Origin of the sequence: Schaalia odontolytica (assembly GCF_005696695.1) — a bacterium.
Taxonomy (GTDB): Bacteria; Actinomycetota; Actinomycetes; order Actinomycetales; family Actinomycetaceae; genus Pauljensenia; species Pauljensenia odontolytica_C.
Map to the genome: position 1 here is coordinate 576,717 of NZ_CP040006.1, position 55,421 is coordinate 632,137.

The following is a 55,421-nucleotide window of genomic DNA, read 5'->3' on the forward strand; positions in this document are numbered from 1 at the left end:
TGGCGGGTTAAGTGTCCTGCGCGCTGCTGCCGAAACAGTTGGTGCTTCGGCAGCAGCACTCAGGTATACGGGTAGGGGAGTGGAGCCAGTTCTGGCCCTCACAAGCCTAAGATCGCTGCGCGCGCTGTCAGTTTTTGTGTGCGGTGATCGCAAACTGAAGGGGCAGGCGCTCTGGTTTGTCGCGAAGGTGCCAACCTCCAGCGGAATCCTGTTCCATGAGTTCGGGCCACGGACACCACGCCGCGCGCGGTGTCTCCTCAAGCTCATCGATCACCAAACCCGCGTTGATGAGAGCAGTAACGATTTGTCCAAGGGAGTGATTCCACTGGTGATTTGTCGTGTGAGTAATCCGCGGGGCATCGGGGCAATCCACGTAGCTTGAATCGTCATTCCATGTCATCGGAGCATCCTGCTCGAAGTAGGGTGCCTCAATCTTTAGCCCGTCGGAAATATCCTCCCCAATTGTCATGAACATCGGGTGGTCATCGCGGATGAAGAAGGTGCCGCCCGGCTTGAGCAGGGAAGCGATGACTTGTGCCCATCGGGCGATATCGGGCAGCCAGCATAGGACACCGATCGAGGTGTACACCAGATCGAAGGTGCCGGACACTGCTTGGCGCGCGTCGTACACGTTTGCGTGAACAAACTCCACGTCAGCGCCCGCGCGGTCGGCGATGTTGCGCGCGTGGGCAAGTGAGGCCTCGGACAGGTCGAGGCCGATGACACGCGAGGCCCCGCGGCGCGCAAAGCCGATTGTGTCCGTTCCGACGTGGCACTGCAGGTGGATGACATCTTTGCTGGTGAGATCGCCGAAGCGTTCGATATCTTGGGCCAGTTCGGTGCTAATGGCTGTCGGGTCCTCGAGAAGGCGCTGGTAGTCGTAGTAGTTGCCAGCCATGTGCAGCTCGGCGCGGTCGTCCCAGTTGTGTTCATTGTCAGAAAACCACTGTGTGAGGCTGTTCGTTTCGTTCATTTCGTTATTGTATGCAGGTGGAATGTTGGGGAGGCGTGCTCCTCCGTGCCTCGGACCTATCGAGTCGATGCAGGAGGCGTCAGTGGGCATAGAGCGTGAGAGGGAACGCTAAGGGAGGATCTGATAGCGAGGCATACCCCGCCAAGCAGGGCGGGCCTCGTCAATGTCTGATGAGTTGCTGGTGGCAGTGGTGCGATCCCTAGTGCCCTCTGTTGACGAAGGGGCGCGCGCACCTATACTGAACAGTGTTCATTATGGATTGTCGTAGGTAGTGAGACGGTAGGAAACAGTGCCCAAACAAGTGATCGACCCGGAGAAACTGGTCAGCCAGGCCTACGCCATCGCCTCGCGCGACGGCATCTCTGCGCTCTCCGTGCGCAAGGTCGCCAGCGCATGCGGCATCGCGGTCGGCTCGGTCTACGGCTACTTCCCGACCAAGGCGGACCTGACGGCCGCCGTGCTCACCCGCTTCTTCGAAGAGAATCTCTCCGACGAGCTGTGCGCCGTGCGCCTCGGTGAACGATTCACCTCCTATGTGCGGCGCTTCCGCGAGGCCCTGTGCGCTGCGCGCGCGGACATGAGCGTCGATTGGTTCGCCGAGATGCGTCGCCTCCCCAGCGCAGAACAGGAAGCCCTCGAAGCCGTGCGTGCCCCCATGCTCGCCCACATCGAGCGCGGGCTCGCGCGTGTCCTCGACGCGGACGAGGCCGTGGATCGCTGCCGACTCGTCGGCCCCATGAGTGTCGAGGCCCTGTGTCGCTACGTGCTGCGCAGTATCTTCGCTTCGCTCATGGAGGGCGGCGAGTGTGAGACGCTGTTCGCCCTCCTCGACGCCGCCCTGTACGACGACACCGCAGACGAAAAGGAAGCAAAATAATGAGTCGATTCCGCATTAAGAAACAGCCCCTGATCGCCGTCGCCGGCGTCGTCTGGCTGCTCGCCGGCCTGAATGTCGCGATCCTCGGCGTGCGCGCGGCCATCGACCTGCGAGGCCTCGCCGCAATCGTCCTCGTTGCGCTCGCGGGCGGCGCGGTCGCCATCTTCTGTGCCTTCCACCCGATGTTCAGCAAGCTCGTTCAGAAGAACGCCCAGCGCATCGCTGACCTGGAGGGGGAGCGCCACCACGTCGTCCGCTTCTTCGACCGCAAGAGCTACATGATGATGGTGATCATGATGTCGTTTGGTATCGGCATGCGCGCCGCAGGGCTCTTCCCTGACTGGTTCATCGCCTTCTTCTACACCGGCCTCGGCCTTGCCCTGAGCCTCGCAGGCGCCAGCTACATTGCGCGCGGCGTGCGCGGTCGCGCCTGGGCGTTCCACGGGACCGACTGAGCGTTTCACGCTCTCCCAGCCAAGGCCTCGTCAATGGACGAGGCCTCCCGCCGTTGTGTGGGTCATCTGCCCTTTAGTGCCACGCGATTACCGCCAGTGGTGGTATAAAACTGGCGGTAATGCTGGGCGGCGCTGACGCGGTCACGTGATCACTGGTAGATGTGTCGGCGGTGTCCGACGGAAAAGACTTCGATAATAAAGCTGCTTGAACGGGGTGATGGTCGTGTCGGCAGGGCCAGGCGCTCGGTGCAGGCTGAGGGCGCGTGAATGTGGCTACCTCGGGCTGATAGCATGCTGCGGGGCGTTCACACTGTTGTGAAGGACTGTCGTCGGGGAGGAAGGGGAACCGAGGATGAGGTACGCCAAAACGGTGCGATTAACGGGCGGGGTGGAGCTCCTCGTGAGGAATGCCAGCGCGTCGGATGCTCGCGCGCTGCGTGACATCATGCAGCGCACGCATGCGGAGACCGACTACCTGCTGTCATACCCGGACGAGCAAGGCTCTGATGATGAACAAGAGGCTCGCGCTCTGGCGGAAATGGAACGCAGTGACGATGAGGTCGAGCTCGTCGCCGTCCTTGATGGACGGATCGTGGGGAGCGCAGGAGTCACGGCGGTGGGCAGCAGGCGCAAGGTGGTGCACCGGGCGCGCTTCGGCATCAGCATCCTCACAGATCATTGGGGGATGGGGATCGGCCGAGTGCTCATGGACGCGTGCATCGACAGTGCGCGCCGGGCGGGATACACCCAACTCGAGCTCGAGGTGGTGGCTGACAATGAACGCGCGCTGTCCCTCTACCGGTGCGTGGGGTTCGAGGAGTATGGGCGCAACCCACGAGGCTACCGGTCCGCGGCTTCGGGCTACCAGGAGCTCGTGCACATGAGGCTGGAGTTGTAGCGCCCCGGAGGGTAGCTGGCGGTTATGTGTCTAGCTTGACGAGCCTAGAACCCCAGTTCCTTTCGTCGAAACGAGTGGGGCACCTTGATAATGTGCACGACGAATGGCGTGACGCGCAGTCGTTCCATGTGTACCCCTTCGGCTTGTGGGGGCTCGCGTCGTTGGGCCCCATCTCCAGGACGCTGAGGAAAGAGACACTGCTCTCAGATGTGCAACCGTTTGCAGATACGATGAGCCCATGACGATCATGCTTGTGCCCCTGACTGACACCGAGCGTCCTGCGCTGATCGCGGACTTTCAGGAATCTTTCGAGTACTTCCAGGGCAACCCGCAGGGATCCTTCGTGGGGGAGCGTCTCGCCGCGCGTGAGCAGCATCCGTCTGGTCCCAGCGAGGGCAGTGCGACGGAGCAGCCGATTCTCCCGCTGTCCGACATTGAGGAGTCCCTAAATGCACCGGGAGCGCTCGCCTATCGCATCCTTGAGGACGGCGAAGTCGTGGGCAACGTCATCCTCACCGTCGTCGGGCATCGAGGCGAGGTTCTCCTATTCGCGATGAAGGCCTCGGTTCATTCCAGGGGAGTGGGGACGCGCGCCTGGTTCGCCATCGAGGCCGCCCACCCGCAGGTGAGGGAATGGACCCTGGAGACGCCCTATTTCGAGGTGCGAAACATCCACTTCTACGTCAACAAGTGCGGCTTCCACATCGTCGAGTTCTTCAACGAACATCACCCCGACACCTCGCATCTCCGCGGAGCGGGCGAGCCGATGGGCGAGGCCGACTACATGTTCCGCTTTGTCAAGCGCCTGGGCCGCTAGTGGTGTAGCTGCTCAGTCGACGCCCTCGACCTTATCGGTGTTCATGGTGGACATTCCTTGGTCGGTGCGTGGGCGTGCTGCGGGCGCGCGATTGCGAGCGGCGTACCCTTGAATCGTGAAGGTTCTCGTCGTTCCCATGGTCGCCCGCTCGCGGATGGGCGGGCCGTGGTCGCGCGCGCAGCGCGTCGCCCGGGCCTTCCGGGATGGTGGCCACGAGGTCACGCTCGCGTGGGGAGATGACGGCAACTGCGCCGATCCCATCGCTCCGACGCTTGATATTCCGGTGCCCTCGCCCCTCGGCTTGCCCGAGGCCATCGCCCGCCACACCTTCCCCCTGGCCGCGCGCCTCGGCCTCATGGGCCGCAAGCCCGTGCATAGCTTCGAGGAGGTCCTCTGGCTGACCGGTGCCCTCGACGAGCGCTACACGCGCGCGGCCATCGATACGCTCCGCTCCCACATGCGTGCTTCGCGCCCCGACGTTGTCTACTCCGAATTCAGCCTCGCCGCCGTCATTGCCGCCCGCGCCGAGGGCATCCCATGCGTGGGCAGCGCCTCACAGCCGACGACCGCCGTCTACGCTTCCAACCCGCGTAAATCCACGGGAATTCGACGCCTGCTGCGCGAGATGGGCATGCCCGCCCCGGCCTCGTCCCTGACGGTCCTTGAGGGGATACGGCGCCGGTTCATCCCGAGCTGCCCGACCCTGGAACCGCGGGCGGGGGAGCGGGCCGTCTACTGCGGGTTCCTGGACGAGCCGCCCGCCCTGCCGGCGACGCCTCGAGATTGTGCCCTCGTTTACCTCGGCGCGGGCAGCGTCCCCGCGGGCGTCGCTGTGCGCGCCGGGCGAGAGCTCGCCCGGGCCCTCGGATGCGACGTGTACGTCGCGGGAGCGCCCGAGGCCACCCAGGTCTCGGGCGGCCACACGGTGCGCTGCGCGCCCCGCTTCGACTTCGCCGATCTCCTGCCGCGCGCCCAGGTTTTCGTGCATCACGGCGGGCAAAACTCGATGATGGATGCCCTTTCTTATGAAGTCCCCCAGGTGATCGTCCCGGGGCGCGTCTTCGAGCGACAATTCAACGCCGAGGCCGTGGAAAACGCACGCTGCGGCCTGACCGTGCGCGAGCCCAAGCCGGCGCTCATCGCACGCGCCGCCCGCCGCCTCGTCGATGAACCCGCCCTGACCTCGGGGATCCGAGGGCTGCGCGAGGAGCTGTCCTCTCTGGGTGGCACCAAGCGCATCGTGCGCGAGGTCGAGGAACTGGTCGGTTAGCGTCAGCTCCAGCCTCGCAGGATCGCCTCCAGGCCCCGCTCAAACTGCGCGTTGAAGTCGTAGCGGCCGTCCAGGAGATCCTCGATGAGCGGGCGCAGTGCCTGCGCGTCCTCGGGGTCGAGTGCGGCGCTCGCGGCTGACAGGTCGGCGGGCTGCTGGGGGGAGCCGCCCACGGGCGGAACGACCTCGGCGGCGACGAACGCCGTCGTGTAGATCGACACCGCGTTGACGAGTCCCAGCATGTCCGCGTTCGGCGTGAAGCCGCGCCGGGACAGCGTCACGAACACGCGCGCCAGGAGCGCGAGCTGCTCGGGCGTCGACATCGGGTGCGTGAGCAGCAGCATGACCGCGCCCGGGTGGGAACGCAGCGTTGATGCCAGGCAGTGCGCGTAGGTGCGCATGTAGGTCAGCAGGGGCGAGGCGGGGGTGCCCTCGGTCGGCTCACTCACCTCGTGCGTCGGGATCGCCGCCCCGGCGTCAACGCGGTCCAGGAAGGCCTCGAACGTGAGGCGCCAGACCTGCTCAGCGATGCCCTCCAGGAGCGCGGCCTTGTCGGGGAAATGGCGATAAAAAGCGGCCTGGGAGACGCCGAGCCGCTTTCCCAGGGACCGCAGAGACAAAGCGGAGAGCCCCTCCTCGTCAACCAAGTCGAGCGCGGTCGACAAGATGATCTCTCGCGATAGTGCGCGCTGGCGTGACGACGGCATGGACTCTCCGCTTCGGTGGACGTTACTCCCTGTGATAACGGAACTGTATCAGTGCCAGCCCCGCGATCACGGCGAAGAAACCCCACAGGACGCCGATCCGCGTCGCGACGTCGGCAAGGCTCGCGCCGTCCAGGCTCACCTCGTGAATCGCGGTAATCGCCCAGTAGGCGGGGGACAGGCGTGCGGCGTGCTGCGCCCAATCGGGGAACGAGGAGACCGTGGAGAAAGACCCGCCGATGCCCGCCGCCAGCATGCCAATGATGTTCGACAACGACAGGGCTGCGTCGCGGCTGCGCGACCACAGCGCGAGCGCGACGCCTAGCGCCGATAGAACCGCCGAGAAACTGAGGAGAATAACGGCGAGGGCGACGAGGGAGCCGGTCGGTCGATACCCGAAGATGAGCGCGCCGAGCGCGAGGACAACCGCGATCTGGACGGTCTGCATGAGGAAGGCGACCAGCGCTTTGCCCGTCAAGATGGATGCGCGCGAGGTTGGGGAGGCCTCGAGACGCTCCCACGTGCCCCACGAACGCTCGTTGAAGAACGAACTGATGATGTTCTGCACGGCCAGGAACGAGAAGAGGATCGCGATCGATGGGACCGCCTGTTCTGCGCCCGTGACGCCCGTGTAGCCGTCGGCCAGAAGCATCGACTTGAATGCCGGCATCATGAAGGGAATCAGGACCAGGGGGATCACCGTCAGGATGAGCGTGGGCGCCGGGTCGGTGAGCTGCAGGCGGATGTTCAGGCGGGTCATAGCCCCGAGTTGCTTAAGCTGCGACATGGTCACTCTCCTTGATGATCTGCAGATACGCGTTGTGCAGGCTCGCCTGCGTGATGCGCACGTCCATCAGTCGCGCGCCTTGAAGGGTGGGCGATGCTAGGGCTTCGCCGATCCGCGAACCTGGGTCGGCCTCGTCCCCGATGAGGTGGAGACGCCTGTCGTCGGCGCTCCACCCGTCGATCGAGGGGATCGGGCGATCGAACTCGAGCGTGACCTCGGCGCGCGCGTGGTGAGAGACGATCTCTTCGAGCGTGCCGCTCGCGACGATGCGCCCCTCGTTCAGGATCGCGATGTCGGAGCCGAGCTCCTCGAACTCGGCAAGGTAGTGCGAGGTGTAGACGACGGCCGCGCCCTCGTCGGCGAGCTGGTGGACCGCGCGCAGGATCTGGCTGCGCGCCTCCACGTCCGCTCCGACGGTCGGCTCGTCCATAAAGACCAGGCTCGGGCGGTGCATGATCGCCATGCCCGCGTGGAGCCTGCGCTGCTGCCCGCCTGACAGGTGCGAGGCACGCTGTCCTCGCTTCTCTGTGAGGCCGAGGAGTTCCATGACCTCGCCGGCGCGCGAGGCTGCTTCGCGTCGGCCGAGCCCGTGCAGCTCGCCGAAGGCTGCCAGGTTCTGGGCGACGCTCAGGTCCGGGTAGATGCCCAGGTCCTGGGGTGCGTACCCGATTGATCGTGCGGCCTCGGTGGATGCGGGGCGGTGGCCGCAGATGGTCACGGTTCCCGAATCGGCGCGGCGCAGGCCGCACAGGATTGTGATGAGCGTGGACTTGCCCGCCCCGTTTCGTCCGAGCAAGCCGAGGATCTGTCCGGGTTCGACGTGCAGGTCGACTCCGCGCAGGACCTCGTGGGTGCCGTAGCTCTTGAGGATTCCCCGGGCCTCCAGGCCTGGAGTGTGTGGATGTGACACGGTGACTCTCCCATCGGTTAACGCTGTTAACTTTGTGTCGCGGACAAGGTTAACAGTGTTAACTTTTGTGTGCAAGGTGGCGCTGCGCTCAGGGGAAAACTGCTGATTTACCGCGTTTTTCTGACAATCTGTCGCTGCAGTGGGAAGGGGAGCGGCCCTACACTGTCCACGCTAGGCGTGAAGGAGGACTGAAAGTGCCAGGTATGGATACCTACGACGCGATCATGCTGCTGTCCTACGGTGGCCCGGATGGCCCGGACGACGTCCTGCCGTTCATGCGCAACGCGACGCGCGGTCGCGGAATCCCCGACGAACGCCTGCTTCAGGTCGCCGCTCACTACAAGCGCTTCGGCGGCGTCTCGCCCATTAACGCCTGTAATCAGCGCCTGATCGCCGACCTGTCCGCGGAACTCGCCAGGCGTGGGCACGATATCCCCGTCGGGTGGGGAAACCGCAACTGGCACCCCTTCGTCGCCGAAGGCCTCGATGAGCTCGCCCAGGCGGGCGCCCGCCGCATCCTCGTCCTGCCTACCTCCGCCTACGCCTCGTACTCGGGGTGTCGCCAGTACCGCGAAGACCTCGCCGAGGCCGCGGAGGCCCTGCACGACAAGTGGGGGACGATCGAACTGGGCGTTGAGGACAGCGCCGACAATCCCGACGCCGACATCATCCTGGACAAGGTCCGCCCCTACTATTCGACCCCCGGCATGGCGAGCGCGCAGATCGCGTCCGTCCAGCGTGCGTGGGAGGCCCTCGCTGCGCGAGGCGTCGATACCTCCGGGATTCGCCTGATCTTCGTTACCCACTCCATCCCCGTGAGCATGGAGGCGGGGTCCTCGCCCTTCCCGTTCCATCCCTCGATCGACGAGGCCGTGGCGGCCTCGGGCGGTCGCGCCGAGCAGCAGGGGAGCGAGGCCTCGTCGCCGGCGGGAACCCCGGCCACTGAAATCAGCTACGTTGCCCAGCACCACGCCCTTATCCAAGCGATCATGCCCGAGCTGCGCCGCGTTCTTGGCCGCGAGGATCTGGGTTACGACCTCGTGTATTGCTCGCGGTCCGGGCCCCCGCAGGCCCGCTGGCTCGAACCCGATATCAACGATTTCCTTGAGGAGATCGCGGCCGACACAGCGCCTCCGACCGGCACCGTCGTCGTCCCCATCGGTTTCATCTGCGACCACATGGAGGTCGTCTACGACCTCGACACCGAGGCGAAGGAGACCGCCGCGCGCCTGGGGATCCCCTACGAGCGTGCCGACACCGTCGCGACGGATCCGGCCTTCGTGTCCTCCCTGGTCGACGTGCTCGAAGAGCGCGCGGCCCAGGCGCGAGGCGAGAATCCCTCGCCCGTCACCGTGACCGGCACCGGCCCCTTCCACACCGTCTGCCCGAGCGACTGCTGCCTCTCTCCGGCACGCCCTGGCCACCCCTCACCCGCCGCTGTGAGCGCCCACCCCGGCGCCGCCCCTCATTCTTCCGGCGCGCCCGCCCGAGCCGCCGGTCAATCAGCCACAACTCAGGAGGACTCCATGTCTACCCCGCATCCCCACGCCGTCGTGCCGCCCGAGCAGAACCCGGAAAACCCGGGACATCCCGCAGGAGTGCCGGACCGCGTCGGTGAGCACGCCGCACGCCACCAGGCCCGCCACGCGGGCACCGAGGCGACGCCCCACTCGCACGCCGCTCACGCCCGCGTCACCGACCCGCGCGACGCGACGGACGTCGACTTCGACGAGGTCAACAACAAGCAGCACTACGCCCTCTACTCCGTGTTCGCGCTCGGTGAGTCCCTGCCCGCCGACGACGACGAGCGCGGCCGCATCGTCGCCGAATCCCTGGACTACGTGAAGGGCGCGGGCGCAGAAATCCGCGGCTTCTACGACGTCTCGGGCTTCCGTGCCGAGGCCGACCTGATGGTGTGGTGGCTCGACGACGACCCGCAGGTCCTCCAGGACGTCTACCACCGCCTGCGCGCGTCGGCGCTCGGCAAGTTCCTGGATCCGGTGTGGTCCTGCATGGGCCTGCACACCCCCGCCGAGTTCAACAAGCGCCACATTCCCGCCTGCTTCGGCGGCGTCGCGCCCCGCGACTGGGCGATGGTCTACCCCTTCGTGCGCTCCTACGACTGGTACCTCAAGGCCCCCGAAGAGCGCTCCCGCATCATGGCCGAACACGGCCGCAACGGCTTCGCACAGTACCCGGACGTCAAGGGCTCGACCCTCTCCGCCTTCGGCTTCTCCGACTACGAGTGGGTGCTCGCGTTCGAGGCCGACAGCCTGGACCGCCTGGAGGGCGTCATGCACGCCCAGCGCTACACCGAGGCGCGCCTCTACGTGCGCGAGGACACCCCGTTCTTCACGGGTCCGCGCGTGAGCCTCGGCGAGTGGGCGGAGCGCCAGCCCCGCGCATAAGGGTCTCGCTTATCTGCAAGTCAGCCCCGGCCTCGTCCCTGAGAAAAGGAACGAGGCCGGGGCTGCGTGCGTCGCGATCACGCGGTGTGGCACGCCCTACTTGCCCGGGAAGAGCAACGGCAGGTTGTGCTCGACCTGGTTGGCGATCGAGGCCATTGAGTGGGTTTCGCCGTCGTCGATCCACAGCTGCAGGCTGTCCTCGGTCATGAGGTCTGGATAGTCCTCGCGGAGCTCATCAATCTGCGGGGTCATGTCCCACAGGGCCGGGTCCTCCGAGCCGACCGACGCGAGAATGAGGAAGTCGCGTGGCCCATAGTGGGCGCGCTCGACGCCGGCGGTCACCAGCTCGGCGATGCGCGGGGAATCCGCGTCCTCCTCGCGTCCGATCCACGACTCGCCGGCCATCGGCATGTAGCCGTAGAAGTACTGCGGACGCAAGGCAAAAACATCCCACGTGGTCGTCGCGCCCATCGAGAAACCACCGAATGCGCGGTGCCTGCGCGAAGCGCGCAGTGACTCGTCCGAGGTGTCCCCGCGAGCGAACGTGGTGTAGCGAGACTCAACGGCGTCGATCAGAGTATCGATCTCGCTCGTCGCGAAGAAGCGATTGAGGGTGTAGTCCTCCTCGTAGTCATCCGTCGCGAACGAGCGATCCGGATAGTAGGTCGCGAAAACGACCAGCGTCGGTGCAGCCTTGCCGGCGGTCTCCAGCTCGTCGACGACCGGCGCGACGCCATCGGCGAGGCCGGCGGCGTTCCCCCACCAGCCGTGCGTCAGATAGAGGACGTTCGCGGGTGTGTCCGAGGCGTAGGACGCGGGAACGTACACGTAGGCCTGCTTGGTGTAAGTCGTTCCCTCGTAGCTCTGCTCGTAGGTGATCGTGTCGATCGTGCCGTGCAGAGACTGGGCCGTGTCCATGAGTGAGGCGACGCCCTCGGGCAGGGGGTCCTCGTCCTCTTCGTAGGCAATGGCCGTGGGGTCTTTCTGTCCGTTGCCCGAACGATTGAGCGCGAACGACGTGACCCCCACGAGGGCGAGCAGGCACAGTGCGATGATGGCGGTGATGCGGAACCTATTGGTTTTCCGTACGAGTCGTGTTGTCACTGGCTGCGCCTCAGCCCGTTCGTCGTCATGCGTTCAGCTGTCCTCATGCGCTCCACTGTATGCCTGCCCGCTGCGTCGCTACCAATCGGTGTGGCCCTTCCCGCGCTGAGTCTTCCCTCCAATTTCGCATGCAATTCCCGCGCTAGTCTTTCGAGATTTGAATCGTGATCGTTGGGATTCCAAGGTTTATTGGGCATCGGCTAAACGGATGCTAGGGGAATTGCATGCGAAATGTGGGAGAGGGACAGAGCAGGGGAGGAGGGAAGTGTGGAGTGAGAGTCGATACGTGTGGATGGTTATCGTGTTAGTCTCCCGGTATCTATCGTGAATTGCATGGGAGCAAGCATGACCCGGGACCTGATCCGTCGTGGCGACAATGAGCGTCTGGTGTTTCCTGAAACCCCTCTTCCCCAGCTGACGGACGTTCGGGTTGAGGGGACATACGAGGTCAGCCTGAGTGAGGGCAGCGAGCCGGACGAAACCGCTGCGTTCGAACTCGATCCGAACGCCTCGCCCGCACAGTTCAGGGACTATCTCTTCGCTGCGGCAAGCGGCATTCTCATGGGAGCACTCGGCTCCCTGTGGCAGAAAGACATCAACCTGACGGAGGCTCGCAAGTTTGGCGAGGAGAAAATTCAGAAAATCGTGATCGGCGCGGCCCAGCGCGCGGGCCTCGACAAGGAACACCCAAACATCGCAGACGCGATCCGCTTCCTCGAAAAGAGATTCCCATCCGTGGGGGATAAGCTCACCGCAGCATTCGGTGGCGGGCTCCAGCATCACCTCCGCGACTTCTCGCACCACCCCTCGCCCGTGGGACTCGTGTGCTCCCTCCTCATGCAATTCACTGGCAAGGGGTTTGGAACCAAGACAGACGGCACTTTCGCAATCTTCGACCTGCCTGCCGACGCTATGAAGGACGGATTGCTTGTTGGGCGCAACGTTCCAGAAAAGATTCTCTATGGCACCGTTAAATGGCTCTTTCATCTCATCAGCGACATGGCCGGCTCGAGCTCGACCCCCGGCGCGGGCACCGGAATCCCCGGGCCTCTCCTATCATTCCTCAAGGAGGCCTCGTCCCTGCCATTCTTCCGTGACTTGTCCATCGGTTATGAGGGCAAGATGCGGACACTGTCGCAGTGGATTTCCAAAGCATTCAACGGCACCCTATTGAAGGATGAGGACGGCAATCCCCTACGCTTCGATCTGCGGACGGAGGTTGGCTTGGCGGAGCAAATCCTGACGCAGGTTCCCGCTGTTCTCGCGAATGAGTGCATTGTTCGTGGCTTCTACACGATCACTCGGTTCGTCGACGAGTTGAAGCGCTGCGACGTGTCCAGCGTCAAGGATCTGGCGCGCATCAATCCCTCGCGATTCCTGCCTCTCAACAGCCGTGCGCTCACGCGCATGCTGACCGTTGCCTCGGGTTCCTTCGTGGTCGTCAACTCGGGCATTGCAGCCGTGCGCGCGGTGGTGGAAGGCACTGCCAGTGGTGGGGTGGGGGCGGTTCCCCTGTTCTTCATGCGCCTCAACTACGCTGGGATTGGCCGTTTTGCTTTCGCCCTTCGGGCCGACAGCTCCTACATCTACGAGGATGTGGAGGCCTGGTGGGAGCAGCGTCAGAAGAGTGAAAAGGGTGCAGAAGTCGCCGTCTATGCACCGCTAGGGCAGGACGTGCAGCGCGTGCTGGATTCGCTTCGCATGGTCTGGCTCGAGGATGACTGTCAACGTGAGAAAAAGGAGGACAAACGCGCCCGCAAGGAAATCCAGATCGGCGCGTGGAAGCGCAGGCAAGAAATTACCGCTGATGCGGGCCAGGGCAGCTACTTTCTGGAGTCCGCCGAGGGCTACCGTGAGCTTCGGGGCATTTGTTCGGGAGAGGGTGGGGAGCTAGTCCGCCTGGCCATCGCCCAGAACCTGCTGGGCTACCAGCCCTACGCTGCCGAACGTGGCCTCTCGCTGTCCCAGACATGGCTGACCGATGTCTTCGTGGCTGAGCAAGATGTCATCGATGCGGCCTTACTTAAGCGTCTGAAGGGTGCGCAGCAGTCATATGACCGTTGGCTGTCGGGCACCTATACGAAGTGGGCGCTGCGCGGTGCTGCGGCTGTGGCTGCAACCGTCGCCACGGGTGGGGCGGCCGCTGCTGCGGCACCCGTGATTGCTACGGTTCTTGCGGGCGGGGCCGTGACTGGGTTGAGTGGTGCGGCGCTGACGAGTGCGAGCCTCGCGTGGGTAGGTGGTGGTTCCCTTGCTGCGGGAGGCCTCGGTATGGCCGGTGGTACCGCCATCATTACGGGCGGCGGGGCAGTTATCGGGCTGACGACTGCAGCCAGCGGTGCGACGCTGGTGGGAGTCCTGAGCAAGGACTATGCCGAACAGGTGAAGCAAGGGTGTGCTGAGTGGCTCGCCCAGTGTTCGGTGCTTCTTGAGGAAAAACCGGCGCAGGCACTGAGGGTCATCGAGGAATCGAAGGCGCGCTTGGAGCGCGCGATCGACGCGGATAATCGGACGATTGACGCCTTGAAGGGAACGAAAGAGAAAGATCAGAAGAAGCTGAGGCAAAGCCTGGAAAAGGGGCGTTCTCACCTCGGCTACGCCGTGGCCGAGCTGGGCAGGCTAGAAAAGAAAGTGCGTGAGGCTGCTGTCGAGCGCGGTGATCTCGCGCCGAGCGGGAGCGTTGATATCGCCCGCGTTCCAGAGTCGGACTAGTGTGAGCTGTCAGTCGCCGGGGGTTGCGCGCTCGCGGGGTTGGCATACCCTGGGTTTATGACACCTGAGATCACCGACCCGGCCGTCCGCGCAATCGCCGAGGAGATCGCCGCAGACCCGGCCAATGCCTCGTTCACGAAGAGAGGCGTGAAGCCGTTGTTCTACGCGGGGCCTCAGTGCCGCATCATGATCGTCGGTCAGGCACCCGGGCGAGTCGCCGAAGAGACCGGCATCGTGTGGAACGACCGCAGCGGCGACCGTCTGCGCGACTGGATGGGCGTCGATAGGGACACCTTCTATGAGTCCGGGAAGCTCGCGATCGTCCCCATGGACTTCTACTTCCCGGGTACGGGAAAGAGCGGCGACCTGCCTCCGCGCAAGGACTTCGCCGACACGTGGCACCCGCGCCTGCTCGAGCTCATGCCGAAGCTCGAGATGACGATCCTTGTCGGTGCGTACGCCACCAGGCGCTACCTCGGTCTGAAGTCTTCGGCCTCGCTGACCGAGGTCGTGCGCGACTACAAGCAGTATCTGCCCACCTACTTCCCGCTGGTCCATCCCTCGCCGCGCAACCAGATGTGGATGAAGAAGAACCCCTGGTTCGCCGCCGACGTGCTGCCCGACCTGAAGGAGCGCGTCGCCTCCCTGCTCGCCTGACGAGGCCGGGGCCGGGCTGGGTGGTGCACACTAGAGCGCATGAACGATCTGCGCATCCCTCCCGGGCCCGGCTGCCCGCGCGGCCTCGTCGTGCCCGCGGGGGATCTGGTCGAGCGCTTCTCTCATGCGTCGGGCCCCGGTGGGCAGGGCGTCAACACCGCGGATTCGCGGGTGCAGCTCAGCCTGGACCTCGCTGCGACAGTCGCGCTGAATGACGAGCAGCGCGAGCGAGCCCTGTCGGTGCTCGGCGAGCGACTCACCGGGACCGTCCTGACCATCACCGCCGCCGAGACCCGTTCCCAGCGCCGCAACCGCGCCGCCGCGCGCGAACGCCTCGCGGAAGTTCTACGCGCGGCCCTCGTCCCGCCCATCCCGCGGCGCGCCACGAAGCCGACGCGCGCGTCTAAACTGCGCCGCCTCGCGGACAAGAAGAGGCGCTCGGAGGTCAAGGCGCGCAGGCGCCGCCCGGATGCGGACTAAGAAGAACGAGGCCGAGGCCGCCTACGCCCACTCGCTCCCGTCGGTGCGCCAGCCGATAAACACCCAGGTGACGGGCAGGAGGTAGTCCAGAACCCAGTGTTCCCGTGCCACCTCAGAGGGATCAGCGGGAGCCTCGCGAACGATATGCTGGGCCGCGTAGGCATCGAAAAGTCGCTGCTCGCGCGCGGTGAATGGCTCTGGGCCGGCCAGGCGACGAAGGTCCGCGCGGGCCTCATCGAAGGAAGAAAAACGCATTGGGCGGAAGGTGCGTGTGGTCGCGAAAACCGGGATCCGCCCCAGGGATGTGAGTGCGCGGGTCACGTCGCGGACGACGTGCGAGCGCCTCGCTGCGCGTCCCAGGTAGGTGAGCAGGCGTGGGTCACGGGACGGGAGCAGGCTGTCGGGCACGACGACCGCCGCGCGTGATCGGGCCGCCGCGTCGAGCTTGCGCACGCAAGCGGGCACGTCCCCGCTCATGAGGGAGCGTGACGCGAAGGCGACATCCACGCTGTTCTCACCCAGGCCCGCCTCCTCCCAGTCGTCCTCCCAGGCGAGTAGGTGGGAGGTGATCGGCAGTTTGTCGGCGGCCGCGCGCTCGTCGAGGATAGCCAGCATGGCCTCGGCGAAGTCGCAGCCGTGGACGCGGTGCCCGGCGCGGGCGAGGGGGACGGCGAGCGTGCCCGTCGCACACCCCATGTCGAGGACCTCATCACCATCTTCGAGCGCGAGGAGATCCAGGAGCCAGCGCTCGTAGTCGATGGTCGCGTCTCTCGTGAACGTCGCGGCCCTCTTGTTCCAATAGGCCTGCGAGTCTCGGTTAATTGTGCTGTTCTGTGTCGACATGAGATAGCCCTTCACTGCGCCTTAAGTGCATGTCTTGATAGAGTTTATGTATGTATAATGACATGCAGAAGGAGGTTCGTGCATGGCAACTGTGAATTTTAGTGTGCGCATGGATGCAGATCTTAAGCGTGAGGTTGAAGCGATCTACGCGGAGCTTGGTATGAATCTGACGTCCGCTGTGAACGCTTTCCTCCGTCAGAGCGTGCGGGTGGGTGGAATGCCCTTCGATCTGCGTCTGAATGAGCAGCAGCGTGAGACTGTCTTGGCGATGTTGGAAGCGGAGCAGCTGGCCTCTGATCCAGGTGTTGAGGCCATGGATGTTGAAGACGCTCTGGCGGAGTTGAAGCGCTAATGACTCTGAAAGTCGTTTGGACAACGAAGTTTAAGCGCGACTACAAGCGTGTGATGAAGCGCGGGCTCGACATCAATCGTCTGGATCAAGTTATCCGAACGTTGGCAGCTGGCGAGGTACTCGCTATCTCGCACCGAGATCATGCTCTCGGGGGTGACTGGCGGGGGCATCGTGAGTGTCATGTTCAGCCTGATTGGCTGCTGATCTATTACGTGGATGGCGAGCGCCTGGTTTTGACCCTCACGCGGACGGGAACCCACGCAGATCTGTTTGGCCTCTAAGCACGGCGCTGCGTGGAATAATGGCCCAATGACTTTTTCTGCCACGCTGCCGAACTTCTCTAGCGACTACCAGGAGGGCGCGCACGCCCGGGTGCTCGACGCCCTCGTCGCCACCAACATGGAACAGTCCGCCGGCTACGGCACCGATGAGCACTGCGAGCGTGCCCGCAACCTGATTCGCGAGGCCTGCCAGGCCCCCGACGCCGACGTGTACTTCCTGGTCGGCGGCACGCAGACGAACGCGACCGTCATCGACGCGATCCTCCTGCCCTGGCAGGGCGTCATCGCCCCCAACACCGGTCACATCAACATGCACGAGGCCGGCATCGTCGAGCGCGGCGGCCACAAGATCCTCGACACCCCCGCCGTCGAAGGCAAAATCAATGCCGCCGACGTCGAACGCATCTGCTCGGCGTGGGAGGGCGATGGCGCGCGTGACCACATGATCGCCCCCGCCCTCGTCTATATTTCGCAGCCCACCGAGTACGGCACCCTCTACTCCCTGCAGGAGCTTGAGGAGCTCTCAGCCGTGTGTCGCAAGCGCGACCTCAAGCTTTTCGTCGACGGTGCGCGCCTCGCATACGCGCTGGCCTCGCCCGCCAACGACGTGACGCTGGCCGACCTCGCGCGCCTGACCGACGTCTTCTACATCGGTGGCACCAAGTGCGGCTCCCTCTTCGGCGAGGCCGTGGTGATCCCCGAGCGCGGATCGATCCGCCAGTTCGTCACCCAGATGAAGCAGCACGGTGCGCTCCTGGCGAAGGGGCGCCTCCTGGGCGTGCAGTTCGAGGCGCTCTTCGAGGACGGCCTCTACCTGACGATCGGCGAGCCCGCCGTTCAGGCCACTGCGCGCATCCGCGAGGCCCTCAAGCGTGCCGGCTACGTCGTCACCATGGATTCGCCGACCAACCTGACCTTCGTGGCCCTCGACCAGGCCGGGCACGAGCGCCTCTCGGACAAGGTGCGTTACAGCATCTGGGAGACCCTGCCCGATGGTCGCTACCTCGCGCGCATCGGCACCTCCTGGGCCACTCCCGAGGAGGACGTGATGGCCTTCGAGCAAGCCCTGGCCCGGTAGCTCGGACGGCAGCCGTCCGGTGGGCGGGCTGGGTGGAACGGGGGAGTGAAGCCGGGTTAGCCTGGGCGCATGACACTCAACGTTGAGACGAACGACTTTTCGGCCCTGACCGCCTCGCGCCGCTCCACGCGCGCCTTTACAGACCAGGAGATTCCCGCCGAGGTCCTCGAGGCGATCCTCGCCGACGCGACGACCGCGCCGTCCTGGTCCAACACGCGCGCCTTCCGCGTCGCCCTGGCCACGGGCGAGCGTGCCCAGCGCCTGCGCGAACACTACGGGCGTCTCTTCGACGAGGAGATCGCAGCCCACGCCCGCAAGGCCGAGGACCCGACCGTGGAGATCCCCGTGCCTGACGGTGACTTCCCGGTGCGCAAGCGCTACCCGGACGAGGTGCGCCCCGCCCAGATCGAGGTCGCGAAGCTCCTCTACGGCATCCACGGCATCGAGCGCGCCGACATCGAGGGGCGCAACCGCGTGAACCGCCGCAACGTCACGGCATTCGACGCGCCCGTCATGGGCTTCGTCTTCGTTCATCAGGACATGCTCCCGTGGAGCGCCTTGGACGCTGGCCTCATGCTCCAGACCCTGTTCCTGTCCGCCAAGTCGCGTGGCATCGACTCCTGCCCGGTCGGCATCCTCGCCACCTGGCGCGAGCCCGTCGAAACCGAATTTGAGATCCCCGAGGGGTACCGGTTCATCACCGGTTTTGCGCTCGGTTACGCGGATCCCGAGGCCCCGATCAACGCGATGCAGGCGCCGCGCCCGCCGATCCAGCTTCTCGAAGGCAAGTAACGCTACGAGCGGTAGACCTCGCGGCGGTGTGCGACGCGCACGACCGTCACGACCAGGATGTCGTCCTCGATTGAGTAGATGATCCGGTAGTCGCCGACGCGGATGCGCCACGCGTTCTCCGAGCTCGCGAGCTTCTTGACTCCGTCGGGGTGAGGAGAAGTGGCGAGCGATTCGATGGCATCCAGCAAGCGGGCGCGCACCGGTCGATCCAGCTTGCGTACCTGTCGCGCCGCCGCTGAGGTGAATTCGACGCGGTACATCGCTAGTCGTTGAGCTCAGCGCGCAGGTCGTCCAGGCTGACGCGCTGCCCGTCGTCGTTGCGTACCGCCTCGCGGAAGGCTGCGAGATCGCGTGCATCCTCGAGTTCTTCCAAGGCCAACAGGTCATCGACGCCGATCACGATTGCCGCGAGGCGGCCGTTCTTCGTCACTCCGATACGCTCGCCGCCGTAGGAGGCTCGTCCGAGGACGTCGGAGAGGTTTGCGCGCAGCTCGCGAGTGGAGAGCGTCGTAGCGAGTGTGTTCATAGTGGCATTTTAGTACATTGTGTACACATCTGCGCCTCTGTTACTCATCGTGAGCGTGAACAATTTCCCACGGACATACCTGACACCCGGGTGAGCGTCTACCGTGGAACGAGGCCACGGCCTCGTGAAACGTTCGCAATCGGAAGGACCCTATGTCCAAGAAGTACCTCTCTGTCGCCTTCGCCTACGTGGGAGTCATTATCGGCGCGGGCCTGGCGAGTGGCCAGGACCTGCTCCAGTACTTCCTCTCCTTTGGCGCGAAGGGCCTGATCGGCATCGCGGTCTTGGGCGTCCTCAACGTCGTCTTCGGCGTGGTCGCGCTCCAGCTCGGCTCCTACTACCGGTCCGGCCACCACGACGAGGTCTTCGAGCGCATCACCCACCCGGCGCTGCGCCGCGTCATCGACGTCGTGCTCGTCTTCTCGGGCTTCGCGATGGGATTCGTGATGCTCGCGGGCGCGGGAGCGAACCTCGAGCAGCAGTTCGGTCTGCCCGCGTGGGCGGGGAGTGCCCTGTGCGCGGTTCTGGTCGTTCTCACGGCCTTCCTGGATTTCGACCGGATCATGAAGGTGATCGGCGTCTTCACGCCTATGATCATCGTTGCGATCACGATCCTCACCATCTACTCGCTGGCCACACCGCACCCGGGCGTCGCGGAGCTCAACGCCGCCGCCACCCAGGTCACCCCGGCACTGCCCAACCTGTGGCTCTCCACGATCAACTACTTCGCGCTGTGCGTCGTCAACGGCATCGCGATGGCCTTCGTGCTCGGCGGTTCGGTGCTGCGCATCGGCGAGGCCCGCCGCGCCGGGCGCATCGGCGGCACCATCATCGCCCTCGTCATCGGCGCGGACGCCCTGTGCCTGTACCTGAACGTGGATCGCATCTGGGACGTGAACGTCCCCGCCCTCGAGATCGCGCGCTCGATCCACCCGGCCTTTGCCTTCGTCTACACGCTCATCATTTTCGCGCTCATCTACAACACGGTCTTTTCTCTGTTCTACTCGACGGCGCGCCGCTTCTCGGGCGGGCAGACCACCCGCATGCGCATCGTCCTCGTCGGCGTGGTCGCCGTGGGCTATGCGGCCTCACTCATGGGCTTCAAGAAGCTGATCGGCGGCATGTATCCGATCATCGGGTGGCTGGGCGTCGCCCTCCTCGTCGTCCTCGCGGTTGGGTGGCTGCGCGAGCGCTCCGCCGTCCTGCGCGAGGAGAACCTGCGTCGCAAGCTCATTCGCGTCCTCGTGCGCAAGCACGCCGACGACCTGGAGTACACGGACGAGCACCGTGCTCAGGCGCGAACCCTTGCCCAGGCCTCGGTCGTTGATGGCACCGAGCTGCGCCGCGAAGCTGACTCGATCGCCGAGCAGATCGCCGACACCCAGGACGACGCCGCCGCCTACGCGCGCGAGGCTCTGCCCGTCGATGAGGCCCTGGTCGAGCAGGCGATCGAGGCCGACCGGGCGAACGACTGAGTCAGCTCACCGGCGAGGCCGTGGCCGCCTCGTGCGCAAGCAGCCAGGCTTTCGCCTCCGCTCCGGCCGCGTAGCCGCCCGGGCCGGTGGCCGCCACGACCCTGTGGCAGGGGCGGATGAGCAGCAAGGGATTACGCCCCACCGCTCCGCCGATCGCCTGGGCCGACGCGGGCACACCTGCGTCCCGCAGCGTGGCCGTGAGGTGCCCGTACGTGCGCGTCGCGCCGTAGGGGATAGCGTCCATTGCCTCCCACACGTGTCTCTGGAAGTCCGTGCCCTCGGGCGCGAGGGGAATGGTGGCGGGGGAGGGGGCCTCGCCCGCGAAGTATCCGTCGAGCCAGGACATCGCCGCGCCCAGAGCCCGCGCGTCCGCCTCGCCCCACCCGGCCCTGGCGCGGACGCTGTCCCGAGAAACGGACGAGGTCAGGTCGAGCGCGGAGCGCGCCGAGGCCTCGCCGATGCCGATGGGGCAGCCGAAGAAACGCTGCCCGACCACCCACAAGCCGACGAGCGAACCGCCCCGCGCGGCCAGCGTGAGGCTGCCGATGGGGGAGTCGTAGGTGGCGAGCGCCGGATCAGAACTGCTCGGGGTGCTCTCGGTAGGCATACGCCCACACTGTCACGGCGACAGTCACAGCGCGAGTCCAGGCATCACGGACGGCGCTCAGTTCGTCACCCTCGAAGCCCTCCGCGAGGAGACGGTGACCGACCTCCACAGTCGGCGCGATGAAGGCGAGCACGTAGCGCAGTGGCACGAATGGCGTCGAGTCCGCCCCATCCGCCGCGTTCTTCGCTGCGGACATGTGCCGTGCGCCGATCAGGTACTGGTAGTCCAACCACGCCTGGTCACGCTCGCGCGTGCACATGTCGATGATCCACTGGGCGAAGCGCGGCTTTGACGCCTGCGCGTACTCGGGGTTCGGCTGCCCGTCCGGGTGCGCGGAATGTGCTGCCAGATACGTCTTCTGAGCCAGAATTCCGCGCCACGTGTCGACCATTTCCATAGCGTGTGGCGCCAGGATGGGTTCTGCTCGTGAGAGCAGCTCTGCGTCACCGGGCTGGACGTGTGCGGCGGCCTCAATCTGGCGTAGATCCTCGAGTGTGAGCGGGGATGTGGGGACGGCATCGGTGCCGTAGGTGTACCCCGACGAGTGGTCGTAAGCGGTCATGAGAACCTCCTTGAACCGATGCGTCGATTGTAGCACGTGCTCTGATCGTGTGGGTCTGTTTGACATTCGGGGATGGTGTCGAGGCCATGCGGTCGGGGCGTGGTACGCCGCGCGAGTTCGCGGCGCCGGTAGCCGACGTGGTGAGATGGCGACGACGCCGGTGGGGTTGCTCGCAATACAATTGACCTATGGAACCCCTTCTTATCGCCCTGGCCGGAATGCTCATCATCGTGGCATGCCAATTCGTCGCGCCCAAGGTGGGCGTGGCGTCGCCGCTGATTCTGCTGGTTATCGGCCTGGCGATTGGCTTCTTGCCGCAGGTGGGCGCCATCGAGATTGAGCCGAACATCATCCTCGAGATGGTGCTGCCACCCCTGCTGTTCTCGGCGGCCGTGCGTATGCCGACCATGGACTTCCGGCGCGAGATGCAGGCCGTCGCGATGCTCGCGATTCCCCTCGTGTTCCTGTCCGCCTTCGCGGTCGGATTCGTTATCAACTGGCTCGTTCCCGCGATCTCCCTGCCCTGGGGTGTCGCGCTGGGCGCGGTCCTGTCGCCGACGGACGCGGTCGCCATCTCGATCGCGAAACGCTCGGGTGTCTCCCACCGCATCATCACGGTCCTCGAAGGCGAGGGGCTCTTTAACGACGCGACCTCGCTGGTCATGCTCTCCGCAGCGATGAGCGCCGGCCTGGCCGCCGACGAACACGCCCTCCACCCGGGCCCGCTCATCGGTAAGGTCGCCATCGCCCTCGGCATCGCTGCGGGTATTGGCTGGGTCGTCGGCGAGGTCGGCGTGCGTCTGCGCGCCCTCATCAAGGATCCCTCGGCCGACACGGTTTTCTCCTTCGCGATGCCCTTCATCGCATCGGTCCCCGCCGAGCACCTGGGAGGGTCCGGCCTCGTTGCGGCCGTCGTCGCCGGACTGGTCGTCTCGAGCCGACGCGCGGCCGTTATCTCCGCGGCGAACAGGCGTTTCTCCCAGCAGAACTGGCAGACCATGACGCTCGTCTTGGAGAGCGGGATCTTCCTGACGATGGGCCTGCAGGCCTTCGGCATTGTCGAGGAGACCGCCGCGTTCTCCGGCGGCTTGGCCTTCGCCGCGTTCCTCGCCGTCATCCTCGGCGCGCTCATCATGGTGATGCGAGCCATCTTCATCGCCATCATGCTTGCCTGGCTGGACCACCGCCGTACCCACCGTCAACGCCGCTACGAAGTTGAGAACTCGCGAATCGCGCGCTTCGAGAAACGCATGAACAAGGCCTGCGAAGTCGACGCCGACATGCTCGAGGCCCGCGACCTGAGTCCCGAACACTGGGAAGACGCGCTTAACCACTATCGTCGCCGTCTCAAGCGGCGCGCGCGCCGCAACGCGATGCGCGGATCGGACCTGGACTACTTCGCGAATGAGCCGCTGGGGCCGCGCGAGGGCAGCGTCATCGTGTGGGCGGGCATGCGAGGTGCGATCACCCTGGCCGCCGCGCAAACTATCTCGACGCATGCGCCGATGCGCGCGCTGCTGCTCACGATCGCCCTGTTCATCGCGGCGGGTGCCCTCGTCATCCAGGGCCTGACCCTGCCCGGACTCATTCGCATCGTCAAGCCCCAGATGGCCACGGGCGATATCTCCGAGGAGGAGCGCGCCAAGCTCCTGAAGGTGATGGGCTCCGCGCTGGTGGACACCGCCCTCGCCCAGGCGATCCACGAGGTCGACGGCCAGACCCTGCTGTCGGCCGGCGTCTCGCGCACACTCTCCCGGCTGGGGCATGCACTTACTGACGAGGGCATGGGTGAGCAAGTGCGGACGGCGCACGCTGCAGACCGCGTCCTCACGGACATCCTCCAGGATGCCGCCGGCGACAGCGACGACGATGGCCACGGCACCGTCGACATGAGCGAGGAGGAGGTTGAGCGTTCCTTCACGCGCGACCAGATCCGTGAACTGGCGCTGGAGGCCATTCACGCCCAGCGCGACGCCCTCCTGCAGGCCCGCGACGAAGGCATCTTCTCCTCGGCCGCCCTGGAAGGCGCGCTCGCGCGACTCGACAACGAGGAAATCCTCCTGGTCTCGAGCAGCGGCGTCGGCCACTGACCCCGGGGAGGGCGTTAAACCGTCGTCACCCGCGACGCGTACGCCGGGTCGTCGGTCACCGAATTGAGCGCCTCCTCCAGGCGCTGTGGGCTCACGATCCCGTCGCGCGCCAGGACCCGGTAGGTCTGGTCGGCCTCGTGCGTGAGCATGTTCGTCACCGTAAAACCGTTGCGCTCGTAGAACTTCAGGCGACGCACGCGCTGCTGGTAGTTCCCGGCCTCGCGCACGACCGGCTCGATCTCGAGCAGCTGCGGCACGTCGCCGTAGCGCTCGCGGAAGTGGGTGAGGATGCGCGAGCCGTAGCCCGCGCTGCGCGTGCGCCCGTCCACCGCGAGGAAACCCAGGTAGAACAGGTCGGGGAAGGCGAAGGAGAAGGTCAGGGCGACCACGTTGCCAGCCCCGTCCTCGCCCGCGGGCAGGGACGGATCGATCCACGCGAGGAAGGAGACCTGGTCCAACTGCGCGCTGTTCAACAACTCAGGGAGGGGGATCTGCTCCTCGGGCGGGAAGGAACGCTCGTAGATTTCCTTGACTTTGTCAGTAATCGGCCCTTCGTTGGGCACGGGAATCTGGGTGAGGTCGGTCATGGGATCAGTCTAGCCGCTCGGTTGTCCGCGCCCCTAGAGGCTGTTCGATGAACGAGGCCCGGGCTGGGTTTTGGGGCCCGCGATGTGACGCGGGAGATACGACTTCAGGGGCTTGTCAGGGGACGATCAGGGGTCAGTCAGTGAACACCGGCGGTCTTGGGCGATGGTCGCTCGCCTAGACTTGTATGCGGATTCAACAGCAGATGTGAGGATGAAGCGTGCTAGAGCTCAAGGAGATCGTCAAGGCCTATCAGACCGCCAACCTCGTGCAGGTGGCGCTCAACAAGGTCTCCGTGGCGTTCCGAGACAACGAGTTTGTGGCCGTGCTGGGCCAGTCAGGCTCCGGCAAGACGACGATGCTCAACGTCATCGGCGGCCTCGACCGCTTCCAGAGCGGCGACCTCGTCATCGACGGCATTTCGACGAAGGACTACAAGGCCCGCGACTGGGACGCCTACCGCAACAACCGCATCGGCTTCGTCTTCCAGGCCTACAACCTGATCCCGCACCAGAGTGTCCTGGCCAACGTCGAGCTGGCCCTGACCCTGTCGGGCGTCTCGCGCTCCGAGCGTCGCAAGCGCGCCCTTGACGCTCTTGAACGTGTCGGCCTGAAGGACCACGTCAACAAGAAGCCCTCGCAGATGTCGGGTGGCCAGATGCAGCGCGTCGCCATCGCGCGAGCCCTCATCAATGACCCCGAGATCCTGCTGGCCGACGAGCCCACCGGCGCCCTCGACTCCAAGACGAGCGTGCAGGTCATGGACCTGCTGCGAGATGTGGCCCGCGACCGCCTCGTCATCATGGTGACGCATAACCCCGAGCTGGCCCACGAGTACGCGACCCGCATCGTTGAGCTGGCCGACGGCTGCATCGTCGCCGACTCTGATCCTTTCGTGCCCACCGCGCAAGACCGGCGCGAAGCCAAGCCCGCGCGCCGCACCTCGATGGGCTTTTTGACGGCCCTGTCGCTGTCGGCCAACAACCTGATGACGAAGAAGGGACGCACCCTCATGACCTCCTTCGCGGGGTCCATCGGCATCATCGGCATCGCCGCGATCCTCGCGCTGGCCAACGGCACCAACGCCTACATCGCAAAAACCGAAGAGGAGACGCTGGGCGCGTATCCGCTGACGATCCAGAAAACCGGTATCGACATGACGGCCGCGCTGTCCGTGTCGGCCTCGGACTCCAAAGACTCCCAGCCTGCGCCCGACGGCAAGGTCGGTGTCTCCAAGCTGCGCACCTTCGCCGACACGATCCGCGACGCGAAGACCAACGACCTGGCCTCCCTCAAGACCTACCTGGACAACAACGGCGGCGACATTAACACGATGGTCAACGCGATCGAGTACGACTACGACATCGTCCCGCAGATCTACCAGTCCGACACGTCCAAGGCGACCGTGCAGGTCAGCCCCGACCAGTCGATGAAGCAGATGGAAGCGGGTTTCGGCTCCGGGGCCTTCTCTTCAATGATGGTCACCAATCCCTTCTACCAGATGCCCGCCACGACCTCGCTGTACACCTCCGCGTACGACGTGGTCGCCGGCTCCTGGCCGAGTGGCGCGAACCAGGTTGTCCTGGTCTTGGACGAGGATGGCAACATCCCCAACCTCTTCGAATACACCCTGGGTCTCAAAGACCACAAGGAATTCGACGACCTCATGCGCCAGTACTACCAGGGCGCCCTGGGGGATAAGAAGCAGTCCGGGACGCAGTCGGGCGCGCAGTCCGGGGCCAGTACCGCGACCTACGACTACTCCGCGATCCTGGGCACGACCTTCCGGCGCGTCAACGCCTTCGACAAGTACACGTGGGACGACACCTACAAGGTCTGGACGGACCGCTCCTCCGACGCGGACTACATGAAGAAGCTCGTGGACGGCGGGCAGCAGCTGACGATCTCCGGCATCGTCAAGCCCAACTCCGACAAGGGCGGTGCCCTGCGCCAGGGCATCGCCTACACGCCCGCCCTGACCTACCAGATCATCGAGGAGGCGGCGGCCAGCCCGATCGTTAAGGCCCAACGCGCCAAGCCCGACGTCGATGTGTTCACCGGCAAGACCTTCAAGGAGCTGGCTGACAACCAGAAGAGCCAGTCCGGCGGCTTCGACATGTCCTCCCTGTTCACGGTGGACGAGTCCAAGCTCTCCGCTGCCTTCCAGATCGACCCCAGCAAGATGCAGATGGACCTGTCGGGCCTGGACTTTTCCGGCATGGACCTGTCCGGCCTCGATTTTTCCAACCTCGATATGTCGGGCATGGATCTGTCGAACATCGACCTGTCGGCCCTTGCCGCCCAGTCCGGCGCCCAGTCCGGCATGACCTTCGACCTGTCCGGCCTCGACTTCGGGGAGCTGAGCAAGGACCTGCCGCAGCTGGCCAACGTCGACTTCCAGACGATCATCCGCTCCGCCCTGGCCGACGGTGCCGTCAAGGACGGTGCAGCCGACTACCTGAGCGCACAAGCCTCCCAGATCGCCCAGGGCTTCCAGGACTACGCCCGCGAGCAGATTGAGGCGGGCGGCACGACGGACTTCGCGACCCTGGCTTCGGCGTACTTCTCTCAGCCCGAGGTGCTCGAGCAGCTGCGAGCGGCCGTCTCCTCGGACAAGGTCGTCGACTCCGACAAGCTCGCCGCGAACCTGACGAAGGCCCTCGGGGACGACCCGGCCCTGGCCCAGATCGGCACCGACGTCTCCACTCAGGTCATGAACGCGATCTCCGCGCAGATCGCCGCCCAGCTGGGTCGCACTCTTACCCAGGGCGTGAGTGCCGTCATCGGTCAGGTCATGCAGGAAGCCATGACGAACGCGATGACCTCGATGATGACGCAGCTGTCGACCGCGATCGGCGACCAGATCGGCGCGACCATGGAGCAGTTCGCCACCAACATGTCCAGCGCTTTCTCCATGGACCCGCAGGCTTTCGCCGACGCTTTCCACTCCAACCTGGACGAGAAGTCCCTCGCGGCCCTCATGGCGACCATGTTCTCCACGAACGTGCCGACGTTGGAGACGAACCTGAGGAACCTGGGGTGGGCGGACATCGCGTCCCCGTCGAACATTTCGATCTACCCCAAGTCCTTCGCGGACAAGGACAAGGTGAAGGCCGCCCTGGACGCCTACAACGCCGACAACAAGGCGGCGGGCGCGACAGATAAGGTCATCACCTACTCCGACGTCATGGGCGCGCTCATGAGCTCGGTGACCAAGATCGTCGACATCATCTCCTGGCTGCTCATCGCCTTCGTGTCGATCTCTCTCGTGGTCTCCTCGATCATGATCTCGATCATCACCTACATTTCGGTCCTCGAGCGCCGCAAGGAGATCGGCATCCTGCGCTCAATCGGTGCCTCGAAGGGCGACGTGTCCCGCGTGTTCAACGCCGAGACCGTCATCGAAGGCCTCTTGGCGGGCCTGATCGGCGTGGGCGTCACCTACGGGCTGTGTGCGGTTGCAAACGGCATCGCGTACTCCTCGTTCAACGTGGAGAACATTGCCCAGCTCTCGCCGCTCACGGCCCTCACACTCATCGCGGTGTCCGTCGGCCTCACCGTGATTGCGGGCGTCATCCCGGCCTCGCGTGCTTCGCGCCAGGACCCGGTCGAAGCCCTGCGCTCCGAGTGATGCACGTGGCCTCGTCCCACCTCGGGACGAGGCCGTGGCGCATCCACAGGGCACGTGCGGCTGCGCTAACCTGGGAGTAACGCTTGTCGTAATAGCCGCGAGGAAAGAGGAATCATGCCCACTCCCGAGAAGCTTGCCACCGACGCCACCGTCGCCATCATGCTGGCCGACGGCTTCGAAGAGGTCGAGGCCCTGGCCGTCGCCGACGTCCTGTACCGCGCCGGCGTGCGCTCCGACCTGATCTCCGTGACCGACGCCCGCCACGTGACCAGCTCGCACGGCATCCGCGTCGTCGCCGATCTCATGCTCGAGGACGTGGACCTGTCCACCTACACCGTCCTCTTCCTGCCCGGCGGCATGCCCGGCACCCTGAACCTGAAGGCCACGCCCGCGATCCAGGCCGAGGTGCTGCGCCGCTCAGACGAGTCCCAGCCCATCGCAGCGATTTGCGCGGCCCCCTCGATCCTGTCCGAGCTGGGCATCCTCGACGGCCGCCACGCGACCGCGAACCCCGCGTTCGTTAAGGCCATCGCTGAGGGTGGCGCGATCGTCCACGAGAACCCGGTCGTCGTCGACGAGCAGATCATCACCAGCCGCGGCGCCGGCACCTCCCTGGAGCTCGGCCTCGAGATCGTTCGTCTCCTCCTCGGCGACGAGGTCGTTGACGAGGTCGCCCGCGGCGTCGTGCTCGCCCGCTGACGCGCGCCCGCCTCGTTCCCGTCCCTCCCCGAAAGGTCACTGCCCTCGCATGAGCCCGCGTAAGCCTCGTCCCTGGCCCGACGCGCCCGCGCCCCTGGCGGCGCCCGTGGTAGACAACCACACGCACCTGCCCACCCACGTCGGCGAGATCCCCCGGCGCGAGGGCGTGGCGCTCAGCCTCGAGGAACAGCTGGATCGTGCCCGCGAGGTGGGCGTCACTCGGATGATCTCGAGCGCCTGCGAGCTGCCCGACTTCGATCCGATGATCGAGCTGGCGCGCGCTCACGAGGGCGTGCGCGTCGCGATCGCGATCCACCCCAACGATGCGGCGCTGCACGCGGGCTGCGCGGATCCTTCGCCCGACGGTCTGGTCCCCGTTGTGCGTGACTACCACGTGCCCCTCGACGAGGCCCTGGCCGCCGTCGAGGCTCGGCTGGACGATCCGATGGTCGTCGCGGTGGGGGAGAGCGGCCTGGATTATTTCCGCACCGCCGACCCGGGCCGCGAGGCGCAGAAGGAATCCTTCCGCGCGCACATCGACATGGCGCAGCGCGCCGGCCTGCCCCTGCAGATCCACGACCGCGACGCCCACGAGGACACCCTCGCGATTCTCGGCGAGCGCGCGAGCGCGGACCAGCGCATCGTCTTCCACTGCTACTCGGGGGACGCGGCGATGGCCGAGCGCCTCGCCGAGCGCGGATGGTACGCCTCCTTCGCCGGCCCTATTACCTACCCCGCGAACTCCGACCTGCGCGCCGCGCTCGCGGTCCTTCCGCGCGAGCTCGTCCTGGTCGAGACCGACGCCCCGTACCTGACGCCCGTGCCGTGGCGTGGCTGTCCCAACGCCTCGTACGTCATGGCGCACACCGTGCGTTTCATTGCGGATCAGTGGGGCGTCAGCGAGGCGGCGGCGTGCGACCAGCTGCGGGCGAACACCGAGGCGGTCTACGGCACCTGGTGAGGGTATCTCTCCTGTGATGAGCGCGGGTTATCGGGCTTCGCGCGACCTTTCTGCGCGCGTTCTCTGACTGGTGAATTGCGTCAAAGTGGTCGCGCGACGGTAACAAATTGGTTACGGTGGGAGTGTCAGTCCGAATTGGCCTGCCCGTCTGATGCGCCCGCAGTCCGCGGGGATGCGTTGGCGCGGCCCCGAAACGGAACCTACAAAGTCTGGAGACACGTGAGCTTTCAGCCCTCTCGTACAACCGTCATTTCCGTCGCAGCCGCGACGGCCCTTGTCGTGGCCGGCACCGCGGCCACTGCCATTGGTACCTCCTATCGCCACGTCACCGTCGAAGTTGACGGCGTGCCCCACGATGTCTCAGGCTTCTTCACGACCGCCGGCGATGCTCTGCACAGCGCGGGCGTGACCGTCGGCGACCACGACCTCGTCGCCCCCGCCTCCAACCAGACCGTCGCGAGCGGTGACACCGTCGTCGTGCGCACCGCGACCGAGTACGACGTGACGGTTGACGGCAACCAGACCACGGCGTGGTCCACGGCCTCGTCGATTTCCGGCGTGCTCTCGGCCCTGCCGGCCTCCGCCGCGTCCATGGCGGCCGACCGCTCCTACACCCGCGCCGAGATGCCCGTCGCCGAGGCCGGCCAGACCGTCCACGTCGTCGCCGACGGCACCACGACGGACGTCGTCGTCTCCTCCGACGAGGGCACGACCGCGATCCTCGAGAAGGCCGGTGTCAGCGCCGGTCCGATCGACCGTGTGACCATGGAGCACAACGGCGGCGAGGCCACCCTGCGCGTTGCGCGCGTCGTGCGTGGCACCGTCTCTTCCACGACCGAGATCCCGTACGAGACCGAAGAGCGTGAGGACGCCGAGGCCGAAGAGGGTACCGAGAAGACCGTGCAGGAAGGCGTGGCCGGCTCCGAGGTGACCGAGACCTACCAGGAGACCATCGACGGCAACGTCACCGTCTCCGCCGTCCTGTCCACGACCCGCACCGAGCCCACCAAGCGCATCGTCTCCAAGGGCACGAAGGCGAAGAAGGCCGAGGATACCTCGTCCAGCTCGTCGTCCTCGTCCGCTTCTTCGGGCTCCTCCTCGTCTGGTTCGTCTGCTTCTGCTCCCGCCGCCGTCTCTGGCGACGACGCTTCGATCTGGGCTGCCATCGCCCAGTGCGAGTCCGGCGGCAACCCGTCGATCAACACGGGCAACGGCTACTACGGCATGTACCAGTTCTCTCTGCCGACGTGGCGTTCCGTGGGCGGCTCCGGCCTGCCCTCCGACGCCTCCGTGGAGGAGCAGACCATGCGTGCGCGCATGCTCCAGCAGCGCTCCGGTTGGGGCCAGTGGGGCTGCGCCTACAAGCTGGGCCTCGTCTGACGTGACATTGCACGCGGGCGCGGCCAGACCCTGGCGCGCCCGCGTGCGTGCACGTTAAGCTGACCGGCAGTACCAATAGCGAGTAACTGGAGAATCGTGAACCACCACCTGAGCACCTCCCTGAGTGCGTCCGCCGCAAGCGCCCTGCACGTCCTGGGCGCCCACGTGCGTTCCTTCGCGCCTTCCCCGCGCATCGTCCTGAGTGTTGCCGCCCTCGCCTCGGCGGGTGTCCTCGGCGTCGCCGGCGTCGGTGTCGCCTCCTCGCACACATCCGTCATGCTCGAGGTCAACGGCGTCTCGCGCCCCGTGACCTCCTGGGGTAACACCGTCGGCGACGCGCTGCATGCCGCGGGCGTGAGCGTTGGCAGCAACGACCTCGTTCAGCCCGGCACCGGCGAGGCCGTGCGCGACGGCGACACGATCGTCGTGCGCACCTCCAAGCCGTACACGGTGACCGTCGACGGTCAGACTCGTACCCTGTGGACTACGGCCTCGTCGGCCGATGCGATCCTCGCGGACGCCGCTCCGCTGGGCTCGGCCGTCAGCCTCGCCGCAGACCGTTCCTCGTCGCGTGACGAGCTCACCCCGCTCGTGTCGCGCGCCCGCAACGTCGTCGTCACGGTGGATGGCACCACGCGTGAGGTCGCCGCACGTCCCGGACAGGACGCCCGCGCGATCCTCGAGGCCTCCGGCGTCTCCGTGCACCCCCTCGACCGCGTGAACGTCACGACGGGCGAGGCCGGCGAGCTGTCGATCAACGTCAGCCGCGTGACCCGCGGTGAGGCCACCGAGACCGTCGAAATCCCCTTCAGTGAGACGACGACGACCAGCTCCGACCTCTTCGTCGGTGAATCCCAGGTGACGACGGTCGGCGTCAACGGCGCAACCACGTGGACCGTGTGGCAGGAGAAGAAGGGCGACGAGGTCCTGACCTCCGTGCCGATCACCGAGCACTCCACGTCCCAGCCTGTGACCCAGGTGCGCAGCGAGGGAACGAAGGAGGCCACCCCGGCCGCCCTCGTCGCCGCCGGCATTGACCCGAAGGCCACCCTCGAGGAAAAGGTTGAGGCGGACGGTACGACCTCCGTGCGCTACCGTGCGAAGCTCGGCACGATCTCCACGAAGGAAGAGATCGCCGCGATCGCAGCCGACACGAAGAATGCGGACGCTGCTACGGCTGCCGCCGCTGCTGCTGCCGCTGCTGCCGCCGGCGCCGTCCCCACGAACTACTCCGGTGAGGATCCGCGTTCGCTGGCCAAGCCCCTCGTCGCAGCCCAGGGCTGGGGCGACAGCGAGTACCAGTGCCTGGTCCTCCTGTGGAACCGCGAGTCGCAGTGGAACCCCTACGCTGAGAACGCCTCGTCGGGTGCGTACGGCATCCCGCAGTCGCTGCCGGGCTCCAAGATGGCCTCGGCCGGCGCCGACTGGCGTACCAACCCGATCACCCAGATCAACTGGGGCATTGGCTACATCAAGGGTCGCTACGGCACGCCCTGCTCCGCCTGGGCGCACTCGAATGCCGTGGGCTGGTACTAAGCCTGAGAGCTAGTGAGGGCCGGGCCTGACAACGAGGGTTGTTGGGCCCGGCTTTTGTTTGTGTCTATGGGTAGCTGCCCGCCACGTGCTCCCGCCACAATTCCGCACGTAGGCCCGCTAATGCCAGTCTGGGCATCCACGCCCGCGCTCACATGAGAGGGTTAACACACCAAATAGAGGGTTAACGTGCGCATTTCAGGGGCTAACGTGCGCGCGCCGCAGCGCCTTGCCGGGGTCGAGGCGCACGCCTGCGTTCGATGTGGGGTCTGGCGCTTGGGCCGAAGTGTCTCTTCGATGCTGCGTCGAGTCACTGCTCCGCGATGCGCCTTGTTGCTAAGTGGTGTAACACCACTTAGCGGCGTGTTGCACCAGTTCGGAGCTAGTGTAATGCTCCCTAACTGGTGTAATGCTCCCTAACTAGTGCAGCGCTGCCCGGCGGGGTGCCGATAAACGCCGGTGGGGCGTCGCCGGCTATGACGGGGGGAGGTCACGGGCGGTCAGCTCCGCGACGAGGCTTGTGACCGATGAGGTGTTACACCCGATCGGGAAGATTCAACCTCTTCTGATCGGGTGGAATCTTCCCTAACAGGTTGAATGCTCCCGATCAGGTGGAATCTTCGCGCTGGGGCGCATCCTGTCTCAGGTGCAGCGGCGCGAGGTCGGAGAGGTTACCACCTTCCTGGCGGATCGGGAAGCCGCCGCAGCAGACGAAGCTGTCTCCAAGGGCCTGCTTGACAAGGCGCAGGGGCGTTTGGAAGACGTCGTGAAGAAGCAGGTCAACGCCGTTCTGGGCGAGCAGGCCAGCAAGTATGAGGTGCGCGTCGTCCTGCCGCCCGCCCCCGCCCAGTGACGCTCTGAGCCTCACAGTGCCCCCAGCCCCGGCCTCGTCGGTCCCGTGCACTAGACTTGCCAGCGTGAGCCGATCCTCCAGCCCCCGTAACCAGCGCGACACGCGCCGCCGCCTCGACCCGACCCTGCCCGAGGGGGCCGTGCCCTCCGAGACGGGCCTGCTCGGTCCCCTTGAAGTCAAGGCCATCTCCGAGGCGCTCGGTATCCGCCCCACCAAGGTGCTGGGCCAGAACTTCGTGCACGACGCGGGCACGGTGCGCAAGATCGTCGCAGCCGGTGGCGTCGAAGAAGGCGACGAGGTCGTCGAGGTCGGCCCCGGCCTTGGCTCCCTGACGCTCGCGCTCCTGGAAGTCGGCGCCCGCGTGCGGGCCGTCGAGATCGACCCGCCCCTGGCAGCGGCCTTGCCCGAGACCGTGCGCGCCCGTATGAGCGAGGCCGCCGACCGCTTCCACGTCGTCACCATGGACGCCACGGAAATCAGCGGTGTCGATGACTTCGGCGTGGACTGGCCCGCCCCCACCAAGCTCGTCGCGAACCTGCCGTACAACGTGGCCGTGCCGGTTCTGCTCAACATGCTCGAGGCCTTCCCCTCCATCCAGGGCGTCGTCGTCATGGTCCAGGCCGAGGTCGCGGACCGCCTGGCCGCCGGCCCCGGATCTCGCACCTACGGCGTGCCCTCCGTGAAGGCCTCCTGGTACGGCTCGGTTGAGCGCGCCGGGACGATCGGCCGCTCCGTGTTCTGGCCCGTGCCCGGCGTGGATAGCGCCCTCGTGCGCCTCACGCGCCTTGAGACCCCGCGCGGCGACGACGAGCTGCGCCGCGCCACCTTCGAGGTCACCGACGTGGCCTTCGGCCAGCGCCGCAAGACCCTGCGCGCGGCCCTCAAGAACTGGGCGGGCAGCCCCGAGGCCTCCGAGGCCCTCCTGTCGGCCGCCGGCATTGACCCGACGCGCCGCGGCGAGACCCTCTCGATCGACGAGTTCGTCGAGTTGGGACGCGCCGTCATCGAGGCCCGCGCCAACGGCACCCTCGCGGCGTCGACCGCGGCCCGCTGAGGGTTGTCGGTCAGACAAGCGGTAGGAAGAAGGAACGCCATGCGTGAAGTGCGCGCCAGTGCGCCCGGAAAAGTCAACCTGACCCTGCGCGTCGGCGCGCCCACGCCCGACGGCTACCACCCCCTCGTCACGGTCTTCGAGGCCCTGAACCTGCGCGAAACCGTCACCGTGCGCACCTCCAAGACACCCGGCGTGCGCGTCGAGACGATCGCGTACCTGCCCGACGGCAGCATCGACGAGGCCACGACCCGCGCCATGGCGGACGTGGACCCGCAGACCCACCTGGCTGTGCGCGCCGCGCGCGTCCTCCAGCGCCTCGCCGCCGCGGGCCCCTGGGCGTCTACCGCCGCGGGCCTGAGTATCCGCGTCGACAAGCGCGTCCCCGTCGCCGGCGGCATGGCCGGCGGGTCCGCCGACGCGGCCGCCGCCCTGGTGGCCTGCAACGAGCTGTGGGAGCTGGGCCTGGGCGACGAGCAGCTGCAGGCGATCGGCCGCTCGCTGGGTGCCGACGTCCCCGCCTGCCTGGCGGGCGGCATCGCGCTGGGAACCGGGCGCGGCGACCACATGAGCGTCCTGCGCGACGGGGACGAGGAGGGCCGCCACCACTGGGTCATGCTCCTGTCCCACGAGGGCTTGTCCACCCCCGAGGTGTTCCGCGAGTTCGACCGAGTCGACGCGGCGGGTGCGCCCGCCCTCGCCGAACCCGCGCCTGAGGAAGTCGCCGCCCTGTGCGGGGAACCCGAGGAACTGGGCCACTGCCTCGTCAATGACCTGCAGGCACCCGCCCTGCGCCTGCGCCCCGAGCTGGCCGAGACCATCGGTGCCGCGAAGGATGCGGGAGCCCTGGCCGTCACGCTGTCCGGATCCGGCCCGACCGTCGCGGCCCTCGTGCGCGACGCCGAGCACGCCCGCGCGCTCGCGGACGCCCTGAGCGAGGCTCCCACGGTCGCGCGCGCGATCCCCACCCACGGGCCCGCCTGCGGCGCCCGCATCGAATCGACGGAGGCCATCTGATGGCGCACCTGCTCGGAACCCAGAACGTCGGCGCCCTCGCGGGGTCGCGCAAGCTCCTCGAAGGGGTTACGGTCGGCCTCGACGACGGCAGCCGCGTCGGCATCCTCGGCCCCAATGGCGCCGGAAAGTCCACGCTCCTGCGCATTGTCGCCGGCACGCAGGAACCCGACGGGGGAGTGGTGACCCGACGCGACGGCGTGCGCGTCGCCGTCCTCACCCAGGCGGACACCCTCAACCCCGAGGACACTGTCATCCAGGCTGTTCACCCCGGCATGGAGGAATACGAGTGGGCCTCCAACCCGGCCGTGCGCGACATCCACGCCGGACTCCTCGCTGACATCAACCCCGCCGCCCTCGTCGGCACGCTGTCGGGCGGTCAGCGCCGCCGCGTTGCGCTCGCCCGAGTTCTCGCGGCCACCGCCGACATCGTGTGCCTGGACGAGCCCACCAACCACCTCGACGTCGAGGGCGTGGCCTGGCTGGCCGCGCACCTGAACGCCCGCTTCGCCCGCCCCGGCGCGTCCGGAGCGCTCCTGGCTGTCACCCACGACCGCTGGTTCCTCGACGCCGTGTGCGAGCACATCTGGGAGGTCGTCCCCGGCGTCGACCCGGGCGGCGACCGTCCGCAGATCGCCGGGCATGTCGAAATCTACGACGGCTCCTACGCCGCCTACACGCTGGCCCGCGCTGAACGCATGCGCCAGGCGGACGTGGCCGCCGCCAAGCGCGCCAACCTGCTCACCAAGGAGCTCGCGTGGCTGCGCCGCGGGGCGCCCGCCCGCACCTCCAAGCCGAAGTTCCACATCGCCGCCGCCGAGGCCCTCATCGCCGACGTGCCGCCGCCGCGCGACACCGTCGAGCTGGTGAAGATGGCGACCGCGCGCCTGGGCAAGGACGTCATCGACCTCGAGGACGTCTCCGTGTCCTTCACGCGCCCCGACGGCTCGCGCCTGGACATCCTCGAGGGCGTCACCTGGCGTCTGGCCCCCGCCGAGCGAGTCGGTATCGTCGGCGTGAACGGCGCCGGCAAGACGACGATCCTCAACCTGCTGCGCGGCGACCTCGAGCCCACCTCGGGGCGCGTCAAGCGCGGCAAGACCGTCCAGGTTGCGACCCTCTCCCAGGACACGCACGAGCTCGACGCCCTGGCCGACATGCGCGTCGTCGAGGCCGTCGCCGACGTCGCCCAGACAGTCGTCGTGGACGGCAAGGAGGTCAGCGCCTCCCAGATGACGGAGCGCATGGGCTTCACGCGCGCCCGCGCCTACACGCGCATCAGCGAGATTTCCGGCGGCGAGCGGCGTCGCCTCCAGCTCATGCGCCTGCTCATGAGCCAGCCGAACGTGCTACTCCTCGACGAGCCCACGAACGACCTCGACACTGACACCTTGGCCTCGATGGAGGACCTGCTCGACACCTTCCCGGGCACCCTCGTCGTCGTCTCACACGACCGCTACCTCCTCGAGCGCGTCACCGACCACCAAGTCGCCCTCCTCGGCGACGGCCAGATCCGCGCCCTGCCCGGCGGCGTCGAACAGTACCTGCAGATGCGCGCGTCCGGTGATTTTGGTGCTTTCGGACCGTCTTCTCGCGCCGACGAGGCCGGCTCCGCCTCCCGCTCCACCGCGCCCTCCGCGGATGCCTCCTCGGGTGAGGAGAGCGCGGGGCAGGGGAGCGCTCGCGGCGGCGTGAGCGACGCTGCGGCGCGGCGCGCGGCCAAGAAGGAAGTGGCCCGCATCGAACGCAAGTTGGAGCGCTTGCGGGCCGAGGCCTCGAACCTGGAGGCGAAGCTGGAGAAGCTGTCGATCCAGGTGGCGACGGATCCTGCGGCGGTGTCCGAGCTGACGAAGGTCTCGGCGGCCCACCAGGACATCCTGTCCGAGATGGATGAGCTGGAGGAGGCCTGGCTCGAGGCGGCGGATTTGCTCGAGTGAGCGGATCTGTGGGTAGTAGTCGACGGCGGTAAGTGCCTCTAGAAACGCAGCAGTCGTGGCCTCGGTGCCTCGTCCTCAATTCCTTCCATGCTATCGGAATCTCAAATTCATATTTACAGTGCAAATATTGGTGCGCTGTGTATTCGTTGGTATTTCACGGTTCTTCACTGCGAAAATTTCCGAGCAACTCTTTGACAGTGGTCAGAATCCGCTACTATGTGCCCGGGTTCCTTCCAACAAGTGGAACCTAGGAGCGAAGCGGCGCTTCGAGCGCCATTCAGGGCATGAAAAGAGGCTTGAGAGTCAGATGAAACGCGGACCATTTATCGCCGGAGCAGGCCTGCTCGGCGTCATCGCGCTGGTGCCCGCACTGGTCCCCAGTGCGGTCGCGGCCGACGACCAGTACGGTGCGACCGTCCCCTACACGCGATACGAGGCCGAGGAGGCGAGCCGATCCGACGGGACGACGCTCGAGCGCTCCGACGACATCGAGTCGACGGCCATCGAGGCCTCGGGCCAGTCCTACGTGGCCCTGAACGGCAAGAACTCCTCCGTGGACTTCACCGCGACGACCGCTGCCAACGCCCTCGACCTGCGCTTCACCCTGCCGGATCACACCTCCGGTCGTGTCGACGTACGCGTGAACAACGAGACCGTCGCGACCCTCGATCTCTCCTCCGAGACAGCCTGGCAGTACGTCGGCGGCGACCATGTGTACGACGAGCCGGGAGACGGCAGGAAGGCGCGCTTCCGTTTCGACGAGGTCCACACCCTCCTGGGCCGCCAGATCCAGAAGGACGATCATATTCAGATCGTCAAGGTTGGCGACGACCAGAATGCCTACGGCATCGACTTCATTGAGCTCGAGCAGGCTGCGCCCGCCATCGAGCGCCCCGAAGGCGCCGTGAGCGTGGCCGACTACCAGGGAGCCAAGCCCGGCGACGGCGTCGACGACTCCGACGCGCTCATCTGGGCCATGAACCAGGCGGCGGCCTCCTCCAAGACCGTCTACATTCCCGCGGGCACGTGGGAGTTCGGCCGCAAGATCGGCCTGGACCATTCCGGCCTGACCATCCAGGGTGCGGGCATGTGGCACACCAACGTGCGCTTCACCTCCGACCAGGCTGGCGGCGGCGGTTTCGTCTTCAACCGCGGCGTGGGTGGCGTGACCATGACCGACTTCTACATGTCCTCGAACCTGAAGTCCCGCTTCGATGAGAAGGCTCAGTACAAGGGCTTCGCGGGTTCCGCCGGCGCGAACACCCGCGTCGCCAACGTGTGGGTCGAGCACTTCGAGTGTGGCTTCTGGATGGGCGACTACGTGGATGCCAGCCAGATGACCTACACCGACGGCATGGTCATCGAGAACGCGCGTATCCGCAACAACTTCGCGGACGGTGTCAACTTCGCGCAGGGAACGGCGAACTCCACGGTTCGCAACTCCTCGGTGCGCGGCAACGGTGACGATGGCCTGGCCTCGTGGTCGAGCATCGACAAGTCCACCAACAGCCAGGCGCGCATCGCCGAGCACAACTCCTTCGTGGGCAACACTGTCGAACTGGGCTGGCGTGCCTCCGCCATCGGCCTCTTCGGCGGCAAGTCCCACGTCATCAAGGACAATCTCATCGTCAACAACTTCTCCGGCGCGGGGATTCGCCTGAACACCGTGTTCGACGGTCACAACTTCGACCTGAACACGGACGGCGGCATCTCGATCTCGCACAACAAGCTCGTGCGCTCGGGCACCACGAACGACTTCTACGGAAACACGCGCGGCGCGATCGACTTCCAGGAAGTGAAGGGCGACATCCGTAACGTCACCGTCTCGGACAACCTCATCGTGCGCCCCTACGCCGAGGAGATCCGCGCGGACTTCGGCCTCGACGCTTCCGCTCTGTCCCCTCGCGGCATCACGCTGCGCGACAACAAGCGCGACGACGAGGCCGTGGCCACCCAGCAGGAAAAGATCGTCAACCACGTGCTGGTGGGGGATCAGGTCGTGCGCACCGTCCCCGAGACGGAGAACTACAGCCTCTACTGGTACCAGCGCGACGAGCGTGGCGCTCACGGCACGATCAACCGCTACTGGGTCTCCAAGGCGGACGGCGTGGCCATCACGCCCGACATGGAGTACTCCGTCGAGGGTGGCAAGCGCGTCTACAACGTGACGCTCGCTGACCTGCCCCAGTACCTGCCGACGTCGACTGACTTCTCCGGCTCGTACGACTACGTCGCGGATCTCGAGCGCTCGCAGCCGGCCGACGATGGCACGACGATCGTGGTCCGTTTCTGGTCCGCGAAGTGATCGCTTCCTGACTGACTGCTCCGGTCCACAATCGCCCGCGCTGCCCCTCGGTGGCGCGGGCGAGGTGCGTCTGTGTCTGTGCTGCTACCTGGAGAGCGAGGAAAGGTGACCGGCCTCGTGCCTGCTCGTCGCGTCAGCCGGTGCAGCCTACAATGGAGCCGATTGATTGCTCAAGGAGGGTCCCGTGTCATTCTCGGATGTTCCAGACGTTCATGCCCCCGGTTTCCGTGATACCGGTACTATCCGCTTCGTTCCCGACAGTGAGACGGTCCTCGCGCGCATGGATCGCTCGACGGTCGAGGTCTTCACCTCCTTGGAAGAATACGTCGAATCATACGGTTCCTACGTCGATCGTCTCGGATATCCTACGGGCAAGTACTTCTGGCACATCCCCCTCGATCGTGAGGGGCAAGTCTATTACTTCGAGGAGCGAGCCCAAGACATTTTCGCGCTCCACGATCCGATATATGAGTATGAGATCAAGAGCCTGCCGCCGGGCTTTTGCATCCGAACGGGCATCAATGTTCCCCAGTTTGACCTGCGTGGCGGTGCTCGCCAGGTTCAATTTCTTGCGGGAGATACGCCCCTGACGGCCATCGAGTGTCTGAAACTGGGGATCCTTGGTGGGAAGGTGGTGCGCTGATGTGGGCACAGCCTGAACTCATGGACTTTGCGATGAGCGCGGGAGCCCAGGTGCACCTGCGTGAGGGCGATGGTCTGGCGCTCACGTGGGACTGTGGCCGCAGCTGGCGACACGTGTGGAAGACGCATGGGAGCGACGCGCAGTCCTTCTACGGCGAGAGTGAATACGCCGAGGAGCGTTGGCCTCACTTCGTCAGCAACGACCATGACCTCATGCTCCGGTGGGCGATCGTGCGTATCGGCAGCGAAGCGCGGCGCCGACTGGAGTGGGCGCCGATTGTTGTACCTTCCGAGGCGGAGGGCCTCGATGGGCGTTGGGGCGTGGAACAACTCAGCCTCATCACCGGGCGGCTAACGATGGATGGTGTGCCCCTGCCGATGGATATGCGCACCATCTTCCCGGAGCATCATGAACTCAACCAGTTCGCTCGCGTGGCCCTCATGGACGTTGATGATCTGGTCGCGGCCTATCGCGATCCCTCGGGCGGTGCGCTCCTGGGGCGCTGGGTGCGCTGAGGGACGAGGCCGGAGGGGCGTGCGGCGCGGGCGATTGCGTGCGTGAGAGCCGATCAGGGTAGGTTTGCCACACCCGCGCAGCGCAGGCTCACCTATCCGAATTACGCAAAAGAAATGCCGCATTTATTTGCGTAATTAGTGATGGTGTGAGTGCGAAAATAGCCCCCGAACGACGCGCGAGCACCCTTGGAATTGCAACGAAAACTCGCCACGTTTTGGATATGTTGCGAAAAGGCGTATCACTGGAGTCAACAGCGCGGCCAACCCGGTCGCGACCGGCTACAAAGAGGCCCCACGGGGCCACGTTGAAAAGGACACTCCAATGGCAGATATGCCCCGCATCCTCGACTGCTCCGTCACCGACTGCTCCTACAACAAGGAGAAGAACTGCGGAGCCGCCGCTATCACCGTCGGCTACTCGACCTCCTGCACGACCTTCATCCCGCTGACCGTCAAGGGCGGCCTTGGCAAGGCTGAGACCTTCGTCGGCGCCTGCCAGAAGGCCGACTGCGCCCACAACAACGCCCTCGAGTGCACCGCCGCCTCCATCTCGGTCGGCGCGGGCACCGCGGACTGCCTCTCCTACGAGGCGCGCTGAGTCTGACTCATTAACGAGGCCGTGGCTGGGAATACCCGCCACGGCCTCGTCGTATCTGCCAAAGATTAACTCAGCGTCCTTCGCCCGAGCGCACCCGCAGCGTGGGGTGGGGGCGCAGGCCGCGCTGGCCGTTCCAGATGAGGTTGACGACGTGGGCGGCGACCTCGTCCTTCTTCATGCGGCGGTCATCCAGCCACCACTGGCCGACCTGCGCGATGAGGCCGACGAGCATCTGCGCGTACAGGGGAGACCAGGTGGTGTCGAAGTCCGAGCGCTTGAACTGCTCGGCGATGATGTGCTCGACGCTGGTCGCCACGTCGCCCATGACCGAGGAGAACGAACCCGCCGTGCGATCTGAGGGGGCGTCGCGCACGAGCACGCGGAAGCCGTCCGTGTTGCGCTCGATGTAGTCGAGCAGACCCAGGGTCGCGTTCTCCAGGATGAGGCGTGGGCGCTCCGAGGACTCCAGGGATGATTGCAGGGAAGAGATGAGTGCCTGCACCTCGCGGTCGACGACGACCGCGTACAGGCCTTCCTTGCCCCCGAAGTGCTCGTAGACCACGGGCTTGGAGACCTTCGCCCGGGCGGCGATCTCCTCGACGCTGGTCGCGCCGAAGCCCTTTTCTGCGAACAGGGAACGTCCCACGGCCACCAGCTGCTCGCGGCGCGCGAAGCCGCTCATTCGTGTCCTCTTCTCAGCCATGCCCCCAGTATCACACGAGGCGTGGGTCGGACTTCGCTCAGACCGCCCAGCGGGCGCGGGGTCGCGTTTGAAAGCCTGCGAGGGGTGCAGGTATCATCACAGTGGACGCATTCCGCCTTGGTGTAACGGCAGCACAGAGGTTTTTGGTGCCTTTAGTCTAGGTTCGAATCCTAGGGGCGGAGCGACCGGTCCCGATGGGACCGCAGACCCCCGAGGAGGAACATGTCTCGCCCCGCCGCCGTCATCGTCCTGGCCGCAGGTCAGGGAACGCGCATGAAATCTGCCCTCCCGAAGGTCGTTCACCCCCTGTCTGGCCTGTCCATGATCGGACACGCCCTGCGCGCCGCCCACGGCCTCGACCCCGAGCATCTGGTCGCCGTCGTGCGTCACCAGCGCGACGTCGTCGCCGCCGAGATTGAGCGCGTGCTGCCCAGCGCCATCATCGCCGACCAGGACGAAATCCCCGGCACCGGCCGCGCCGTCCAGTGCGGCCTCGAGGCCCTCGATAAGGCCGTCGAGCCCGTCTCCGGCACCATTGTCGTCACCTACGGCGACGTCCCCCTCCTGTCCACGGACACCCTGGCCGAGCTGGTCGCCACCCACGAGGGCGCGGGCCACGCGGTCACCGTCCTGACCTCGCGCGTCGAGGACCCCACCGGCTACGGACGCATCATCCGTGACACCTCGGGCACGGTCACCGCGATCGTTGAGCAGCGCGACGCCACCCCCGAACAGGCCGCGATCAACGAGATCAACGCGGGCATCTATGCCTTCGACGCGGACTTCCTGCGCACGTCCCTGGCTTCCCTGGGCACCGACAACGATCAGGGCGAGGTCTACCTGACCGATGTCCTCGCAGCTGCGGCCCCTGCCGGGCGTACCGCGGGCGCCCTCGAGCTCACCGACCACTGGCAGAGCGCGGGCGCGAACGACCGCGTCCAGCTGGCCGAACTCGGAGCCGAGATGAACCGCCGTCTCTGCGAGGCCCACATGCGTGCCGGCGTGACGATCGTCGACCCGGCCTCCACCTGGATCGACGTCGACGTGACCGTTGGCGCCGACACCACCATCTACCCCGGCACCTGTCTGCGGGGGACAACCACCGTTGGGACCGGCTGTGAAATCGGTCCTAGCGCCACGCTGATTGATGCGGAAATTGGGGATCGCAGTGTGGTTCCCACCGCGTGGATCGGTCAGGGCTGCGTTGCAGCCGATACGATGGTCACGCCATATAGCACCATCGGCACATTGATCGCGGCGCCTCGCGCCTGATCCAACACAAGGAGAGACAACCGCATGAGCGGACTGGTGACCACCGGAGAGAAGAACCTCGTCCTCGTTTCTGGACGAGCTCACATGGACCTGGCTCACGCCGTGGGCGAGGAAATCGGATGTGGGGTTTCGCCGGTGACGGCCTACGACTTCGCCTCCGGCGAGATTTACGTGCGCTTCAACGAGTCCGTTCGCGGCGCCGACGTGTTCGTCCTGCAGTCCATCGAGGGCGACATCAACAAGTGGATCATGGAGCAGCTCATCATGATTGATGCTGCCAAGCGCGCCTCCGCCAAGCGCATCACCGTGGTCGCTCCCTTCTACCCCTACTCGCGTCAGGACAAGAAGCACCAGGGTCGCGAGCCCATCTCCGCTCGCCTCATGGCTGACCTGTACCGCACCGCCGGTGCCGACCGCATCATGAGCGTCGACCTGCACGCCTCGCAGGAGCAGGGCTTCTTCGACGGCCCGGTCGACCACCTCTTCGCCATGCCGGTCCTCGTGGACTACGTGCGCGGCCGCGTTGACCTGGCCAACACCGCCGTCGTCTCTCCCGACGCGGGCCGCATCCGCGTCGCCGAGAAGTGGTCGAAGAAGCTGGGCGGTGCGCCCCTGGCCTTCGTTCACAAGACCCGCGACACCACCCGCCCGAACGTCGCCGTCGCGAACCGCGTCGTCGGCGAGGTCGCCGGCAAGGAATGTGTCCTGGTGGACGACATGATCGACACCGCCGGCACGATCACCGAGGCGATCAACGTCCTCAACAATGCCGGTGCCAAGAAGGTTATCGTTGTCGCCACGCACGGCATCCTCTCCGACCCCGCCGCGAAGCGTCTCTCCGAGTCCGGCGCCGCCGAGGTTGTCGTCACCGACACGCTGCCGATCCCCGCTGAGAAGCGCTTCGAGCAGCTGACCGTCCTCTCCATCGCGCCGCTCCTGGCCCGCGCGATTCAGGAGGTCTTCGAAGACGGTTCGGTCACATCGCTCTTTAACTGAGCGGCTCCCGCTTCACATCCGCCCTCGCCGTGAGGTAACCTATTGGGGTTGCTCCGGCGAGGGCGGATCCGTATCCGCCGTTATCGACAGGGCCTGAATCGAAATGCCACGCGTTTCCTTCACTCTGCCGACACCGACGCCGGACCTGAGAAACGAAGGAAAGACACATGAGCGACAACCCCGTCCTGCTTGCCGAAGAGCGTTCCGAGTTCGGTAAGGGTGCTGCCCGCCGCGCCCGCCGCGCCGGTAAGGTCCCCACGGTCCTCTACGGCCACGGCGCCGAGCCCCGTCACCTGGACGTTCCCGGCCACGACCTCTTCCTCATCGTTCGCGGCACCAAGAACGCGCTCGTTGAGCTGAAGATCGAGGGCAAGACCCAGCTGGCTCTCGTCAAGGACGTTCAGGTTCACCCCGTGCGCCGCGACATCCTGCACGCCGACTTCCTGGCCGTCAAGGCCGGCGAGAAGGTCGATGTTGAGGTCCCCGTCGTCGTTGTCGGCGAGGCTGCCCCCGGCACCGTTCACTCGCTCGAGGAGTTCACCATCCTGGTGAAGGCCGCCGCCACCTCCATCCCCGAGAGCCTCGAGGTTTCCATCGAGGGCCTCGAGGCCGGCTCCGCCGTGCACGTCTCCGACCTGCAGCTGCCCGCCGGCGTTGAGGTCGAGCTCGACCCCGAGACGGTCGTCGTGTCCGTTCTGGAACCCGCCGCTGAAGAGGCTGAGGAAGCCGCTGAAGAGGCCGCCGCCGAGGGCGACGCCGAGGGCGACGCCGAGTGACACTCGCGTAGCACACGCTTTCCCCGAGGGGGCGAGGCTAATGCCTCGCCCCCTCGTCGTATCTGCGATACTTGGGGGCATGAGTGACCTCCACGTGATCATCCCCGCCGGCGGTGCCGGTACCCGCCTGTGGCCGCTGTCGCGCCGCCGCCGCCCCAAGTTCCTCCTCGACCTGGCGGGTACGGGCCGCACCCTCCTGCAGGGCACGGTGGACCGCCTGGAGGAGTCGGCCTCGTCGGTGACCATCGTGACTGGCCAAGCGCACCGAGACGGCGTGCTTGCCCAGCTACCCGAGTTCGCCTCGTCGGATAATCGCACCCTCCTCATCGAGCCGTCGGGCCGCGATTCCATGGCCGCGATCGGCCTGGCCGCCTACGTCGTGCGCGAACGCTTCGGGGACGATGCGATCGTCGGGTCTTTCGCGGCCGACCACCTGATCGCCCGCCCCGAGCTGCTGCGAGACGCCGTCGAAACCGCGATCGGTGCCGCACGTGAGGGCTACGTCGTGACGATCGGCCTGACGCCCACCGAGGCCTCGACCGCCTACGGGTACATCGCGCCCGGTCCGGCCCTCTCTGACGAGGCTGGGGAAGCCGACGCTGAGCGCGGCGCCCGCCGGGTCGCCGAGTTCGTGGAGAAGCCGGACGCCGACACGGCTGCCCGCTACGTGGCGGCGGGCTACCTGTGGAACGCGGGCATGTTCATCGTGTCTGCGGGCGTGCTCGCCTCGCACCTGGCCCGTCTGTTGCCCGACATGCACGCGCGCCTGGAGACCATTGCGCGCGCGTGGGGCACCCCCGGGTTCGACGAGGTGCTGGCGGACAACTGGCCGCACCTGACGAAGATCGCCATCGACCACGCAATCGCCGAGCCCGTCGCCGCCGACGGGGGAGTGGCCGTCGTTCCCGCCGACGCCGAGCTGGGCTGGACGGACCTCGGCGACTTCGAGGCCCTCACCGGCATCGTCGCGGAGGCAGGTAACCTGGGCGAGGTGCTGCGCGTCGAATCCGACGGCGCGGCGGTCTTCGGTGCCCTGGGCGAGGACGGTGAGGGGCCGCTCGTTGCGCTCGTCGGCGTCCCCGACGTGGCTGTTGCTCTGACCCCCGACGCGATCCTCGTGACGCGTCGCGACCGTGCACAGTCGGTGAAGGCCGTCGTCGACCAGCTCGCGGACCAGGGGCGCTCCGACCTGCTCTGACGCGCCGCCGACGCGCGGCCTGACGCGTGCCCGGCGGGGCTCCCACGAGGGGGTCCGGCCTCGCCGCGTCCTGTTCGCTCTCGGGTGAGGTGCGCCGCCCCGCCCGCCGCGCAGGGGTGCGGGGCTGGTAGCGTGTTGGGCAGCAAGAAGCCCCGACGAAAGGCATCACACGTGAACAAGCGGACCATCGCCGCCCTCGCAACCACTGCGACCGCGGCCTCTTTGGCCCTTGGAGCTTGCTCGACCACGCCCGCCGCCACCCCCGCAGCCTCCGCGAAGGTCTGCGCCGCCATCTCCGGAGCCCACGGCGACGCCGCCACGGACCCCGTCGCGACCGCCCTCGCGGGTGCCGCGAACGACGCGTCTGTCGCCTTCGAGGCGGCCAGCGGGCAGGAGGCCCCGGCCTCGCTCGTGACCTCCGGCTGCACGCTGATCGTGGGCACGGACTCGACCATGGCCGCCTCGATCTCCGAGGCCGCACGCTCCAACCCGAAGGTCCGCTTCGCCCTCGTGGGCGCCTCCTTCGTTGACTCCAAGGGTGCCGCGACCTCCCTGAAGAACGGCTCGGTCGTCGACGTGGACGCCTCGCAGGCCGCCTACCTGGCCGGCTACGCCTCCGCGGGCATGACGACTACGGGCACGCTCGCCGTCATCGGCGGTGAGCGCGACAACGTCACCAGCTCGCAGATGTCCGCGTTCTCCCAGGGTGTGGACGCCTACAACCTGGCCAACGGCACGTCGATCACCGTGCTCGGCTGGAACCCCGTGACGAGCGACGGCACGTACGCGGGCAGCGCCGACGAGGTGCGCGCGGCGACCGCCGACGCGATCTCTCAGGGCGCCGACATCATCGCCCCCTTCGCCGGTGAGGCCAACGAGGGCGCAGCGCGCGCCGTCACCGAGGCCGCCAACCCGACCGTGCGCCTCGTGTGGTCGGGCCTGACGAAGAACGACCTGAAGGGCCTGACCCGCGACGAGGCCCAGTCGGCCGAGACCGCGCCGATGTCCGGCCAGTCCGGCGCGACGGTGACCCAGCAGGTGGACACGCAGTCATTCGCGGACGCGTTCAGCTACATCCAGATCTCCGACGAGGTCCGCTCCGCCATCGGCGCTCCCGTGCTGACGGGCGTCGTCGTGGATTACAAGGCCGCGATGGACACCCTCATCGCCCAGGCCTCCGCGGGCGAGAAGGCATCCGTCGTCCCGGTGTCCCTGGCCTCGGGCGGCGTGATCCTCACGGGCTTTGGCGCCTACACGCCGATGCTGTCCTCCGAGCTCAAGCTGGGCCTGTCCGACATGGCCGGCCAGATCGAGACGGGTGGCATGGTCATCTCCACGCCCTTCGACGTGTGAGCTGACGGTATAGACAGAAGTGCCCCGGGGACGCGTCCCCGGGGCGCAACTGTTTGGTCTCAGGCTCCCAGCACTGCCAGCGTCGCGCCCGCGCACAGACCGTCCGCGTCCAACACGAAAGCCGGGTCCACGCAGTACAGGCCCGGGCCAGTGGGAGCGGCGGCAGAGGTGCTCAGCGCATCCGCCAGCGCGGCGCGGACCCGCTCCTCGGGCACAGAGGCGCTCAGGGCGCGCCCGTCCGAGGAAACGCTCAGGGAGAGCGCAGCGCCCTCCTCGACAACCGGCACGCCCAGACGCTCCAGGAGAGTCGCCAGGAGCCCCGAGGCCTCGTCGATCGACACGGAGGCCGCGCGTGCGCCGGAAGGCTCCAGCGAGGCAATACGCGAGGCGCAGCGGTCCACGTACGCGCCGATCATTCCGTCGCCTACCGACTCCCAGCCTCCCTGCGAACGGGGGAGGGACGAGCCGTCCCCGCATGTGGCCACGGCCTCGTTGATGAGGGCCAACTCAGCCTCGGGGGCCAGAGCACCCTCGCGCGAGCGGTCGATCGCGCGCCCACCCAGGTAGATGAGGGCCTCTCCCGACGCACGCACGTACACGGCGCCGTCCGCCATCACCATGCGCACCGAAAACGCCGTCAGGGGAGCGGGGAGTGCACGCGGCATGAGCAGGGCGTGCCCGCCGGACGCTTCGATGATCGCAGCGCCGTCGCGCGCCGCGTCCTGATTCTCAGGGGTTTCGTAGCCGATGATCAGGCGGAAACGGCCCCCGGTTCGCGCGGACAGGAAAGAAGCGATACCCGCAAACAGCAACGGGCTTGCACAGCGTGTCATGTGCTGAGGGTAACACCTTGGGTGGTCCGCGCAAAAACCGGTATCAGGAACGAGGCCGGGGCGCGCTCCCGGGAAACGGCGGAGGGACGCAGGTGGGGGAGTGCGCCGCTATCCTGGAGGCATCCATGAAGGAGGAACCATGCAGCTGACGAACCTGACGGACCCGGTCGAGCTCACGCGCCAGATGATCGATATTCCCTCGGTGTCGGGAGAGGAAGGGCCCCTGGCTGACGCCGTCGAGGCGGCCCTGCGCGGTGCCGGATTCGGATCGGTCCCGTCCCTGGAGATCCTGCGCGACGGTGACGCCGTGTGTGCGCGGACCCGTCTCGGCCTCGACCAGCGCGTGGTTCTCGCCGGGCACCTCGATACCGTCCCCATCGCCGACAATGTCCCCGGTCGCTTCGAGGAGCGCGACGGGGCCGCGGTCCTGTGGGGTCGTGGGTCGGTCGACATGCTTGGAGGGTGCGCGGCGGCGCTCGCGCTCGCGTGCGAGGTTGGCGCTCTCCTCCGTTCCAGCGACGAGGCTGCGCTGAGCGCCGACGTCACCTGGATTTTCTACGATCACGAGGAGGTCGCCTCCCACCTCAATGGCCTGGGGCGTGTCCAGCGCAATCACCCCGAGTGGCTCGCCGGCGACCTGGCGCTGCTGGGTGAGCCGACCGCCGCCCACGTGGAGGGCGGCTGCAACGGCACGCTGCGCGTCATCGCGCACTTCCCGGGTCGGGCCTCACACTCGGCGCGCGCGTGGATGGGCGTCAATGCGATCCACGCGATGGCCCCCGTCATCGAGCGCATCGCTGCCTACGGAAACCCCGTCGTCACCGTCGATGGCCTCGAATTCCGCGAATCCCTCTCGGTCGTACGCGTCGAGGGCGGTATCGCCAATAACGTGATCCCCGAAGCTGCGTCGATGACCGTCAACTACCGCTTCGCTCCCTCCACGCGCGCGGATGACGCCCTGGAGTGGGTGCGCGGGCTCTTCGAGGGCACGGGCGCCATGATCGAGGTCGACGACCTGTGTGAGGGGGCCAGGCCGGGAGCGGACTCTGACGTCGCCCAGCGCTTCCTGTCGGTCGCCCACCAGGTCGCGGCTTCGCGGGGCGAGGAGCTGCAGCTGAGCGCGAAGGTCGGCTGGACCGACGTCGCGCGCTTCACCCAGGTCGGCGTGCCCGCCATGAACTTCGGACCGGGCAACCCGCTGCTGGCGCACACGCGCGACGAACATACGCCCGTATCCGATATCGTGAAGGTGCACGACACGCTGCGAGCGTTCGTGCTCGCGCAGCCGACACCGACGCCGGCACCACATAGGGAGGCATGACCATGACCAAGCCGACGCACACATACCGCCGCGGATCCGTCGTCCTGCGAGGGGACCAGATCCCGCGCATGACCTCGGATGCATCGCTGCTCCAGTCCGACCAGAGCGCGGACTGGAAGCACGAGGACCCGTGGCGGGTCTTGCGCATCCAGTCCGAGTTCGTCGAGGGCTTCGAGGCCCTCGCGGAGGTCGGCCCCGCCATCTCGGTGTTCGGTTCTGCTCGCACCCGCCCCGACGATCCCCTCTACGAGTGCGCCCAGCGCATCGGCGAGCTCCTCGTGGATCGCGGCTACGCGGTCATCACGGGCGGCGGCCCCGGCATGATGGAGGCCGCGAACCGCGGCGCGTGGGAGGCTGGCGGAACGTCGATCGGCCTGGGGATCGAGCTGCCCCACGAGCAGGGCTTGAACCAGTGGGTAAACCTGGGCGTCAACTTCCGCTACTTCTTCGCCCGTAAGACCATGTTCGTCAAGTACTCGCAGGGCTTCATCGTGATGCCCGGGGGTTTTGGGACCATGGATGAGCTCTTCGAGTCCGCGACCCTCGTGCAGACGGGGAAGATCCGTTCCTTCCCGGTGGTCCTTGTGGGGACCGACTACTGGTCGGGCCTGGTCGATTGGATCCGCTCCTCGATGGTCGATGCCGGCATGATTTCGCCCGGTGACGTGGACCTGCTCCGCGTCGTGGACGACCCGGAGCAGGCCGTGCGTCTGGCAACGGGTGCCTAGTAGTTTCACACCCTTTATGCGGGTGCTATGTTCTGTCAAACTCCACTTATTACAGGCCTAATTAATCGATTGGCTTATTTTTCTTTGATTACTCTTTGCGATGTGTTAAGGAAAAATGGCGCTTATCCGGTAAAATAGGTATGTTACCCCGCCTGAGGAGGCGCGGGCATAACTCTGAGAAGGAGTACTCTCATGGCAGCAATGAAGCCTCGCACGGGGGATGGACCCCTCGAAGTCAGCGCCGAAGGGCGCGGTATCGTCATGCGAATTCCCAGCGAAGGGGGCGGGCGGCTCGTCATTGAGCTGACCGCGCAGGAGGCGGCGGAACTCGCCGAAGCTCTCGGAGCGGCCATCTGACAGATAGAGATGAAGCGGCGGAACAGGATCTCCTGTTCCGCCGCTTCTACGTAAATGGGGGTGCTCAGCGCTTGACGGCGACCGCCAGGCCGTCGCCGACGGGCAGCAGCGCGGGCACGAACTCATCGGAATCGCGCAGGTAGTTGACGACCTCGCGGGCGACCACGGTGAGCGCGTCGCGGCGCGCGGGGTCGGCGACCTGGTCGCGCCACAGGGCGTGCACGAAAGCGATCGTTCCGCCGGGGCGCAGGATGCGCACCGCGTGATCGAGGTACTGAGGGGTTTCCTCCAGGTCGCCGTCCAGGACGACCATGTCGTAGCCGCGGGCAGCCATGCGAGGCAGCACGTCGAGGGCGCGCCCGGCGATGAGGCGCGTACGATGCGAGGACAGGCCTGCGGCGGCGAAGTTGCGGCGCGCGTGGCCCAGCAGCTCAGACTCGGAGTCGATCGTCGTGAGGACGCCGTCGGCGGCCATGCCGTCCAGCAGCCACAGGCCGGACACGCCCGCGCCCGTGCCCACTTCCAGGACCGCGCGTGCGCCGGAGACGGCCGCCAGCATGCGTAGGGCAGCACCGGTACCGGCAGACACGGGGGAAGCGCCCATTTCGGTAGCGACGGCGCGTGCGGCGGTCAGCGCGTCGCTTTCCGCCACGTAGTCCTCGGTGTACACCCACGTCTGGGCCTTGTCCGCCATCGCCGTATCCTCACTCGTGTTTGATCGCCTGGGTGAGGTACGCCTGCGCGTTGATGCCTCCCCAGGCATCAGGGTACAGGCGAGGATGCGCAAGGGCGCGCTGGCGCTCCGAAAATACTCGAAAACCTCACCTGACAAGCATGCGAAACCCCGGCCTCGTCAATGGGGACGAGGCCGGGGCGAAGCCCTGAGGGCTCAGTGCTGGATGGGGGAGACCCCGAGGGGGCGGCCCGCCAGGCCGCGGTTCGCCGACGACAGCTGCTTGGCGAGGGCAGTGAGCTCCTCGGCGGCAGGGCCTGAGGCGACGGCGACGGGCTCGCCGCGGTCGCCGCCCTCACGCAGCGCGATGTCGAGGGGCACCTGGGCCAGCAGCGGCACGGAGTAGCCCAGCTGCGCGGTCAGGCGCTGCGAGACGGACTCGCCGCCGCCCGCACCGAAGATCTCCAGGCGCGAGCCGTCGGGCTGAGGCAGGAAGGACATGTTTTCGACGACGCCGATGACCTTCTGGTTCGTCTGGGCTGCGATAGAACCGGCGCGCTCGGCGACCTCGGCGGCCGCGACCTGCGGGGTCGTCACGACGAGGATCTCCGAGTTGGGCAGCAGCTGCGCGATCGAGATCGCGACGTCGCCCGTGCCCGGAGGCATGTCGATGAGCAGGACGTCCAGGTCACCCCAGAACACGTCCGCGAGGAACTGCTGGAGGGCGCGGTGGAGCATGGGGCCGCGCCAGATGACGGCCTGGCCGTCGGGCACGAACATACCGATCGAGATGACCTTGACGCCGCCGGCGCCCACGGGCGGGATCATCATGCCGTCGATGACCTGCGGGTCGTGGTCCACGCCGAGCATGCGCGGGATCGAGAAGCCGTAGATGTCCGCGTCCATGACGCCGACCTTGAGGCCCTGCGCGGCCAGCGCGGCGGCCAGGTTCGCGGTCATGGAGGACTTGCCGACGCCGCCCTTACCCGAGGTGACAGCGATGACGCGCGTGAGGGAGTCGGGGCGAGAGAAGGGGATCTCGCGCTCGGGACGACCGCCGTTGAGCTTCTCGCGCAGCGCCTTCTTCTGGGCCTCGTCCATGACGCCCATCTCGACGGAGACGTTCTCGACGCCTTCGACGGCGCCCACGCGCTCGGTGACGTCCTTCGTGATCTGGGTGCGCAGGGGGCACCCGGCGGTGGTGAGCAGGACCTTGACGGCGACGGAGGAGCCGTCGATCGTGACCAGGTCGGGGGTCACCATGTTGAGGTCGGTGATGGGGCGGCGGATCTCGGGGTCGATGACCTGGCCGAGAGCCTCCATGACGGAATCAAGCGTGACTGGCATGGACTCCACTCTACTGGCCGGTGTGCCCATCTTCTAGGGGACGAAAGGCACCGTCGCCCTCGGCCTCGGGCTCAGCCTCTGCCTCGTTCGACGAGGCGTTGGCCGCGTCCGCGGCGATCTCCGCACGCAGGTCTTCCAGCATGTCGCGCAGCTCGGAGCGCACGAAGTCGCGCGTGGCGACGTCCTGGAGCGCCAGGCGCAGGCCTGCGATCTCGCGAGCGAGGTACTCGGTGTCGGCGAGGTTACGCTCCGCGCGAAGGCGGTCCTGCTCGGCCACGACGCGGTCGCGGGCGTCCTGGCGGTTCTGCGCGAGCATAATCAGCGGGGCCGAGTACGAGGCCTGGGTCGAGAACGCGAGGTTCAGGAGGATGAAGGGGTAGGGGTCCCAGGCGGCTTCCTCGCTGATGCCGGCGAGCATCAGGTTCGCGCCGATCCACGCGATGACGAAGATCGTCATGTAGAGGACGAACTTGGGCGAGCCCATGAAGCGGGCGGTGGCCTCGGCGAAGCGGCCGAAGCCGTCGCCGCTGCCCGACGAGCGGCGGAAGAACCACCGACGCTTGTCGATCGGGTTATCCAAACGATCAGCCATCGATGCTCCTTGCCATCATGCGGTCGGTCACGTCGTCGTCGAAGTCTCGCCAGTCCTCGGGCAGCAGCTCGTCAAGGACGTCATCGACCGAGACGGCGCCGTGTAGGTGCCCGTCCTCGTCGACGACGGGCAGGACCGTCAGGTTGTAGGTTGCGAGCAGACGTGTCACGGTCGCGATGTGCGCGTTGGGGTCCACGGACTCGATGTCGCGGTCCAGGATCGTGCCGAGCAGCGTCTGAGGTGGCTCGCGCAGCGCGCGCTGGATGTGGACCATGCCCAGGTACTGGCCGGTCGGCGTCTCCTGGGGCGGGCGTGCGATGAAGGCGACGGTCGCGATCGAGGCCGGGATGTCCTCGCGTCGCACGGCCGCGAGCATCTGCGCGACGGTCGCGTTGGGACCGAAAATGACGGGCTCGGTGGTCATGAGCGAACCCGCGGTCGACTCGTCGTAGGTCATGAGTCGGCGAACGTCCTCGGCCTCTTCGGGCTCCATGAGGGCGAGCAGGGACTGAGCCTTCGCGGCGGGCAGCTCGGCGACGAGGTCGGCCGCGTCGTCAGGCTGCATGACGTCCAGGACGTCGGCGGCTCGGGCGGCTTCCAGCGCGGAGACGATCGCGATACGGTCGTCGTTACCCAGCTCCTCGAGCACGTCGGCGAGGCGCGCGTCCGTCAGCTGCATGGCGACCGCCATCTTGCGATCCTGGGGGAGCGTGTGCATGAAGTCCGCCAGGTCAGCGGGGCGCATGTCCTCCGTGTACTGCAGCAGCGCGGTCGCCGCCTGGTTCGAGTCGGTCTTGAGCAGGCCCGACACCTCGGACACGTCGACCGTGAGGGTCTCTCCGCTGCGCGTGAAACCGAGGGAGGACGTACGCACGCGCTGGACGTGCAGCGTGGAGATCACCCAGTCCTTGGGACGGCGCTGACGCATCGCGACGTCGAGGATACGCACCTGGCCCGAGCCGTCGTTCATGGTGACGACGCGGTCGAAGAGCTCGGAGAGTACGAGCGTCTCGATGGGACGCTGCGTGAACGAACGAATGTTGAGCAGGCCCGTCGTGATGACCGAGCCGGCCTCGATCGCGGTGACTCGAGTGAGCGGCAGGAAGACACGCTTACGCGGGCCGACCTCGACGACGAAGCCGATGACGTTGGCTTCGGATTTCAGCCGAAAGATGACAACGACATCGTGGATCTTGCCGACTTGGTCGCCCAAAGGGTCGAAAACACTAGTGCCAGCGAGCTTTCCGATGTAGACGCGGCGGCCCTTGGTGCCTAGTTCAATAGATGCGATGCTCACTCTTCCATCTTAGGCTGGTGACCACAGATGCGTACTGATGAGCCGGTCGCCGCATGAACAATGCGTTCCATGCCACCGAGGCCGGGACGAAGGAGAAGAAATGGCTGTCGTGATGGACCCGCAGATGCCCACGGGCACCGAGGTCGCCTCGTACGAGACCTACGCGCAGGCGCGTGCGGGCGTCGACTTCCTGTCGGATGCCGGCTTCGACGTTTCCGCGATCACGATTGTCGGCTCTGACCTGCACCTTGTCGAGCGCGTCAAAGGGCGCCTGACGATCGCCCGCGCCTCCCTCTCGGGTGCCTCCAGCGGCGGCCTGTGGGGAGCCCTGGGTGGCATGCTCATGTCCGCCGGGCAAAACGCGGGCGGAACGGGTTCGTGGGTCGTCGGCGGCATCATCGTCGGCGCCCTGATCGGCATGGCTCTGTCCGCTCTGTCCTTCATCATTCGCGGACGCAGCCGCGACCTCGTGTCCTCCCAGCAGGTTGTTGCGGAGCGTTACGCGGTCTTGGCCTCGGCCGACATCGACCGCGCCTATCAGATCCTGCAGCGTACCCCCGGCAACCGCGCGCGCGTCGTGCGCCCGCGTACGGAGCAGGCACGCCCGAAGAA

The 55,421-nt window shown here is 66.5% G+C and carries 55 protein-coding genes and 1 tRNA gene (2 of these 56 cut by a window edge); 39 read left to right on the forward strand and 17 right to left on the reverse strand.

The window, feature by feature from the left end:
- Positions 1-11 carry the end of a DUF2262 domain-containing protein gene (locus FBF35_RS02465; RefSeq protein WP_060566468.1) on the forward strand. The gene continues 859 nt to the left of window position 1, outside the view, so 11 of the gene's 870 nt are visible here — the last part of the coding sequence; its start codon lies beyond the left edge, outside the window; the stop codon is at positions 9-11.
- 116 nt (positions 12-127) lie between these two features.
- On the opposite strand, the gene FBF35_RS02470 is transcribed toward FBF35_RS02465, so the two are convergent.
- Positions 128-973, reverse strand: a complete 846-nt coding sequence (locus tag FBF35_RS02470) for a class I SAM-dependent methyltransferase (protein ID WP_060566469.1) — start codon at positions 971-973, stop codon at positions 128-130.
- Positions 974-1,262: 289 nt separating this feature from the next.
- Here FBF35_RS02470 and FBF35_RS02475 point away from each other — a divergent pair, with 289 nt between their 5' ends.
- The 5 genes from FBF35_RS02475 to FBF35_RS02495 all read left to right on the forward strand — a co-directional run bounded on the left by FBF35_RS02475 (position 1,263) and on the right by FBF35_RS02495 (position 5,290).
- Positions 1,263-1,850: a TetR/AcrR family transcriptional regulator gene (locus FBF35_RS02475; RefSeq protein WP_060566470.1), complete on the forward strand. Its 588-nt coding sequence runs from the start codon at positions 1,263-1,265 to the stop codon at positions 1,848-1,850.
- On the forward strand, positions 1,850-2,305 hold the full coding sequence (locus FBF35_RS02480) for a hypothetical protein (RefSeq protein ID WP_060566471.1): 456 nt from the start codon (positions 1,850-1,852) through the stop codon (positions 2,303-2,305). The genes FBF35_RS02475 and FBF35_RS02480 overlap by 1 nt, the downstream gene beginning before the upstream one ends.
- Before the next feature lie 352 nt (positions 2,306-2,657).
- Positions 2,658-3,203: a GNAT family N-acetyltransferase gene (locus tag FBF35_RS02485; protein WP_060566472.1), complete on the forward strand. Its 546-nt coding sequence runs from the start codon at positions 2,658-2,660 to the stop codon at positions 3,201-3,203.
- Between the two features lie 238 nt (positions 3,204-3,441).
- On the forward strand, positions 3,442-4,020 hold the full coding sequence (locus FBF35_RS02490) for a GNAT family N-acetyltransferase (RefSeq protein ID WP_060566473.1): 579 nt from the start codon (positions 3,442-3,444) through the stop codon (positions 4,018-4,020).
- A gap of 136 nt (positions 4,021-4,156) precedes the next feature.
- Positions 4,157-5,290, forward strand: a complete 1,134-nt coding sequence (locus FBF35_RS02495; RefSeq protein WP_060567153.1) for a glycosyltransferase — start codon at positions 4,157-4,159, stop codon at positions 5,288-5,290.
- Positions 5,291-5,292: 2 nt separating this feature from the next.
- Here FBF35_RS02495 and FBF35_RS02500 read toward each other — a convergent pair whose 3' ends face one another.
- From FBF35_RS02500 to FBF35_RS02510, 3 genes are read right to left on the reverse strand one after another with little or no spacing between them, the layout of a single operon-like run.
- Positions 5,293-5,997: a TetR/AcrR family transcriptional regulator gene (locus tag FBF35_RS02500; protein ID WP_060566474.1), complete on the reverse strand. Its 705-nt coding sequence runs from the start codon at positions 5,995-5,997 to the stop codon at positions 5,293-5,295.
- A gap of 22 nt (positions 5,998-6,019) precedes the next feature.
- A complete protein-coding gene (locus FBF35_RS02505; protein WP_060566475.1) occupies positions 6,020-6,781 on the reverse strand; it encodes an ABC transporter permease in 762 nt (253 codons plus the stop codon).
- Positions 6,768-7,691 carry an ABC transporter ATP-binding protein gene (locus FBF35_RS02510; protein ID WP_060566476.1) on the reverse strand — a complete coding sequence of 308 codons (924 nt, stop codon included), beginning with the start codon at positions 7,689-7,691 and terminating at the stop codon, positions 6,768-6,770. Before FBF35_RS02510 ends, FBF35_RS02505 begins: the two co-directional genes overlap by 14 nt.
- A gap of 203 nt (positions 7,692-7,894) precedes the next feature.
- Here FBF35_RS02510 and hemQ point away from each other — a divergent pair, with 203 nt between their 5' ends.
- A complete protein-coding gene (gene hemQ / locus FBF35_RS02515; RefSeq protein ID WP_060566477.1) occupies positions 7,895-10,099 on the forward strand; it encodes a hydrogen peroxide-dependent heme synthase in 2,205 nt (734 codons plus the stop codon).
- A gap of 96 nt (positions 10,100-10,195) precedes the next feature.
- On the opposite strand, the gene FBF35_RS02520 is transcribed toward hemQ, so the two are convergent.
- Complete coding sequence (locus FBF35_RS02520) at positions 10,196-11,203, reverse strand: alpha/beta hydrolase (protein ID WP_060566478.1); 1,008 nt, start codon at positions 11,201-11,203, stop codon at positions 10,196-10,198.
- 345 nt (positions 11,204-11,548) lie between these two features.
- Between FBF35_RS02520 and FBF35_RS02525 the strand changes: the two genes are divergently transcribed.
- The 3 genes from FBF35_RS02525 to arfB are packed head-to-tail and all read left to right on the forward strand — an operon-like array spanning position 11,549 to position 15,052.
- Complete coding sequence (locus tag FBF35_RS02525) at positions 11,549-13,915, forward strand: hypothetical protein (protein WP_060566479.1); 2,367 nt, start codon at positions 11,549-11,551, stop codon at positions 13,913-13,915.
- A gap of 57 nt (positions 13,916-13,972) precedes the next feature.
- The gene (locus FBF35_RS02530; RefSeq protein ID WP_060566480.1) at positions 13,973-14,572 is read left to right on the forward strand and encodes a uracil-DNA glycosylase family protein; all 600 of its coding nucleotides are present in this window, start codon (positions 13,973-13,975) and stop codon (positions 14,570-14,572) included.
- Between the two features lie 39 nt (positions 14,573-14,611).
- Entirely contained in the window at positions 14,612-15,052 is a 441-nt protein-coding gene (arfB, locus tag FBF35_RS02535) for an alternative ribosome rescue aminoacyl-tRNA hydrolase ArfB (RefSeq protein ID WP_060566481.1), read from the forward strand.
- Between the two features lie 21 nt (positions 15,053-15,073).
- On the opposite strand, the gene FBF35_RS02540 is transcribed toward arfB, so the two are convergent.
- Positions 15,074-15,895 carry a class I SAM-dependent methyltransferase gene (locus FBF35_RS02540; RefSeq protein WP_060567155.1) on the reverse strand — a complete coding sequence of 274 codons (822 nt, stop codon included), beginning with the start codon at positions 15,893-15,895 and terminating at the stop codon, positions 15,074-15,076.
- 82 nt (positions 15,896-15,977) lie between these two features.
- On the opposite strand from FBF35_RS02540, the gene FBF35_RS02545 reads away from it, so the two are divergent.
- The 4 genes from FBF35_RS02545 (at position 15,978) to FBF35_RS02560 (ending at position 18,398) form a co-directional block, all read left to right on the forward strand.
- The gene (locus FBF35_RS02545) at positions 15,978-16,247 is read left to right on the forward strand and encodes a type II toxin-antitoxin system RelB/DinJ family antitoxin (protein ID WP_048775138.1); all 270 of its coding nucleotides are present in this window, start codon (positions 15,978-15,980) and stop codon (positions 16,245-16,247) included.
- Positions 16,247-16,528 (forward strand): type II toxin-antitoxin system YafQ family toxin, encoded by a 282-nt coding sequence (locus FBF35_RS02550; protein WP_060566482.1) that lies wholly within the window; start codon positions 16,247-16,249, stop codon positions 16,526-16,528. The genes FBF35_RS02545 and FBF35_RS02550 overlap by 1 nt, the downstream gene beginning before the upstream one ends.
- 28 nt (positions 16,529-16,556) lie before the next feature.
- Positions 16,557-17,606, forward strand: a complete 1,050-nt coding sequence (locus FBF35_RS02555; RefSeq protein ID WP_060566483.1) for a threonine aldolase family protein — start codon at positions 16,557-16,559, stop codon at positions 17,604-17,606.
- Between the two features lie 69 nt (positions 17,607-17,675).
- Positions 17,676-18,398 (forward strand): nitroreductase, encoded by a 723-nt coding sequence (locus tag FBF35_RS02560; RefSeq protein ID WP_060566484.1) that lies wholly within the window; start codon positions 17,676-17,678, stop codon positions 18,396-18,398.
- Between the two features lie 2 nt (positions 18,399-18,400).
- Here FBF35_RS02560 and FBF35_RS02565 read toward each other — a convergent pair whose 3' ends face one another.
- On the reverse strand, positions 18,401-18,658 hold the full coding sequence (locus tag FBF35_RS02565; protein ID WP_060566485.1) for a type II toxin-antitoxin system RelE family toxin: 258 nt from the start codon (positions 18,656-18,658) through the stop codon (positions 18,401-18,403).
- 2 nt (positions 18,659-18,660) lie between these two features.
- Positions 18,661-18,924, reverse strand: coding sequence for a type II toxin-antitoxin system Phd/YefM family antitoxin (locus tag FBF35_RS02570; protein WP_060566486.1), 264 nt, complete (start codon positions 18,922-18,924; stop codon positions 18,661-18,663).
- A 152-nt stretch (positions 18,925-19,076) separates the two neighbouring features.
- Between FBF35_RS02570 and FBF35_RS02575 the strand changes: the two genes are divergently transcribed.
- On the forward strand, positions 19,077-20,399 hold the full coding sequence (locus FBF35_RS02575; RefSeq protein WP_060566487.1) for a hypothetical protein: 1,323 nt from the start codon (positions 19,077-19,079) through the stop codon (positions 20,397-20,399).
- A 1-nt stretch (position 20,400) separates the two neighbouring features.
- On the opposite strand, the gene FBF35_RS02580 is transcribed toward FBF35_RS02575, so the two are convergent.
- Positions 20,401-21,006, reverse strand: coding sequence for a methylated-DNA--[protein]-cysteine S-methyltransferase (locus tag FBF35_RS02580; protein WP_060566488.1), 606 nt, complete (start codon positions 21,004-21,006; stop codon positions 20,401-20,403).
- Complete coding sequence (locus FBF35_RS02585) at positions 20,975-21,568, reverse strand: protoglobin domain-containing protein (RefSeq protein WP_048775147.1); 594 nt, start codon at positions 21,566-21,568, stop codon at positions 20,975-20,977. The genes FBF35_RS02580 and FBF35_RS02585 overlap by 32 nt, the downstream gene beginning before the upstream one ends.
- Before the next feature lie 188 nt (positions 21,569-21,756).
- On the opposite strand from FBF35_RS02585, the gene FBF35_RS02590 reads away from it, so the two are divergent.
- Positions 21,757-23,658, forward strand: coding sequence for a cation:proton antiporter (locus tag FBF35_RS02590; RefSeq protein WP_060566489.1), 1,902 nt, complete (start codon positions 21,757-21,759; stop codon positions 23,656-23,658).
- A gap of 14 nt (positions 23,659-23,672) precedes the next feature.
- On the opposite strand, the gene FBF35_RS02595 is transcribed toward FBF35_RS02590, so the two are convergent.
- Positions 23,673-24,245, reverse strand: a complete 573-nt coding sequence (locus tag FBF35_RS02595; protein WP_034465788.1) for a GNAT family N-acetyltransferase — start codon at positions 24,243-24,245, stop codon at positions 23,673-23,675.
- Between the two features lie 218 nt (positions 24,246-24,463).
- Here FBF35_RS02595 and FBF35_RS02600 point away from each other — a divergent pair, with 218 nt between their 5' ends.
- From FBF35_RS02600 to FBF35_RS02660, 13 genes are all read left to right on the forward strand, one after another.
- Positions 24,464-27,874 carry an ATP-binding cassette domain-containing protein gene (locus tag FBF35_RS02600; protein ID WP_060566490.1) on the forward strand — a complete coding sequence of 1,137 codons (3,411 nt, stop codon included), beginning with the start codon at positions 24,464-24,466 and terminating at the stop codon, positions 27,872-27,874.
- 114 nt (positions 27,875-27,988) lie between these two features.
- Positions 27,989-28,573: a DJ-1 family glyoxalase III gene (locus tag FBF35_RS02605; protein WP_060566491.1), complete on the forward strand. Its 585-nt coding sequence runs from the start codon at positions 27,989-27,991 to the stop codon at positions 28,571-28,573.
- 49 nt (positions 28,574-28,622) lie between these two features.
- Positions 28,623-29,534 carry a TatD family hydrolase gene (locus FBF35_RS02610; protein ID WP_060566492.1) on the forward strand — a complete coding sequence of 304 codons (912 nt, stop codon included), beginning with the start codon at positions 28,623-28,625 and terminating at the stop codon, positions 29,532-29,534.
- Positions 29,535-29,753: 219 nt separating this feature from the next.
- On the forward strand, positions 29,754-30,914 hold the full coding sequence (locus FBF35_RS02615) for a resuscitation-promoting factor (RefSeq protein WP_060566493.1): 1,161 nt from the start codon (positions 29,754-29,756) through the stop codon (positions 30,912-30,914).
- Positions 30,915-31,010: 96 nt separating this feature from the next.
- Positions 31,011-32,450 carry a ubiquitin-like domain-containing protein gene (locus FBF35_RS02620; RefSeq protein WP_060566494.1) on the forward strand — a complete coding sequence of 480 codons (1,440 nt, stop codon included), beginning with the start codon at positions 31,011-31,013 and terminating at the stop codon, positions 32,448-32,450.
- Positions 32,451-33,093: 643 nt separating this feature from the next.
- A complete protein-coding gene (locus tag FBF35_RS02625; RefSeq protein WP_241772551.1) occupies positions 33,094-33,300 on the forward strand; it encodes a hypothetical protein in 207 nt (68 codons plus the stop codon).
- Positions 33,301-33,364: 64 nt separating this feature from the next.
- On the forward strand, positions 33,365-34,354 hold the full coding sequence (rsmA, locus tag FBF35_RS02630; protein WP_060566495.1) for a 16S rRNA (adenine(1518)-N(6)/adenine(1519)-N(6))-dimethyltransferase RsmA: 990 nt from the start codon (positions 33,365-33,367) through the stop codon (positions 34,352-34,354).
- 39 nt (positions 34,355-34,393) lie between these two features.
- Positions 34,394-35,368: a 4-(cytidine 5'-diphospho)-2-C-methyl-D-erythritol kinase gene (locus FBF35_RS02635; protein ID WP_060566496.1), complete on the forward strand. Its 975-nt coding sequence runs from the start codon at positions 34,394-34,396 to the stop codon at positions 35,366-35,368.
- Positions 35,368-37,302, forward strand: a complete 1,935-nt coding sequence (locus tag FBF35_RS02640) for an ABC-F family ATP-binding cassette domain-containing protein (protein ID WP_060566497.1) — start codon at positions 35,368-35,370, stop codon at positions 37,300-37,302. Before FBF35_RS02635 ends, FBF35_RS02640 begins: the two co-directional genes overlap by 1 nt.
- 307 nt (positions 37,303-37,609) lie before the next feature.
- A complete protein-coding gene (locus FBF35_RS02645; RefSeq protein WP_060566498.1) occupies positions 37,610-39,607 on the forward strand; it encodes a pectate lyase in 1,998 nt (665 codons plus the stop codon).
- 184 nt (positions 39,608-39,791) lie between these two features.
- Positions 39,792-40,250 (forward strand): hypothetical protein, encoded by a 459-nt coding sequence (locus tag FBF35_RS02650; protein WP_060566499.1) that lies wholly within the window; start codon positions 39,792-39,794, stop codon positions 40,248-40,250.
- On the forward strand, positions 40,250-40,765 hold the full coding sequence (locus FBF35_RS02655) for a hypothetical protein (protein WP_060566500.1): 516 nt from the start codon (positions 40,250-40,252) through the stop codon (positions 40,763-40,765). Before FBF35_RS02650 ends, FBF35_RS02655 begins: the two co-directional genes overlap by 1 nt.
- Before the next feature lie 322 nt (positions 40,766-41,087).
- On the forward strand, positions 41,088-41,363 hold the full coding sequence (locus FBF35_RS02660) for a DUF1540 domain-containing protein (protein WP_034465842.1): 276 nt from the start codon (positions 41,088-41,090) through the stop codon (positions 41,361-41,363).
- A 70-nt stretch (positions 41,364-41,433) separates the two neighbouring features.
- Here FBF35_RS02660 and FBF35_RS02665 read toward each other — a convergent pair whose 3' ends face one another.
- Positions 41,434-42,066 carry a TetR/AcrR family transcriptional regulator gene (locus FBF35_RS02665; protein ID WP_034496902.1) on the reverse strand — a complete coding sequence of 211 codons (633 nt, stop codon included), beginning with the start codon at positions 42,064-42,066 and terminating at the stop codon, positions 41,434-41,436.
- Between the two features lie 111 nt (positions 42,067-42,177).
- Between FBF35_RS02665 and FBF35_RS02670 the strand changes: the two genes are divergently transcribed.
- The 6 genes from FBF35_RS02670 to FBF35_RS02695 all read left to right on the forward strand — a co-directional run bounded on the left by FBF35_RS02670 (position 42,178) and on the right by FBF35_RS02695 (position 47,661).
- Positions 42,178-42,248, forward strand: a tRNA-Gln gene (locus tag FBF35_RS02670).
- Between the two features lie 40 nt (positions 42,249-42,288).
- Positions 42,289-43,338: a bifunctional N-acetylglucosamine-1-phosphate uridyltransferase/glucosamine-1-phosphate acetyltransferase gene (locus tag FBF35_RS02675; protein WP_060566501.1), complete on the forward strand. Its 1,050-nt coding sequence runs from the start codon at positions 42,289-42,291 to the stop codon at positions 43,336-43,338.
- 24 nt (positions 43,339-43,362) lie between these two features.
- A complete protein-coding gene (locus FBF35_RS02680) occupies positions 43,363-44,334 on the forward strand; it encodes a ribose-phosphate diphosphokinase (protein ID WP_060566502.1) in 972 nt (323 codons plus the stop codon).
- Between the two features lie 167 nt (positions 44,335-44,501).
- Positions 44,502-45,110 carry a 50S ribosomal protein L25/general stress protein Ctc gene (locus FBF35_RS02685; RefSeq protein WP_060566503.1) on the forward strand — a complete coding sequence of 203 codons (609 nt, stop codon included), beginning with the start codon at positions 44,502-44,504 and terminating at the stop codon, positions 45,108-45,110.
- A 79-nt stretch (positions 45,111-45,189) separates the two neighbouring features.
- Positions 45,190-46,308, forward strand: coding sequence for a mannose-1-phosphate guanylyltransferase (locus FBF35_RS02690; protein WP_060566504.1), 1,119 nt, complete (start codon positions 45,190-45,192; stop codon positions 46,306-46,308).
- Positions 46,309-46,479: 171 nt separating this feature from the next.
- Positions 46,480-47,661: a BMP family ABC transporter substrate-binding protein gene (locus FBF35_RS02695; RefSeq protein WP_060566505.1), complete on the forward strand. Its 1,182-nt coding sequence runs from the start codon at positions 46,480-46,482 to the stop codon at positions 47,659-47,661.
- A 59-nt stretch (positions 47,662-47,720) separates the two neighbouring features.
- Here the strand turns inward: FBF35_RS02695 and FBF35_RS02700 are convergent, their stop codons facing one another.
- On the reverse strand, positions 47,721-48,494 hold the full coding sequence (locus FBF35_RS02700; protein ID WP_060566506.1) for a hypothetical protein: 774 nt from the start codon (positions 48,492-48,494) through the stop codon (positions 47,721-47,723).
- 139 nt (positions 48,495-48,633) lie between these two features.
- Here FBF35_RS02700 and dapE point away from each other — a divergent pair, with 139 nt between their 5' ends.
- From dapE to FBF35_RS02715, 3 genes are all read left to right on the forward strand, one after another.
- Complete coding sequence (gene dapE, locus FBF35_RS02705; protein ID WP_060566507.1) at positions 48,634-49,815, forward strand: succinyl-diaminopimelate desuccinylase; 1,182 nt, start codon at positions 48,634-48,636, stop codon at positions 49,813-49,815.
- A gap of 2 nt (positions 49,816-49,817) precedes the next feature.
- A complete protein-coding gene (locus FBF35_RS02710) occupies positions 49,818-50,543 on the forward strand; it encodes a TIGR00730 family Rossman fold protein (protein ID WP_060566508.1) in 726 nt (241 codons plus the stop codon).
- A 192-nt stretch (positions 50,544-50,735) separates the two neighbouring features.
- Entirely contained in the window at positions 50,736-50,900 is a 165-nt protein-coding gene (locus tag FBF35_RS02715) for a DUF3117 domain-containing protein (protein ID WP_082632864.1), read from the forward strand.
- Positions 50,901-50,964: 64 nt separating this feature from the next.
- Here FBF35_RS02715 and FBF35_RS02720 read toward each other — a convergent pair whose 3' ends face one another.
- From FBF35_RS02720 to FBF35_RS02735, 4 genes are all read right to left on the reverse strand, one after another.
- Positions 50,965-51,594 (reverse strand): O-methyltransferase, encoded by a 630-nt coding sequence (locus FBF35_RS02720; RefSeq protein ID WP_034465868.1) that lies wholly within the window; start codon positions 51,592-51,594, stop codon positions 50,965-50,967.
- 195 nt (positions 51,595-51,789) lie between these two features.
- A complete protein-coding gene (locus FBF35_RS02725; RefSeq protein ID WP_060566509.1) occupies positions 51,790-52,920 on the reverse strand; it encodes an Mrp/NBP35 family ATP-binding protein in 1,131 nt (376 codons plus the stop codon).
- 10 nt (positions 52,921-52,930) lie between these two features.
- A complete protein-coding gene (locus FBF35_RS02730; RefSeq protein WP_060566510.1) occupies positions 52,931-53,512 on the reverse strand; it encodes a DUF1003 domain-containing protein in 582 nt (193 codons plus the stop codon).
- Positions 53,505-54,809 (reverse strand): magnesium transporter MgtE N-terminal domain-containing protein, encoded by a 1,305-nt coding sequence (locus FBF35_RS02735; RefSeq protein WP_060566511.1) that lies wholly within the window; start codon positions 54,807-54,809, stop codon positions 53,505-53,507. The genes FBF35_RS02730 and FBF35_RS02735 overlap by 8 nt, the downstream gene beginning before the upstream one ends.
- A 100-nt stretch (positions 54,810-54,909) precedes the next feature.
- Between FBF35_RS02735 and FBF35_RS02740 the strand changes: the two genes are divergently transcribed.
- A protein-coding gene (locus FBF35_RS02740; RefSeq protein ID WP_060566512.1) for a general stress protein crosses the window boundary here: on the forward strand, positions 54,910-55,421 show its 5' portion. Its footprint extends 229 nt past the window's final position; only the first 512 of its 741 coding nucleotides appear in the window; it begins with the start codon at positions 54,910-54,912; the stop codon falls past the right edge of the window.

Excerpts from the sequence above, each read along its gene's own strand:
- FBF35_RS02560 (WP_060566484.1), top strand. The coding sequence starts at position 17,676 with ATGACACTCAACGTTGAGACGAACGACTTTTCGGCCCTGACCGCCTCG.
- FBF35_RS02540 (WP_060567155.1), bottom strand. The coding sequence starts at position 15,895 with ATGTCGACACAGAACAGCACAATTAACCGAGACTCGCAGGCCTATTGG.
- FBF35_RS02575 (WP_060566487.1), top strand. The coding sequence starts at position 19,077 with ATGTCCAAGAAGTACCTCTCTGTCGCCTTCGCCTACGTGGGAGTCATT.
- FBF35_RS02675 (WP_060566501.1), top strand. The coding sequence starts at position 42,289 with ATGTCTCGCCCCGCCGCCGTCATCGTCCTGGCCGCAGGTCAGGGAACG.
- arfB (WP_060566481.1), top strand. The coding sequence starts at position 14,612 with ATGAACGATCTGCGCATCCCTCCCGGGCCCGGCTGCCCGCGCGGCCTC.
- hemQ (WP_060566477.1), top strand. The coding sequence starts at position 7,895 with ATGGATACCTACGACGCGATCATGCTGCTGTCCTACGGTGGCCCGGAT.
- FBF35_RS02550 (WP_060566482.1), top strand. The coding sequence starts at position 16,247 with ATGACTCTGAAAGTCGTTTGGACAACGAAGTTTAAGCGCGACTACAAG.
- FBF35_RS02610 (WP_060566492.1), top strand. The coding sequence starts at position 28,623 with ATGAGCCCGCGTAAGCCTCGTCCCTGGCCCGACGCGCCCGCGCCCCTG.
- FBF35_RS02640 (WP_060566497.1), top strand. The coding sequence starts at position 35,368 with ATGGCGCACCTGCTCGGAACCCAGAACGTCGGCGCCCTCGCGGGGTCG.
- FBF35_RS02680 (WP_060566502.1), top strand. The coding sequence starts at position 43,363 with ATGAGCGGACTGGTGACCACCGGAGAGAAGAACCTCGTCCTCGTTTCT.
- FBF35_RS02495 (WP_060567153.1), top strand. The coding sequence starts at position 4,157 with ATGGTCGCCCGCTCGCGGATGGGCGGGCCGTGGTCGCGCGCGCAGCGC.
- FBF35_RS02710 (WP_060566508.1), top strand. The coding sequence starts at position 49,818 with ATGACCAAGCCGACGCACACATACCGCCGCGGATCCGTCGTCCTGCGA.
- FBF35_RS02570 (WP_060566486.1), bottom strand. The coding sequence starts at position 18,924 with ATGAACACACTCGCTACGACGCTCTCCACTCGCGAGCTGCGCGCAAAC.
- FBF35_RS02700 (WP_060566506.1), bottom strand. The coding sequence starts at position 48,494 with ATGACACGCTGTGCAAGCCCGTTGCTGTTTGCGGGTATCGCTTCTTTC.
- FBF35_RS02635 (WP_060566496.1), top strand. The coding sequence starts at position 34,394 with ATGCGTGAAGTGCGCGCCAGTGCGCCCGGAAAAGTCAACCTGACCCTG.
- FBF35_RS02660 (WP_034465842.1), top strand. The coding sequence starts at position 41,088 with ATGGCAGATATGCCCCGCATCCTCGACTGCTCCGTCACCGACTGCTCC.
- FBF35_RS02595 (WP_034465788.1), bottom strand. The coding sequence starts at position 24,245 with ATGACCGACCTCACCCAGATTCCCGTGCCCAACGAAGGGCCGATTACT.
- FBF35_RS02605 (WP_060566491.1), top strand. The coding sequence starts at position 27,989 with ATGCCCACTCCCGAGAAGCTTGCCACCGACGCCACCGTCGCCATCATG.
- FBF35_RS02690 (WP_060566504.1), top strand. The coding sequence starts at position 45,190 with ATGAGTGACCTCCACGTGATCATCCCCGCCGGCGGTGCCGGTACCCGC.
- FBF35_RS02655 (WP_060566500.1), top strand. The coding sequence starts at position 40,250 with ATGTGGGCACAGCCTGAACTCATGGACTTTGCGATGAGCGCGGGAGCC.
- FBF35_RS02715 (WP_082632864.1), top strand. The coding sequence starts at position 50,736 with ATGGCAGCAATGAAGCCTCGCACGGGGGATGGACCCCTCGAAGTCAGC.
- FBF35_RS02685 (WP_060566503.1), top strand. The coding sequence starts at position 44,502 with ATGAGCGACAACCCCGTCCTGCTTGCCGAAGAGCGTTCCGAGTTCGGT.
- FBF35_RS02645 (WP_060566498.1), top strand. The coding sequence starts at position 37,610 with ATGAAACGCGGACCATTTATCGCCGGAGCAGGCCTGCTCGGCGTCATC.
- FBF35_RS02525 (WP_060566479.1), top strand. The coding sequence starts at position 11,549 with ATGACCCGGGACCTGATCCGTCGTGGCGACAATGAGCGTCTGGTGTTT.
- dapE (WP_060566507.1), top strand. The coding sequence starts at position 48,634 with ATGCAGCTGACGAACCTGACGGACCCGGTCGAGCTCACGCGCCAGATG.
- FBF35_RS02665 (WP_034496902.1), bottom strand. The coding sequence starts at position 42,066 with ATGGCTGAGAAGAGGACACGAATGAGCGGCTTCGCGCGCCGCGAGCAG.
- FBF35_RS02530 (WP_060566480.1), top strand. The coding sequence starts at position 13,973 with ATGACACCTGAGATCACCGACCCGGCCGTCCGCGCAATCGCCGAGGAG.
- FBF35_RS02480 (WP_060566471.1), top strand. The coding sequence starts at position 1,850 with ATGAGTCGATTCCGCATTAAGAAACAGCCCCTGATCGCCGTCGCCGGC.
- FBF35_RS02485 (WP_060566472.1), top strand. The coding sequence starts at position 2,658 with ATGAGGTACGCCAAAACGGTGCGATTAACGGGCGGGGTGGAGCTCCTC.
- FBF35_RS02730 (WP_060566510.1), bottom strand. The coding sequence starts at position 53,512 with ATGGCTGATCGTTTGGATAACCCGATCGACAAGCGTCGGTGGTTCTTC.
- FBF35_RS02555 (WP_060566483.1), top strand. The coding sequence starts at position 16,557 with ATGACTTTTTCTGCCACGCTGCCGAACTTCTCTAGCGACTACCAGGAG.
- FBF35_RS02490 (WP_060566473.1), top strand. The coding sequence starts at position 3,442 with ATGACGATCATGCTTGTGCCCCTGACTGACACCGAGCGTCCTGCGCTG.
- FBF35_RS02725 (WP_060566509.1), bottom strand. The coding sequence starts at position 52,920 with ATGCCAGTCACGCTTGATTCCGTCATGGAGGCTCTCGGCCAGGTCATC.
- FBF35_RS02470 (WP_060566469.1), bottom strand. The coding sequence starts at position 973 with ATGAACGAAACGAACAGCCTCACACAGTGGTTTTCTGACAATGAACAC.
- FBF35_RS02500 (WP_060566474.1), bottom strand. The coding sequence starts at position 5,997 with ATGCCGTCGTCACGCCAGCGCGCACTATCGCGAGAGATCATCTTGTCG.
- FBF35_RS02590 (WP_060566489.1), top strand. The coding sequence starts at position 21,757 with ATGGAACCCCTTCTTATCGCCCTGGCCGGAATGCTCATCATCGTGGCA.
- FBF35_RS02580 (WP_060566488.1), bottom strand. The coding sequence starts at position 21,006 with ATGCCTACCGAGAGCACCCCGAGCAGTTCTGATCCGGCGCTCGCCACC.
- FBF35_RS02585 (WP_048775147.1), bottom strand. The coding sequence starts at position 21,568 with ATGACCGCTTACGACCACTCGTCGGGGTACACCTACGGCACCGATGCC.
- FBF35_RS02545 (WP_048775138.1), top strand. The coding sequence starts at position 15,978 with ATGGCAACTGTGAATTTTAGTGTGCGCATGGATGCAGATCTTAAGCGT.
- FBF35_RS02505 (WP_060566475.1), bottom strand. The coding sequence starts at position 6,781 with ATGTCGCAGCTTAAGCAACTCGGGGCTATGACCCGCCTGAACATCCGC.
- FBF35_RS02565 (WP_060566485.1), bottom strand. The coding sequence starts at position 18,658 with ATGTACCGCGTCGAATTCACCTCAGCGGCGGCGCGACAGGTACGCAAG.
- FBF35_RS02720 (WP_034465868.1), bottom strand. The coding sequence starts at position 51,594 with ATGGCGGACAAGGCCCAGACGTGGGTGTACACCGAGGACTACGTGGCG.